This window comes from Psychrobium sp. 1_MG-2023 (assembly GCF_030689115.1).
Lineage (GTDB): Bacteria > Pseudomonadota > Gammaproteobacteria > Enterobacterales > Psychrobiaceae > Psychrobium.
The window spans coordinates 57,672-115,342 of the sequence record NZ_JAUYVJ010000003.1 but is presented as its reverse complement, the minus strand read 5'-3'; the positions used below and the strand labels follow the sequence as shown (position 1 = coordinate 115,342).

The following is a 57,671-nucleotide window of genomic DNA, read 5'->3' as shown; positions in this document are numbered from 1 at the left end:
CGTGTCGTTTCAGGTTCTGTTTTTCAGGGTTCTCATGCTATCGGTCCTGTTGCGTTCTTAGGTCGTTATGCTAACCAAGTGAGTGTACTTGCTGAAGGTCGTGAAAAAGATTTCATGGGCTGGATGAAAGCCGGTAAAAATGTTGTGTCTGTGACTCGTTCATACATTTCACATTTATCACCTAAGCGTCTTCTAAACCTAAATACAACAACTAATGGTAGTGACCGTGCTATGGTGCCAATCGGTAGCTATGAGCGCGTTGTTCCTCTAGATATTTTGCCAACAATGTTATTACGTGACCTGTGTGCAGGTGATAATGATGGTGCGCAAACATTAGGTTGTTTAGAGCTAGACGAAGAAGATTTAGGGCTTTGTACCTTCGTTTGTCCGGGTAAATATGATTTCGGTCAGATTTTACGTGACAGACTGACTACTATTGAGAAGGAAGGTTAAGCAGATGGGCTTAAAGAATTATCTCGAGACTATCGAGCCGAACTTTGAAAAAGGCGGTAAGTACGAAAAGTGGTATGCACTTTATGAAGCTGCTGCCACTATTTTCTACACGCCAGGTTTTGTCAACAAAGGCAAAACTCACGTTCGTGACGCGGTAGAGTTAAAACGTATTATGATCATGGTATGGATGGCGACATTCCCTGCGATGTTCTGGGGTATGTACAACATTGGTTTACAGGCAAATGACGCAGTTGTTGCTGGTATGGCAATGGGTGATGCATGGCAGCAACAACTATTCACCTCATTAGGTGGTGAGTTAGGTGCTGATGCTGGTGCTGGAACGTTGATGCTGTATGGCGCATTCTTCTTCCTTCCAATTTATCTAACAGCATTTGTTGTTGGTGCATTCTGGGAAGTATTATTTGCGGTTGTGCGTGGTCATGAAGTTAACGAAGGTTTCTTCGTAACATCGATCCTGTTTGCATTGATTTTGCCTGCTACTATTCCACTATGGCAAGTTGCTATCGGTATCTCATTTGGTGTTGTAATCGCTAAAGAAGTATTCGGTGGTACTGGTAAGAACTTCCTAAACCCTGCATTAGCAGGTCGTGCGTTCTTATTCTTTGCTTATGCACCTGACATCTCTGGTGATACAGTTTGGACAGCAATTGACGGTTTCTCTGGCGCGACAGCATTAAGTGTTGTAGCGACTGAAGGCATGGTTGCACTTCAAAACTCAATGACTTGGATGGACGCATTTATGGGTCGCATGCAAGGTTCTATGGGTGAGGTATCAACTTTAGCTATCTTAATTGGTGGTGCGTTCATTGTTTACCAGCGAATAGCCTCTTGGCGGATTATTTTAGGTGTGTTCTTTGGTATGGTTGCAACAAGCTTCTTGTTCAACGCTATCGGTAGCGACACGAACTTAATGTTCGCGATGGATTGGAAATGGCATTTAGTAACTGGTGGTTTTGCCTTCGGTATGATCTTCATGGCAACAGACCCTGTATCTGCGTCATTCACTAACACAGGCCGTTGGGCGTTTGGTGCATTGATCGGTATTATGGTTGTTCTGATTCGTGTGGTTAACCCTGCATTCCCTGAAGGTATGATGCTAGCAATTTTATTTGCTAACTTATTTGCACCGTTATTTGACTACTTTGTAGTTCAGTCAAACATCAAGCGGAGGGCTGCTCGTCATGTCTAATAAAGACTCATTTGGCAGAACGTTAATCTTTGTATTAATCGTTAGCCTTGTTTGTTCAATCGTTGTAGCTGGTGCTGCTGTTGGCCTTAAACCGCTGCAGCTAGACAACAAGCAACTTTATAAGCAAACAAAAATTTTAGAAGCTTCAGGCTTATTAGAACAAGCTGGTAAAGGTAAAAAAGCAATCCAAGATACATATGGTAAATATGTGACAGCGAAGCTTATCGACCTTGATACTGGTGAGTTTGTTGAAGGTGATGCCGCTACTTACGATCAACGTTTAGCTGCTCTATCTTCTGATACTAGTATTAAGCCTAAAGCTGATATTGCTAAAATTAACCGTCGTGCTAACCAAACTGTTGTGTATCTAGTAAAAGATGAATCAGGTAAAACTGATACTGTCGTACTAGAAATGCGTGGTAGCGGTTTATGGTCAATGATGTATGCGTTTGTTGGTCTTTCAACTGACCTTAATACTGTGAAGAATGTTATCTACTACGATCAAGGTGAAACTCCGGGTCTAGGTGGTGAGATTGAAAACCCGCAGTGGAAAGCATTATGGCAAGGTAAGAAGCTGTTTAATGACAATGGCGATATCGCTATTAAAGTTATTAAGGGCGGCGCTAAAGCTGGTGACATCCATGGTGTTGACGGTCTTTCTGGTGCAACTTTGACAGCTAATGGCGTTGAAGATACCTTTACTTTCTGGCTAGGTGAAGAAGGCTTTGGCCCATTCATCGCTAAGTACCGTAATGGAGGCCTATAATCATGGCTGACTCTCAAGCAATGAAAAAAGCCCTGTGGGGCCCAGTTCTGGACAACAACCCAATTGGCCTTCAGGTTCTTGGTATTTGTTCAGCGTTGGCTGTCACAGGCTCAATGCAAAAAGCATTAATCATGACTATCGCGGTAGTTTTAGTTTGTGCTTTCTCTAACTTGTTTATCTCAATGATCCGTAACCAAATTCCTAACGCGGTTCGTATCATTGTTCAAATGGCAGTTATTGCATCTTTAGTAATCGTGGTAGACCAAGTTCTTAAGGCATTCGCATATGAAATGTCTAAAGAATTATCGGTATATATCGCCTTGATCATTACAAACTGTATCGTAATGGGTCGTGCTGAAGCTTACGCTATGAAAGAGCCACCATTAATGAGCTTTATTGACGGTATCGGTAACGGTATTGGTTATGGCGCTATGTTAATGGCAGTTGCTTTCTTCCGTGAACTATTTAGTAAAGGTTCGTTATTTGATATCGAAATTTTACCGTTGGTTCAAAATGGCGGTTGGTATCAAGGTAACGGTCTACTGATTCTACCATTTAGTTCATTCTTTGTGATTGGCTTGATTATTTGGGCTGTTCGCGAGTACAAGCCTGAGCAAGTAGAGAAGGACTAGGGGAGCACTATGGAACATTATTTAAGTTTATTTATTAAAGTAGTTTTCGTTGAAAACATGGCTTTAAGCTTTTTCCTAGGTATGTGTACTTTCCTAGCGGTTTCTAAGAAAGTTAGTACTGCGATAGGTCTAGGTGTTGCGGTTATCTTCGTACTGGCTATTGCGGTACCTGTTAACCAAATTATCTATCACGCAATCTTAGCGCCAAACGCTTTAGGCGAAGGTATTGACCTTAGCTTCTTAAGCTATATCACGTACATTGGTGTTATTGCAGCATTAGTACAAATCGTTGAGATGGTTTTAGATAAATACATGCCTGCACTTTACAACGCGCTAGGTGTTTTCTTACCACTTATCACGGTTAACTGTGCGATTTTCGGTGCTGTTGCCTTCATGGTACAACGTAACTACACCTTAGGTGAGTCAGTTGTCTTTGGTATTGGTAGTGGTGTTGGTTGGACTCTTGCTATCGTATTGTTAGCAGCTGTTCGCGAAAAACTGAAATATTCAGATATCCCTAATGGTCTTAAAGGTTTAGGTATTACCTTTATCACTTCTGGCCTGATGGCACTGGGTTTCCAGTCGTTCGGCGGTATCTCGTTATAGTTAGTTAAATGAGCTATACAGTGTATAGCTCATCAACCAAGTTCAAAGGAAAAGTCGATGGAAATAATTCTCGGCGTAACAATGTTCACTGCGATTGTATTAGTTTTAGTTTTAATTATTTTATTTGCTAAATCTAAACTAGTTTCATCGGGTGACGTTACCATAGCAATCAATGGCGACCCTGAAAAAGCGGTTGTTACTAAGCCAGGCGATAAGCTATTAGGCGCACTAGCATCAAAAGGTATCTTTATTCCTTCTGCATGTGGCGGCGGCGGTACTTGTGGTCAGTGTAAAGTGCATGTGCATTCTGGTGGTGGTGAATTACTACCAACGGAAGAGAGTCATATCACTAAGAAACAAGCTCGTGAAGGTGAGCGTCTAGCATGTCAAGTTGCTGTTAAACAAGACATGGATATTGAAGTTGAAGACGAAATCTTTGGTGTTCAAAAGTGGGAATGTACTGTTAAATCTAACGATAACAAAGCAACCTTCATCAAAGAACTTGTGCTTAACATCCCTGATGGTGAATCAGTTCCGTTCCGTGCGGGTGGTTACATTCAGATTGAAGCACCAGCGCATCACGTTAAATATAAAGACTTTGATATTCCTGAAGAATATCGTGGTGACTGGGAGCGTTTTGGCTTCTTCGACATCGAGTCAAAAGTTGATGATGAAACATTACGTGCATACTCAATGGCGAACTATCCTGAAGAGGAAGGTATCATCATGCTTAACGTACGTATTGCGACTCCGCCACCTAACAACTTATCACTTCCTGCTGGTAAAATGTCTTCATTCATTTGGAGTCTAAAAGAAGGTGATAAAGTTACTATTTCTGGTCCATTTGGTGAGTTCTTCGCTAAAGAAACTGAAAATGAAATGGTATTTGTTGGTGGTGGTGCTGGTATGGCGCCAATGCGTTCACATATCTTCGATCAACTTAAGCGTCTTAACTCTCAGCGTAAGATCTCTTTCTGGTACGGTGCACGTTCTTGTCGTGAAATGTTCTATGAAGATGACTTCAATGGCCTAGCAGCTGACAATGAGAATTTCGATTGGCATGTTGCGTTGTCTGACCCTCAGCCTGAAGATAACTGGGATGGCATGACTGGTTTCATCCATAATGTCTTGTATGATCATTACTTACGTGATCATGAAGCCCCTGAAGATTGTGAGTACTACATGTGTGGTCCTCCGATGATGAATGCGGCTGTAATCGGTATGCTTAAAGATTTAGGTGTTGAAGATGAAAACATCCTACTTGATGACTTCGGCGGTTAATCCCTGATGTTTATTAAGTATGTTAAATGGCTAGCGCTTCTTGCGCTGGCCATTTTTTTATCTGGTTGTTCTGAATCAAACCAACAAATCCAAGTTAAGTTTCAAGGTCGCACTATGGGTGTGGATTATCACATCACCTATATCGATGACGCTCAAAACAGCGAAAACGTGGCTAAAGCACGCAAAGTGGTTATTGATCAACTGCTTGAAACTGTTAATGCGCAAATGTCGACTTACCGTCAAGACTCTGAGCTTAGCAAGTTTAATCAATCACGAAGTGGTGAGCCTTTCGTTGTTTCACCTGACACTGCATTAGTGGTTAGTGAGTCAATTCGATTAGCTAATATTACTGATGGTAAATTAGATGTCACCGTTGGCCCGCTTGTTAATTTATGGGGCTTTGGCCCTGATATGCGCCCTGAAAAATTACCGTCGCCTCAAGAGCTAGCCGATGCACAAGCTAAGGTAGGTATTGAGTATTTATCGGTTAATGGCAATGCGCTTATTAAGACAAACCCAGAGCTCTATGTTGATTTATCGACGACGGCAAAAGGGTTTGGTGTCGATAAAATAGCTGATTATCTTGACGGTGAAAATGTGGCCAATTATTTGGTTGAAATCGGCGGTGAAGTGCGTGCCAAAGGGCAGCCTAATCCGGTACGTGACTGGGTGATTGCTATTGAGAAGCCGGTTAGTAATGAGCGTGCTATCCAGCAGCTTATTTCGCCACGTAATAATGGCTTGGCGACTTCTGGGGATTACCGTCAATATTTCGAAGAAGACGGTCAACGTTTTTCACATATTATTGATCCTGATACAGGGATGCCGATCAATCATAAATTGGTTTCTGTGACAGTGATACACCCATCCTGTATGACCGCTGATGGTTTGTCGACGTCGGTAATGTTAATGGGGCCTGAAGCCGGTTTAGCCTTTGCTAAAGCGCACAACATTGCTGTTTTTATGATCATCAAAACAGACAATGGCTTTGAGGAAGTGTATACTGACGCCTTTAAGCCATTCCTAGTAACTCAATCGTAGGTTTTATAATTATGATGACTTTTATTTATGCCTTTGCCGCTTTTGTTATAGTTATTGTCGCAATGGCTGTTGGTTACATCTTTCAAAAGAAAGCCATTGCTGGTAGCTGTGGTGGTTTAGGCGCTATTGGTGTTGAAAAGGCATGTGATTGTGATAACCCTTGTGACAAGCGTAAAAAACGCATGGCACAAGAGCAAATCAAAATCAGCTTAATCGAGTAGCCGTTAGCCTGAAAGCGTAAAACTCAGGATCTCAACCCAAGCCTGTCAGTCCAGCTTTCAAGATACAAAAAAGCCGTTCAGTGTGAACGGCTTTTTTATTGCTTATTTATGAGTGAAGCTATAGTGGTTAACTATGGTACTCTTTCGCAGCAATTAATGTGTTCTCGATTAAATTCGCCACAGTCATTGGGCCAACACCGCCAGGCACAGGCGTAATGAAGCCAGCATTCTCTTTAGCTGTATCAAATACCACATCACCGACAAGCCGACCATCTTCTAGACGATTTATGCCCACATCAATCACGATGGCACCTGGCTTAATCCACTCACCTGGGATAAAGCCTGGCTTACCCACAGCAACAACTAACAAATCAGCATTACGTACTTTACCTTCAAGATCTTTAGTAAAGCGATGACAAGTGGTTGTAGTACAACCTGCAAGTAATAGCTCTAATGTCATTGGGCGGCCAACAATGTTTGAAGCGCCAACAACTACAGCATCAAGGCCGTGAGTTTTAACACCAGTTGACTCAATTAATGTCATAATTCCTTTCGGCGTACATGGGCGCAAGGCTGGGTTGCGTTGAGCTAAGCGGCCAATATTGTATGGGTGAAAACCATCAACATCTTTATGAGGGATAATGCGTTCTAAGATAAGCTCGGCGTTAATATGTTCAGGAAGCGGTAGTTGAACTAAAATACCATCAATTGACTCGTCATTATTTAGCTCATCGATTAAGCTTAATAGCTCAGCTTCTTCAGTTGTTGCTGGTAAGTCAAATGAACGGGATAGGAAGCCAACTTGATCACATGCTTTACGTTTGTTTGAAACATAAACCTGAGACGCAGGGTCTAAACCTACTAAAACTACTGCTAAACCTGGGATACGTTGCCCAGCTTCTTTCATTTTTGTTACTTCGGTTGCAACGTCAGTTCTCACTTTTTGTGATACTGCCTTACCATCAATTATACGCGCGCTCATAGTGGGATTTTTTCCTAAATCTTGGGGACGCTGTATTATGCCATAGTAGAAAAAGTGTGACCACGATCAATAGTGATAAAAAGCCGCTGAAAACTCGGCCTAATGGTATTTTCTTCCCGAGATTATCTATAATGGCTAGCTTTTGTATGCTATTTGAGCGAACAAATTTTTTTTAATAAAAACGTTTGACGGCTCAGCATAACCTCTGTAATATCTCGCCCCGTTGTCAAGGAGCAATTCTTTACAACGATTAGTTAATGTCTAGCTTGATATTAACTATGATTAGTCGGTGATTAGCGCAGCCTGGTAGCGCATCTGGTTTGGGACCAGAGGGTCAGAGGTTCGAATCCTCTATCACCGACCACTAATCAACTATGTGCAAGAGCGCCCGTAGCTCATCTGGATAGAGCAACGGCCTTCTAAGCCGTGGGTAGCAGGTTCGAGTCCTGCCGGGCGCGCCATTTTTGATTAAATCCCTTAGTGGTGACTATAGCTCAGTTGGTAGAGCCCCGGATTGTGATTCCGGTTGTCGTGGGTTCGAGCCCCATTAGTCACCCCATTTTTTCCTACTTGGTTAAAATGAAGAAACAAAATGTCGGTGATTAGCGCAGCCTGGTAGCGCATCTGGTTTGGGACCAGAGGGTCAGAGGTTCGAATCCTCTATCACCGACCACTTCTTTTATTTATCATTAATCCTCATAGAGCTTTAAGACATCTGTCCTATTTTTTCCTTTTAATTATTCTCATGTTAATAAAATTAACCTTGTGTCGTTGCCACTTTTTTGCACAATCGAGCGCCTTGTTTAAGCTATTTTTCAAGGTAAAACAAAAATATATACTTAATTAATCAAATTGTTATAAAATGATCTGGCCCGCTGATTTTTGTACGCCTGAGTGGTTTAAGTTAGCGTCGATAGAATATCTGATTACCTTGGAGCATATACATGGAATGTATTAAGAAGTTTAAATTTGAATTAATTGTTTGCTTAATTTTTTCGAGCCTTTCCATTATTTATTATCTTGATACGGGCGAAGTTCGTATATTAGGTGTTTTGCTTGTTGCCTTTTATGCTCTATTTGCACTTGTATCGGTATTTATAAAACTCTTTAAAAAGATGAGTGAAAAACACCGCGCTCACTCTATGCCTAAAAAAATACACGACTGATCCCTGCGTTTGGTACTCACTCTGCGATTAAGTCACGATGCTTGTAATCTTTGCTTACATAACAGCAGTTCATTAGGCTTTATTAGAGTGGACAATATGTTCTTTTATTCGAACTCATTTATTATAAAATTGCTCTAAATCAGTGCATCAGTGGCAATAGAATTGGGTTGTCAGCTAGCTGTCGTAAAGAAGTCATGAGCTTGCCCCTGATTTGTCGGTATCCCTGCATGGGATTGAAACTACTATGGCCTTTCTTTTTAAATACTAATAAAGGTCAAAATATGGGTCGTGATGTGTTATTAAACAAAAATACAATCAAAAAGTTACGCGTTAGTAAATGTTGGAGTCAAGATGAGCTAGCATCCGCGAGTGGGTTAAGCGTAAGGACAATTCAACGTGTCGAAAAGAGTGGCACAGCATCGTTAGAAACAACAAAAGCATTAGCGGCTGTTTTTATGATTACGCCGGATGAATTACAGTCTGCTCAAAATATTGAGTATATGACCTTTCATTTTATTTGTAAGTACGCATGGCTAATCGCCTTTGCTCTCTCAAGTGTTTTCTTCGGTTTATGGATCGTCGACATACTCATTCCAACATTGAAGGGTGCGGACTTCAATCAGCAGTATGAACAGCATGGTAATTTTAGATACCTTGACTTTGGCGGTGCAAGTTTCGTCATAGGTTTTGTATTTTTAAGCTTTAATGTGTTTGTAGAATATTTTGGCCGAAAAAGATTGCTAGAACGCTCCACAAAGTAGTATCAGTAGTCACTTTCCGAGTTAAGTCCATGGCGTGTTCTCGTATCAGGGTTGTATAGCAATTGTCACATCTTGAGAAATTGATAGGGCTGTTGTGTTATCCAAGTGAGCATAGCTCATTTGTTTGAGCGCTAACTTTATTATTGCGTTGCCATTACTAAGTCTTAAAAAATGGTTGTTCTACAGGTTGATAGCGTAATAATGGCGTAGCTCTGTCATACTTATGTCATCACACAACGTAGGATTTTTGATGATAATAAATACCAGTGTTTGCTATCAGAGAAAATGCAATGGAAATGAAATTAGATAACGTAAAGTTAAAGCAACTAAGAAAAAATAAAGCTTGGAGTCAGTCTCACCTTGCGGAAGTTAGTGGGGTGAGTTTAAGAACAATTCAACGAATTGAGAAGTCTGGTACGGCTTCACTCGAGTCCGTAAAATCGATTTGCGCGACTTTTGATATTCCAATTGATGAGCTGATTATTAAAGGTACCAACACGGTGTTACCGCGCTTTGCTACTGTTCGTTGGCTGAAGTGCAAAATAACGGGTGCTGATAAAAAAGCAGCAGCAATTTCATTCGTTATCGCATTTTTAATCAGCTTTTATTTCAGCACCTAATTAATATAGTATTGCTGATTAGGGTTTATTACTAATAGTGATTATTCCTTCATCAGGGGCAGTTGTTCTTAAAGCAATTACACGTAGTTGTCTTTACTGTTAATTAAAATACAGAGGTATATAGTGGAAAAGTTATTCTCATACGGCACGTTACAAATGGAACATGTACAGCTAGAAACATTCGGCCGAAAGTTAAATGGGACAAAAGATACACTGATAGGTTTTATTCTTTCTGAAGTGAGAATTAAAGATGCGGATGTTATCAAAACTAGCGGCAAGCAGATTCACCCCATTCTCAAATTCACAGGGAACGAAGATGATGTTATTACAGGAACCGTTTTTGAACTAACTGAAGCTGAATTACAGCAAGCCGATAATTACGAAGTCGAAGAGTATAAGCGTATCGCCGGATCATTTAAGTCTGGAAAAGAGGCATGGGCGTATGTCTGTGCTACGACCAAACTGCCAAAAAAAAATGAGACCTGTAATGCTAATTGAACGTAGCCACAGTTATTTTATATTTTAATCAGTCTAATCAAGCTTGCTCCACGATTCAACCAGAGTACTCCTACCCCAGTGTCGATATCATATATAGCTGGGGATGCGTGTAAGAGTCCGCAGCTAATTTTAAATATCATATTTACTCATCATTTAATGGAATAAAAATGTACGTTATATCGCTGACCTATACAAAAGACTTATCAGAAGTTGACCAACATATTGATAGCCATATTGCATTTTTGGAAAAACATTATGCCGCTAAGAAGTTTATTGTTTCCGGTCGTAAGGTACCAAGGAGCGGTGGAGTAATATTAGCCGATGCATTAGATTTAGATGAAATTCATGCAATCATCGAAGAGGACCCATTTTATATTGCTAATGTGGCAAAATATGAGGTGGTGGAGTTTGTTCCTACGATGGCCATTAAGGAACTAGCAGGCCTTACTACCGATATTTAGACCAATGAAAAATGATAGTTAAGTTAGCGCTTTATAGACAACTGTTCCTTGGTAATTACCTAGAGTTATCTAGTCACAAACGTTATGGATATGGAGTGTATGATGAAGTATTTTAAAATGCCTGAGTTTCTCTTTGAAGTGTTTGGGGAGTCACAGTCTTTGTTGGAAATTAGTTGTACTGCTATTTTTGCCCTAGTAGGCTGCTATTTTATTTACAGTATCTCTGATATCCCTCTTAATAGTTGGCAGGCAATTATAGCCTTTATGCTAATTGCTGATGTTTTAGCTGGTTGCATAGCCAATTTTACTAGAGGAACAAATAGTTTTTACTCGAAACGGCCAACTAACCGCCTTATTTTCATCGCTATTCACGTTCATCTTCTGGTGATTGCTTGGCTCCTGTCTGAACCAATGAACAGTGCGTTGATCGTATGGAGCTACACGATAGTTTGTGCGTTTGTTGTTAATGCGTTAAAAGGTGACTTCGTCCAAGTTTTTATAGCAGCTAATTTAATGTGCTATGGCATCTTTTTATTGGTTTATTTGGCATTACCAACGTGGTTTTTTATTGTCGCTACGTTCTTTATGATTAAAGTTTTATTTAGTTTCGCTGTTGATCATTATGAACGTTTCTCAACAGCTTCTTCTCAGGGACTAGCAAACAATAAAAAAGGTGTTCGCTGAGGTTGATATTCTTTGATTATTGTCACTGCGAATTAGTAGAGACTTAATCATTAAGCCTAACCAAATCTATTTTTCGTTGGCCTGCCTACCGAGCAAGAAGCATACTAAGATCATGTCTTAGCCAAGCTAACGGTATCCAAAAGTGGAGTTCTCACGCTGGAGTACAATCAAAACAGTGGTGTATCGTATGGAAAGTTACTTTGATGCCAGTAGTTGATAGAGCGCGGCGTATTCAATGGGCATGTAGTACAATGAGCTATCAATCGATTACGCAGCTGATAACAAGCTGTCATTATGAAGTGAGTTGATAAAGGTAGTTTATATTTTTAATAGCTAGTGTCATTTTATTTATCTCCCCTCAATCTATTAACAACAAAAGTATTTACTCTTTTATGTGTTTATGTAACCCTTTGATTTATATGTGGTGTCGTGTGTGTGTCACCTCCGTGTCGTCGTCAAACAGGCTTCAATGAGAGATTATTTATCTCGAACTACAGCTAAGGATATAAAATGATCGTTCGAAAATTAAGAATACAGCGAGCTTGGTCTCAAGAGCAACTTGCAGAGTTTAGTGGGTTGAGCGTTAGGACAATTCAACGCATCGAAAGAGGAAAAACTGCTGGATTAGAATCATTGAAATCTTTAGCTGCTGTGTTTGAAGTTAATATCCAAGACTTACAACAGGAGACAGTTATGGACCAAGATACAGTGCTTTCAAATGAAGAGATACAAGCCATCGAACATGTGAAAGACATCAAAGATTTTTATTCTCATCTGATTAACTATGGGCTCGTTTTAGGTGTTTTGTTCATCATCAACCTATTGACCTCCCCTGATTATATTTGGGCTTGGTGGGTCGCTATGGGTTGGGGGATAGGTGTTATTTCTCACGGCCTGAGTGTTTTTGAGGTGACTAACTTTTTTGGCGCGGAATGGGAAAAGAAACAAATTGAAAAACGACTCAATAAAAAGCTTTAATAGCTAGGCTATTTTATAATAGCGTAAAGATATGTTTAGCCATTTGTGGTGATTGTCGATTATCACACTTGGCTTTTTTGTCGTCAGTTAACATTTTAGCAATGTGATGGAGTCGGATTGGTGAGTAGAACTATTCGTTGGGGAATTATTGGTTGTGGTGTAGTCACTGAAGTGAAAAGTGGCCCCGCTTATCAACAAACTGATGGCTTTGAATTGGCTGCTGTTATGAGACGGAACCAACATTTAGCAGAAGACTATGCCAAACGCCATAATGTTGAAAAGTTTTATTCTTGTGCTGATGAGTTGATAAATGACCCAGCCATTGATGCTGTCTATATTGCTACGCCTCCTGACAGTCATAAGCTTTATGCGCTACGTGTTGCGGCTGCTGGGAAGATATGTTGTATAGAGAAACCATTGGCACCGACTTATCAAGATTGTCAGGAGATTGTTGCTGCTTTTGAGAAGGCTAAATTAGCACTTTTTGTGTCTTATTATCGTCGTTCATTACCTCGTTTCAATAAAATAAAGTCATTATTAGATTCTGGGGAAATAGGGTGTGTTAGGCATATCAATTGGTACTTGAACAAACCCGCTAATGAGGTTGACTTATCTCAGCAGTATAATTGGCGCACTGATAAAAAAATTGCTGTTGGTGGCTATTTTGATGACTTAGCGAGTCATGGGTTAGATCTTTTCTCTTACTTACTTGGTGAGTACGAAACGGTTAAAGGCGTTGGCATAAATCAACAGCGCCTGTACTCATCATATGACTCTGTATCGGCTTGTTGGGTGCATAAGAGTGGCATCACAGGAGCAGGAAGTTGGAACTTTGGTGGTTTTGCTAGACAAGATCGTGTGACAATCTATGGCAGTGAAGGAGATATCTCATTTTCAGTATTTGACGAGCATCCAATTTCAGTGTCTAGTGCGACTCAACAGAAAGAATTTTTTATCGAAAATCCTAAAAATATCCAGCTCCATCATGTTAATAATATTAAAGAACAGCTAGTTTCTGGGGCTGTTCACCCATCAAATGGTCGCACAGCGACACATACTAGCTGGGTAATGGAGCAAATATTAGCCAACGGCAGTTAATTTGCCCAACGATAACGTTTTTTGATGAGAACTCACAGTGTAAGCGTAATCGTTGGCATACTTAACGAACATTCATTCCCTCTTTGACAGGGGTAGGTATAGCGAGAATGTAATGAGAATACTTTTTTTATGTTTAATTGTCGTCATGACGAGTCCAGTATTAAGCCAAAAAGCAAAACCTCTAGAGGTAAAACAAGTGGCCCAAGGAGTCTATTTGCATACCTCTTATAAGCACATTGAAGGTTATGGGCTAATGGACTCAAATGGTTTGGTTGTATTAGATGGCACTCAAGCTTACATTATTGATACGCCTTGGTCGGATGCAGACACAACGGCGCTATTACAGTGGATAACCCAAAATGGTTATCATGCAAAAGCGAGTATATCGACACACTTCCATGAAGATCGCAGTGCCGGCATCGGATTATTAAATACTAAATCAATACCAACATACACATCTGAGAGAACCAAATTACTACTATACAATGCTGGGAAACCGACTCCGACTCACACTTTTACTGGAAGTTTTTTCAGTTTAGCTGGCGGCCTCATTGAGCTTTACTATCCAGGGGCAGGGCATACTAAAGATAATATCGTTGCTTGGCTACCAAACAGTAATATTTTAGTTGGGGGCTGTCTTGTCAGAACTCGTCGTTGGCAAAGCTTAGGTTACACTGCAGACGCTGATATCGGTGCTTGGGCACACTCTATAAGAAATATTAAAAAGCAAAACTATGATATAAGGTTAGTTGTACCTGGACATGGTAGTTTGAGTCAGCCTGATATTTTAGATCACACGATAAGGCTTGCCGAAGTGGCAGCGAAAAAGTTAGCGTTATAATTTCAAAAGGAATTTTACTTTAAATTTCGCCGCTACTCTTCGGTTTCAACCATGGAGTCATTGGCTGAAGACCTGCTTACGTTTATTAATAAACATCAATCACAAAACTTAATTATCGACTTGAGAGATAATTACGGCGGTGATTTCTTTGTGGGGTTAAAATTGGCGCAATTGCTTATTTTGGAGGATTCTATTGATTGGAAGTCTGGTGTCTATGTGTTGATTGATAACGTTACTTTTTCTGCTGCAATGAGTAACGCTGCTCAATTCTCACAGCTACTTAATGCAACGTTAGTTGGCGAACCAACCGGTGCTAAGCCGTCTGGGTACCAAGATATGGGACAGTTTATTTTACCTAATTCCAAACTTGAAGTGACTTACTCAAAACGACACTACCATTTTGATGACAATGAACGGAATGCCTTATACCCTCAGGTGCATATTGAACATTCGATAGAAAATTATAAAGCAAGTAAAGATAATCAGTTGCAATGGATTTTGAGTGATATCGAACAGCGATAATATAAAGTAGGGGAGGTTTGTTTCCACGTTATCACTGGTGAATTCGTTTATTACAACTGCTAATATATGTTGGTTAATCTCTGATGAACTGTGATTACATCCTTAATTTTTATTACGCCAATACTCACGGTTTTGTTCTAACCAATGGTTAAATTGAGCTTCATGTTCTGCCGTGTTATCTCCAATAACATCATATATTTCGCCTGCAGTTAAAGGTTCACAGGGTTGCTTTTGTTGCTTTATGATATAGTTTATTAGGCTGTTTTGGTGTTGTTCGGCGGTGTGCATAAAAGTGATCCACGCCCAGCTACTGTAGTAAAGCTTCCTAGTGAGGAGTGAAGCCCAAAGTTCGCTTTCAAAAAACTCCATCATTAAATAAACTTCTCCAGTCATCCGCCTATCGGGAGCACCATTTATTAGCTTATTGGTGATGATGTCTGCAAATCTAACAGCCATGCCTTCGTTAAACATCCTTGCTGTTCGGCCTATAAAATGGGCACTAAGGCCGTGAAAACTTTCATGAATGGTTGTTCTCAATGCTTTTAAGTCATTATGTTGATAATCAACATAGGCAAGGTTTAGGCCGCCAAAGTACACGCCTGTTGTTTTTTCTAGCTCAGTTGAGTACGTTGAGGTCAACTCTAGGTATTCTTCACGTGATGGGGTGATGATCATATGTAATGTGATTGAGGCTTTAGTTAGGCTCTTTAGTCGAGTTTTAAAGTAGTCATACATATAGTTAAGGCTATAGAGCAGGTCTGTTTTGAATTCACGGGTTAAATTGGTGGAATAAATATTAATCCCTATTTGATGGTTGGCTTGATAGAAGTAATGCTCATAGCGTGAGTCTAGGCGTTTTATCGCATCTCGTCTTTGCGAAGCAAGATCTTGACGCTGCCCTGACAGGTTACATATATCGGCATCAAAGAGGTGAGAGTGATTATTGCTTAAGGTTGGTTCATATTGAGCTATTGTGGTGATCGGGGTAGGCACAACTTGTTTTTTATTAAACTCAGACGTTGCTAATTGAGGCTGAACTGTCACTTTCTTTGGCACCCAAGTGCGAAAGCTGCTTTCTAACTCAATCAGTGCTGGGGGATAAAGCAGTAGCAAGATAAAAGAATAACATATCGATTTACGCATATTTTAGTTCCAATCTTGAAAAAGCGGAGTGACGAACCTTATAAATGTACATCAGCCTGAGTATTTAGCTAATGATGCATTTATAGTAAAGGAATATTCGCGTGTGATGCAACGGCTGTTTTGTCGATGAGATGTTAAACAACGATGGTTTAATGAAATACAGGCTAACCACGGATTAACCTGCATCAGATCAATTGTCAGCTAGCCTATGGTGTTGACTTGTCTTTATTGTGGCTCTTTTTGTCCACCTTATTTTTCTTATCAGGTGCTTTCATTGAGGCATTAAAAGCTTTAGAGAAAAATAGACTGTTGGCTAAAACCTTAGCGCTACCTAGCCAGTACCCGCGAAAAGCTAATACATCGGTACTCGCTATGACTCTTCCTTTACCAATGTTATGGGCAATGATAGCGGCACTTTTAGCAACACGCTGTTGTAGCTTACTGTCGGTATAACCACTGAGTAATGGCTCTTTCGCGTATTTAGCTAAAGTGACGAACGGTTGCTTAGGTTGTTCCATCATTAAGGTACTATTTCTAAATAATGGCAGATAGCTATCGTCGTAACCGTAACCTAGTGGGTGTGAGTTATCGATAGTTGACTCAAAAATAGTCCCCGAAATACGTTTACGGGCTGATAAAGCTTCTTTATCTTCGTAGTTTAAGCCCTCGGTATCAAATAGTTTATTGAGTTGTTTTTTACTGACAAATTCAGCATTTAATAATTGCTGTTTCGCTAACCACTGCGCGCCACGTTTCTGGCCAATAATGACGCCACCGGTATTTACCCAATGTTTAATTTTCTTAATCGAAGTCTTTGAAAGTTTACTGTAATCACCATTCACTAAGATAATGTGAGTGTAATAGGATAAGTCAATGCGAGATAAACGCACATGGTCAATTACAGACACTGGGATGTTTAACATTTGGTCAAGATAAAAGCGCACTTCACCAGCCTCATATTGCGATATACCATGACCGCCGACTAACATCACTTTAGGCTCAATTAATGGTTTTAATGAGCGACTTCCTAAATCAACACCTTGAACCGTTAGCCCAGTATTGAGGCTAAATAATTCGATGTTTGCTGCATGGCTAGCATCAATCATGAGTTGCTGCCAGTCAACGTTTTGAGTGTCATTTTTTTGCAACGCCGCTGGGATGACAATCGTGCCCGTTGCGAAATTACGTAACTCTCCTGCGATTTCTGTCGAGAATGGCTTAGTTGCTACACGTGCCTTAATGTCGTGAGCAAGAAGTTCATTTAGGAGCTTAGGTGCTAAGAAGTGATGCCACTCAAATGCATAACCATAAGCATTTTTAGCAATGACTTGTTGCTTGGGTATTTGTTTGGACCAAGTTGTAGATGCTAGCTTTAAACCCCGAGTACTTTTGACTTGATCGAAGTCGATATTCATTGCCAATGGCATAGTCCAACCAGATACATCATAAAAAGTGTTGTCTTGCCAACTCGTTCCTTGATCGAATAATGCTTGAACTAAACGGTATTGTGTTTGAGCTAGTGGAATGTAGTAACTGGTTTCTTTGTTATATTTTTTATCGTTAACTTGATAGTCTTGCGTTAACGGGTATACCGAAATGCGATGTTGAGCTAATTTATCTAAGAAGTGTTCGAGGCGGTATTTATCTTTTTTCTCTTGGAAAATGTAGCCTTTAAATTTTTGTTTTTTAGCTAATTTGAGGGCATCTTGATAAAACTTTTTACGATAACTTTTCAGTTCGTTACGATTATCCCACGCCCCTTGGACAGTTGAAATAGACGTTAAAACCTGATTCTTAATTCCAAATTCAAAGGTGAGTAGGCCATTGATAGTGTCTTGTTCAATACCGCGTGAGCTCGCTTGCTCGAATAAGATGCCGATGCCGCCATTGACGTCCGGATAAGTTGAACCTTTACCGTAATAAAAGTCATCAAAACTTTCTTGTGTGAAATAGAGCCGGTTATGCTCATCGAGCGCCTTAGCATGGTATTTAGCAATATCACTAGTGAGTTTTGTGTTCGACTTTGGCGTCAAAGGGTGAGTACGAGTGGCGATACCGGGCTGGAAAAAATAAGTCGAATTAGCGCCCATCTCATGGAAATCACCTAACACATTTGGCTGATAATGGTGAAAGTATTTAATGCGGTTTTTGCTCTCATCTTGTGCTAATAAAAGCCAGTCACGGTTTAAATCAAACCAATAATGATTGGTACGGCCGCTGACCCAGCTTTGGTGGTGTTCAATGTGGTTGGGATCGGCGTTTGGTGTGTTGTTATAGAAGGTACTCACCCAGTTAACAAAACGGTCCATACCATCAGGGTTAATACTTGGTTCCAGTACGATAATCGTGTTTTCTAAAATTGTTTCGAATTCAGGTGATTGGTTCGCCGCAAAGTGATAAGCCGCAGCCATGGATGCATTCGCGCCACTGATTTCATCACCGTGAACACTATAGCCTAACCACACAACTAAGGGGCCGTCAGTGGTTGCTTTTTGGTCGGCTCTTACCTGACGTTTTTCTAAAATGGTATCAAGGTTAGCTAAGTTTTTCGGGCTAGAGATGGTCACTAAAAACTGTTCTCTTAGTTGTGGCGTGTGACCAATAGTCGTTAGTTTGACACGATCACTCTGCGCCGATAATTTATAGAAAAATTGTTTTAACTGATCATGCCTAACGTGCCGTTCACCTAGTTCAAACCCTAATGTCTCACTGGGCTTAGCGATGTTACTCTGGTAATGCTCAATAGGCAGTGGAAGGTAATAATCTAACGTGGCCGCTTGCGACAACATGGGCAGCGAGAATAATAAAAGAAAAAAGCTACGAACAAACATTAAAGGCTCCATCAGCTGAGGTTGTATTCATTATGATAAATTTGGTTATGTTTTATAGCATTTTTATATAAGGTTAGAAATGCTTGGTTGGTCTTATTCAATAATTAGCTGAGATTATACCCCTAGCGGCTTGTTATTGGATGCGGCTTGTTATTGGATGCGGCTTGTTATTGGATGCGGCTTGTTATTGGATGCGGCTTGTTATTGGATGCGGCTTGGCTACTAATGAGAGTAGGGCACTATAGCGATAACCGCTGAAAGGCCCCATCGGTTATCGTTTAGTGTCACTTACTTTGTTAGCACTCGGCGCTCAATGATAAATCCCATAATTCCGATAGAGAAAAACAGCACCCCAAAGACTTGGAGCCAAGCATTCACTTGACGCGGTACTATGATTGTTTTTTCTAAGACATAGACCCTACGCCCTTGTGGGGTTTTTACTTCAAATGATTGGCCATTTCGTTTAACGCTGGTGAGGTATGCTTTATCCCTGCGCTGGTACATCTCAATCCCTTTTTGTGCCACTAAATCATGGTAGTCTTTCATTCTATGGTTGATGAGTGAGCGCCAACCCTCGAAAATATTATCGGGTTCATCGGCTTTTACTACGCCGGGAGATAGGTATTGATATTGCGTTTCGCTATACACTTGCTTACTTATGCCGATAAAAAAGAGAACTGTAGCAATGACAATCATGGCACTAAAGAAGTAAAGGTAATGACGTTGGCGGTTACTGTCGGTGGTCGCTTGTTGTTTTAGCCATAATTCAATATCTGGAATTTGACTTAATTGCGCTTGGCTTTGCTTAAGATCAAAAGGGGATAGAAACTCGGTGAGAGTAGTATCTAGCGCTGTTAATAGTTGTCGGAAAATATCATTCGATGGTAATGACTTGTCGTTTTCTAATTTAGATAAGTAAGACTGTTCAATTCCTGCCAACTCTGAAAGTTGTGGTTGACTCATCCCTCGTTTACTTCTCAATGCTTTTAATTGTTCACCCAAGGTCATAATCTGTTCCTTTGTACGTCTAGGTTTTGGCTTTCGCTGTTGAATTATACACAGACCTTATTGCTGTGTTGCGTGGTATTGTGGCCAACAATGCACACTATTCTTGAGTATTCATGGAGATATTTAAAGATGAATATTAGTGAATAAGCTGGAATAGCAGTAGATTAGGGCTTTGGCAAGGGGAGGGTATGAATAGGGGAGATGTTTAAATGCAGTGGAAGTAATAATGGGGGAGTATAAAATACCCCCCCATCATTTATCGATTAGACCGTCTTAAATTCCTAGCTCATCTAATAAGTCACTATTGTCTGCGCTCTCTTCAATTTCTAATTGTGGCACTGGCTTTGTTTCTTGTTTAACTTTATGTTGTTCGATTAACTCATCGGGATCAAAGTCTGCATCAGTTTGTTCAAATTCTTTGATTTGGACAAACTGCGTATTATCAATTGAAAGCTCAAGGTAGAAGACATTACCGTTTGCGGTAGTAAATGAAACACGGCGAGAAACAGGCTCATCAAGGTTTGCCTCAATTGAAATAACCAGCTGCTTGTTCACCGTCAGCATTTTAGGTTGGCTTTGGGTGATAGAGGTTTGTAAATCTTTACTGACCGTTGAGATGAATTTACCCAAAATTTGGTTCATCAACTCACCCATGACATTACTAACTTCATCCGAAGTGTGGTTTGTGGCTAACTCGTTTTTTGGCATGCCCATGCTAACTAAGTAGCTAGTATAAATTTCGAGTGCTGCTTCGGCTGTGAAATTAATGATAACAAGTCCGGAGAAGCCACCATCAAAGATAACAAAACAACCGATATCGGGTTTGAGACTAGTCTTATTGATTTTTTGCACCATGGCCGCATGATTAATTTGACTATGAGTTGCTTTAGTTAGCACCCCTGATACAGAATTACATAGCTTTAAAAGGATATCATCGGTACTAACAGTTGATGGGTGTGAGCTCATTTCTTTTCATCCAAGGTGAGATTTTCATCTGATTCTTTAAGATTATGCACCATGCCACAGCATAAGCCAATGTTATTCATTATAAGGTACAACTTAAAAAAGTTACTTTTCTTTCTTGTTGATGGTTGTTTTTATAAATATTGCCCTTACATAGATAAGCACAGATTAATTAAGTTGCCCTTTTTAGAGTGAATACTTGGTTATCCATAATAGGGGCTCGACTATCGATTGAACGATCGTTATAATATCGCGTCCGAAAACCATAGTTATGTTGCCAGTCGGTTTTTTTTAACGCTGATTATTGGGATAACATAATAAATTACATAGTTATTTTATAACTATAAGATAAGCCCGAAGGGCCCATTGAATATTTTTTGAGGTATGCTAATGCAAGTTTCTGTTGAAACGACTCAAGGCCTAGAGCGCCGCCTAACTATTTCTGTTGAAGCCGCAACTGTTGACACTGAAGTTAAAAACCGTCTTCGTCAACTTTCTAAAACTCAGCGTATTGACGGTTTCCGTCCTGGTAAAGTTCCAGTAACTGTTATCCAAAAGCGTTACGGTGCTGCTGTTCGTCAAGAAGTTGCTGGTGAATTAATGCAACGTCAATACTTCGATGCTGTTATGGCTGAAAAATTAAACCCTGCTGGCATGCCACAACTTGCAGTAATTAAAAATGACGAAGGTAGCGATTTAGAGTTCACAGCAACTTTCGAAGTTTACCCAGAAGTTGAAGTTAAAGACTTAGACAAAGTTAATGTTGAAAAGCCAGTTGTTGAAGTAACTGACAAAGATTTAGAAGAAATGCTTGTTACTCTACAAAAGCAACATGCAACTTATAAATCAGTTAAACGTAAATCTAAAAAAGCTGACCGCGTAACAATCGACTTTACTGGTTCTATTGACGGTGAAGAGTTTGAAGGTGGTAAAGCTGAAGACTTTACGTTAAACCTAAGCGAAGAGCGCATGATTCCTGGTTTCGAGAAAGCTATCGTTGGCCATAAAGCTGGTGAAGAGTTTGATATCGAAGTTACTTTCCCAGAAGATTACCACGCTGAAAACCTTAAAGGTAAAGCGGCTGTATTCGCAATCAACCTAAAGGTTGTTGAAGACCAAGTTCTTCCTGAATTAAACGATGAGTTTGCTGAGAAATTTGGTGTTGCTGAAGGTGGTGTTGAGTCACTAAAAGCTGACGTTCGTAAAAACATGACTCGTGAGCTTGAGCAAAATGTTAAGAACAACATTAAGCAACAAGTGATTGATGGTTTAGTTGAAGTTAATGACGTAGAAATCCCTGCTGCACTAGCTAAAGGTGAAATCGATGTATTACGCCAACAAGCTATGCAACGTTTTGGTGGTCAAGTTGATCCAGCAAACATGCCACAACTACCAGATGAGTTGTTTGAAGAGCAAGCGAAGCGTCGTGTAAAAGTTGGTCTATTACTAGGTGAAGTAATCAAGGTTAACAAACTAGAAGCAGATGAAGCTCGCGTTAAAGATATGATCGAAACGATGGCTTCAGCTTACGAAGACCCAAGTGAAGTTGTTGCTCATTACGCAAATGACGAGAAACTGTCTAACCAAATGAAAGACTTAGCACTAGAAGATCAAGCAATTGATTTCATCCTAGAGCAAGCTAAAGTAACTGAAAAGAAAAAGAAATTCAGTGACATGATTCAGCAACAAGCTTAATCACTTTTTGTTAGAATAAATAAAGCCCGTACAAGATTACCTTGTACGGGCTTTTTCTTTGATAAAAAAAGAGTATTTTTAGCAGATAATTACTATTTTTTAAGGATATTCTAGTTTATCTTTAATATAATCATTACAAATACATATACTTTGAATATTCAGACTCTGTCATCGATTTCAATTCAAATTTACTGTTCTATTATTTAAACGATAATTAACCTTTGTGATGTAAGGGAGACCTTGGACTACACTGATGATTATAAACGATTAAATTTTGGCATCTGATATGTCTAATATTCAATTGAAAAAACGATGACACTGACTTAAAGGGACAAACATTAATGCAAAATCACTCTACTTTCTCTCCAGTTGATGCCTTAGTACCAATGGTTATTGAGCAAACACCTAAAGGTGAGCGCTCTTTTGATATTTATTCACGCCTCCTTAAAGAGCGAGTTATTTTTTTAGTGGGTCAAGTTGAAGACAACATGGCTAACCTGATTGTTGCTCAGTTATTGTTTCTTGAAGCTGAAAACCCAGATAAAGAAATTTACTTATACATTAATTCTCCGGGCGGCTCTGTGACAGCAGGTATGGCGATCTATGACACAATGCAGTTTATTAAGCCTAAAGTGAGCACCGTTTGTATCGGTCAAGCGGCAAGTATGGGTGCATTTTTATTAGCTGGTGGCGAGAAAGGAATGCGCCATTGTTTACCGAACTCGCGTGTTATGATTCACCAACCATTAGGCGGCTTCCAAGGTCAGGCTTCTGATTTTGCGATTCACGCGCAAGAGATCTTAGGGATTAAGAATAAGTTAAACACGTTATTGGCAGAGCATACTGGCCAACCGTTAGAGGTTGTTGAACAGGATACTGACCGTGATAATTTCATGAGTTCTGATCAAGCCCTTGAATATGGATTAATTGACTCCATATTATCTAAGAGATAAGCATCGCTTTTAATGATGTAGGTAATGGTGATAGCCATACCAATGATTTTGATAAGCCCAGTATGTGATACTGATCTATTGGGTTTAGCAGCACTTTGTAATAAACTCGTACTATAGTATTGAGTAGATTTTATCCAGTGAGGGTGATAAATGACTGACAGCACCAAAGGCGATGAAGATAGTAAAACACTATTGTATTGTTCTTTTTGTGGCAAGAGCCAGCATGAAGTTCGTAAACTAATTGCCGGGCCTTCTGTATATATTTGTGATGAGTGTGTTGATTTGTGCACAGACATCATTACTGAAGAAATTAAAGAGAAGTTAGTAGCGGAAGAGCCTGAGAAATTACCAACACCTCATGAGATCCGTGACAATCTAGATGATTATGTTATCGGTCAGCATCATGCGAAAAAGGTGTTGTCTGTTGCCGTGTATAATCACTACAAGCGCTTACAACACGCAGGTAATACCAATGGCGTTGAGCTAGGTAAGAGTAATATCTTACTTATCGGTCCAACGGGTAGTGGTAAAACATTATTAGCCGAAACCATGGCACGTATGTTAGATGTACCGTTCACAATGGCTGATGCGACAACATTAACCGAAGCAGGTTACGTTGGTGAAGATGTTGAAAATATCATCCAAAAGCTATTGCAAAAGTGTGATTACGATGTTGAAAAAGCCGAACGTGGTATCGTTTACGTTGATGAGATCGATAAGATTTCACGTAAATCAGATAACCCATCAATCACGCGTGATGTTTCTGGTGAAGGTGTGCAGCAAGCACTGCTTAAACTGATTGAAGGCACGGTAGCTGCTGTTCCACCTCAAGGTGGCCGTAAGCACCCGCAACAAGAGTTTTTGCAAGTTGATACCTCTAAGATCTTATTTATCTGTGGCGGTGCATTTGCCGGTCTAGATAAAGTGATTGAACAACGTTCTCATGTGGGAAGCGGCATTGGTTTTGGCGCTGAAGTTAAAGACAGCAGTTCAGAAACATTATCAGCGACTTTCCAGAAAGTGGAACCTGAAGATTTAGTGAAGTATGGTTTAATTCCTGAGTTTATCGGTCGTTTACCTGTTGTCGCCACGTTAACTGAATTGGATGAAGAAGCGTTAATTCAAATTCTTTGCGAACCTAAAAATGCGTTAACTAAGCAATATGCCGCGTTATTAGCGTTAGAAAACGTTGAGTTAGAGTTTAGAGAAGATGCCCTTAAAGCGATTGCAGCTAAAGCAATGGCACGTAAAACTGGTGCTCGTGGTCTTCGTTCAATTGTTGAAGCTGTATTGCTTGATACAATGTATGACTTACCATCGGTTGAGGGTGTGGTTAAAGTTGTGATTGATGACACAGTGATCAATGGCGAGTCAGACCCAATCTTAATTTATGAAAACCAATCTAAAGCAGCCGCTGAATAAAGATTACGCGATGTAAATGATGGTTAATAAAAAAAGGAGCTTAAGCTCCTTTTTTTATGACTAGATTATCGGTTAAAAGTTTATTTCGGTGAGAGCTGCTGTTGCAATGGCGTCGTGACCCCATTGTGTGTTCTTGAGAAGAACGAATCGCATTTGTTGTTCTGAAGTGTTTATTCAGGCCAACAAATGTTGATTATGCTAGTAAGGGTATAATGAGTGAGAAACCATGTTGGCAGTGCTCCAGATGAAACTCGAACCAATCAACAATACAGCGCCGCCAATCAATTGCTTGATTTTAGGTTTAGTACCGAAAAGTAAAATTGCGTTGCCAACAACACAAGCGAGTAGGTAGATAAACCCTTCACCCCAGCCATGCATTGATACCCATAATAAACCTGAAAAAGTTAGACTAAAAATACCAATAACTCTTAACAGAGAGGTTAGTTGTGGAGTTGAAATATAATAGGAATTAAACGACGCGAGTCTTTTATTGTTTGCAATAAATAATAGAACACAGCCATAGAGTGCAGCGATAGATGCCCAGAACATTGTAAATAGCCTTCGTTGTTTGTAAGTGATAATTATTATCATTTAGATCGGTGTGAACTGCAACAATTTTTTTAACTTTTTGTTTAACCGCTGTTGCTATTTGGCGGCGAGTTTAGCAAGCTATGGCAAAAAATTTGGGTTTCACATGGTTTTAGAAAACGGGTTCACACTAATTCCACCTCTGGTGGCCATTGCTATTGCAGTATGGAAAAAGAATGCCATCTTGGCATTAATTGTTGGGGTTAGCCTCACTTGGTTAATGAATGCTAATTTAAGCCCTGTTCAAGGGGTCTTGGATACATTTTCTGGCTTGGCAACAGTGGTTGAAAGTGACGGTAATCGTAGAATAATAATCTTTAGTCTATTGATTGGTGCTCTGCTAGTGTTAATGAAAAAGAGCGGCGGGGTAGATGCTTTTATTGAACGCCTCAGACGAAAAAATTTGGTCACCAACAGACGTCAAGCAAGTTTATTACCATCAATTATCGGGACCAGTATTTTTACTGATACCAATCTAAGTATGTTTACTGCAGGCATAGCCAGTCAAAATTTATTTGATAAGTTTGGCTTAAGCCGTGCGCGTTTAGCTTTTCTTATTGATTCGACTTGTTCACCGGTGAGTATTTTATTATTAATTAATGGCTGGGGCGCTTACATTTTAGGGTTACTTGATGGCTATCAGCTCACAGATACCGTTGGGGTTTTGATCGATACAATCTTTTATAATTTTTATCCTATCATCATTTTAATATTCGTTTACTATACTGCATTCACTACCAAAGTGTATGGCCCTATGCGTCATAGTGTTGCAATCAATACAACAGCAGAGGGTGATAGTGAGGTTGCTGAGCCACAAGGCATTACAGAGCTATCTAAGGCTCGCTATCTTGTCTTACCTATGGTGCAGATCTGTGTGATGACTATCGCTCTATTATTCTATAGTGGTAATGGGGATATCCGCCAAGGCTCAGGTTCTTGGTCTGTGATGTGGTCAATTATTTCCGCGTATTTGGTACTCTGCGTGTTGTTATTAAAGGATGGAGTATTTTCATTAGGGACCGTTATCCAATACAGCCTTAATGGAATGAAGAACTTATTACCAGTCGTTATTATCTTAGTGCTGTCATTTGCCTTTGGTGATGCGGTTAAAGCGTATGGCACTGGGACTTATGTTAGCCAGTTAGTTGATGATAATGTCTCTTTACTGATTATTGCGCCGTTATTATTCATTACCGCAGGGATTATGGCTTTTGCAACGGGCACGTCTTGGGGCACCTTTGCTGTGTTGATCCCAATTGCTATTCCGTTATCGATGAGTACAGGTTTGCCACCATCTTTCTTAGTAGCTGCGGTATTGGGCGGAGGAATTTTTGGTGATCATTCATCACCGATTTCAGACTCAACCATCATTGCATCAATGGCCAGTGGTTGTGATCATATTGAGCATGTTAAAACGCAATTACCCTACAATTTAGTCGCAGCGTTTCTGACGATAGTGGGTTATGTTTTAGTGGCAATGTACTTAATATAAAGCGTTAGAAGGACGAATGTACAAGAAGGAAGTTTGAAGATAAAAGGGGCTAAATTACTTTAGCTCCTTGATAGCTTGCTCTACGAGTGTTTCAATTTCAGAGAATGGTGTTTCGATACCACAGCCACAGCCAATACTTTTATTTTGGCTTAACCAATCAACGGTTTTCAAATGTTTCTGTCCACAACTTGGGCAGATGATTTTTATCGTTTGTAATTTATTTAAATGAGTCATGTTCCTTTACTCTGTTTTTAACTAATCCTGATTAGTTTATCAGAGTAATAAGACATTTCTGTGACTTAGCTAACAAAAAGCGCCACATAGACTATGTAGCGCTTTTATAATGGTTTTATTGTGATCCAGTTGACTATTCTACGCCGCGTAATAGCGCGTTGATGCCTACTTTCTCACGTGTTTTAGCATCTACTTTTTTTACGATAATTGCTGCATATAGGTTGTATGTACCACATGGTGATGGCAATGTCCCTGAAACAACAACCGATCCAGCTGGAACACGACCATAATGAATCGTACCTGTCTCACGGTCAAAAATACGGGTACTCTGACTAATATAAACTCCCATTGAGATCACACTGCCTTCTTCAACGATCACGCCTTCTACAATTTCTGAGCGTGCACCGATAAAACAATTATCTTCAATAATGGTTGGGTTGGCTTGTAGTGGCTCTAATACACCGCCAATGCCTACACCGCCAGATAAGTGAACGTTTTTACCAATCTGGGCACATGAGCCAACTGTCGCCCAAGTGTCAACCATAGTGCCGTCATCAACATAGGCACCAATGTTAGTGTATGAAGGCATTAACACCACGTTCTTACCAATGTAACAGCCTTGACGAACTGTTGCAGGGGGCACAACACGCATTCCCTCATCAATAAATTGTTGCTCAGTATAGTTGCTGAATTTTAGTGGCACTTTATCGTAATATTTAGTTTCTTGGCCGTCGATGATAATGTTGTCATGCAGTTTGAAAAATAATAAAACCGCTTTTTTAAGCCATTGGTGCACAACCCATTCACCACTAATCTTTTCTGCTACACGCGCTTCGCCGCTATCAAGCTGGGCCATTGCAGTGGTCACAGCATCACGGATTTCTTGCGTGGCTGTCTCGGCTGTAAATTGATCTCTGGTCTCGAATGCATGTTCGATAATTTGCTGTAGTTGGCTCATTCCTATCCCTTATTGGTTAATTTTTTCGATCGCTTTTAATAGCGATTGTTGTAATGTTTGTTTTTTAGCGTCACCTAAACTGTGACCAAATTCATCAGCGATAATGAAGAAATCTTCTACACGTTCACCGATTGTGGTAATTTTTGCGTTGATTAGGGTGATGCGTTGTTTGGTAAATACATCACCTATTGTGGCCAATAAGCCTGGTACATCCAATGCGACTAACTCAAAAATCGTATAATCATTGTTTTCTGAGTCATTGTCGTTATCGATAAATGAGACTCTTGTTGGCACATTAAAGTGTTTTACTTGCCTTGCAATACGACGCTTACTATGCGGCTTAAAGCTTTTAACGGTCAAGGATTTATTGAGCGTTTGCACAATAGATTTAATTCGGCGTGGCTCGGTGACTGCGCTACCGTCAAGTTCACTGATAGTAAATGTGTCCAAGGCATAGCCATGGTTCGTTGCCATAACATGGGCATCATTTATCTGGACATTTTTACTGCCTAAAACTCGCATCACTTTAGCAAAGAGGTTTATTTTATCTTGGGTGTAAACAAAAAGCTCACTACTATTTTTCTTATCGTAATTAAATAGAGCAATAAGTGGCTTACTAGTCGTCTCAGACTCAATAATCGTTTGCGTATGTTTAGCAATAGCAACTGGCGTGTGGCGTAGAAAATAATCCGGCTGAAACGTCTGCCATAAGTCTGACACTTGTTCTTGGCTTACTGTTGTTTGTTCTCTGTTATTGATAATTTGTAGTGCTTTGCTCTTGTATTCGTCAATTCGCTCGTCGGCATCCACTTCACTCATTTTTCCGCGGCGTAATGCTCTTAGTGTATAAAAATAGAGCTCGCGTAATAATGAACCTTTCCAGTTATTCCATAGATTATTGTTCGTCGCACAAATATCGGCAACAGTAAGGCAATATAAATAGGCTAAGCGAGTTTCATCTTTGACGGCCTTGGCAAACTCATTGATAACATCAGGGTCATGAATATCACGGCGTTGGGCAGTAATTGACATCATCAAATGGTTTTCTACTAACCATGAGACTAGACGTGTGTCATGGTTATTTAAACCGTGTAGTGGACCAAATTCAAGGGCATCTTGTGCGCCCAGTTCACTGTGATCACCGCCACGACCTTTACCGATATCATGAAAAATAGCGGCTAACACTAATAAGCCTTTTTTTGAAAGGGTGTTGATTAAAACGCTACAAAGTGGAAATTCTTCTTTATGTTCAGGCTGGGAGAAACGCTGAATGTTAAGTAACAAGCGGTGGGTATGTTCGTCAACAGTGTAGGCGTGAAATAAATCAAATTGCATTTGCCCACTGATTTTTTCCCAGGCTGGTAAGTAACTGGCTAAAATCCCGTGTTTATGCATCAACGATAGCGCATTGATACCGTTAGGATGCTTAAGGATATTCATAAACGCTTTACGACAGTCAATATTTTCGCACAGCGGTTGCTCAAGCTCATGGCGCGCTTGGCGGAGTAAACGTAGTGTCGGAGCGTAAACACCGTTAATTTCTGGGTCGATGGCAGCATTAAGAAAAATGTTGATCATCTCTTGTGGTTGTTCGAAAATAGTTTCTTTTTTCGCTTCTACGAATTGACCACGGCGCTGGTACAGTTCATTAAGGTTAATAATGTCTAATGGCTTTATTCGGCCTAAAAACTCCCGCTTAAATAACTGTAATAGCATTTCGCTTAATTCACGTACCTGACGCACTGTTTGATAATATTGTTTCATCATCTTTTCAACAGCAAGTTGTTGACTATCACTAAAACCAAGGGCGAGTGCAACATCATGCTGATAATTAAACAGTAACTTATCTTCGCCGCGGTTAGCGACATTATGCAGGGCAAAACGCATGCGCCATAAAAAGTCTTGGCAGGCGAGCAATTGAACTAACTCATCTTTTGAGAGGAAGCCGTGGGCAACCAATTGTTCAACAAATGTAGCCTTGAAATGTCGCTTCGCAATCCAGCCGATAGTTTGAATGTCACGTAAACCGCCTGCACAGCCTTTAATATTGGGTTCTAAGTCAAATGAGGTTGTTGAGCTATGGCGTTCAATCTGTTCGTCACGCTTGGCAATATAAAATTCACTACTGGGCCAAAAACGTGGGTGTTCGATAGCGACTTGTAATTCATCATAGAGTTCGAGCTCTCCACAAAGTAATCGACTTTCCATTAAGTTAGTCGCGACTGTGATGTCGTCTTGACCAATGGAAAGGGTTTCTTTAAGTGTCCTGACACTGTGGCCAATATCGAGCTTTATATCCCATAAAAGGGTAATAAATTGACTGATTTTTTCGCATTGCGCTGGAGTTACTGTTTTCTTAGCCAATAACAACAAGTCAATGTCAGAGTTGGGATGTAGCTCACTACGACCATAGCCGCCAACAGCAATGAGGGCGATATTATCCTGATCCAACGTAAAGTGTTGCCATAGCTGTTTCAATACATCGTCAATGCAATGACTTCGCTGATGCAATAACGTTCGTATATCAACGTGTTGATTAAATTGTTGGGTAGCTTGTTGGGAAAACTGTTGGATATGTTGCTTAAAGTGACTAATGAGTTCAGGTGGAGATAATTGTGACAATGGTTTTGCTGCAGCTAACATACCTTTCCTTATATTTATGCGCAAAGACTCTTAATCTGAAATGTTTATAATCAGATTAAGAATCACGTTATTTATGCGTGTTCAATCACTCGTGGCAACTCTTCATCGTTACGCAGAGTTAATATCTCAACACCGTGCTCAGTTACAAGCAGCGTATGTTCCCACTGTGCCGATAGTGAGCGATCTTTTGTTACTACTGTCCAGCCATCATTATTTGCCATTTTACTGTGGCGTTTACCAGCATTAACCATAGGTTCAATGGTCAAACACATGCCTGCTTGTAATGTATCACCAGTGCCTGGTTTTCCGTAATGAACGACTTGTGGGTCTTCATGGAATTCTTTACCGATACCATGGCCACAATATTCGCGAACGATTGAATAGTTAAACCCTTCACAATACGTTTGAATAGCGTGACCAATATCACCCAAGCGCACGCCAGGTTTTACCATTTTTATCGCACGATAAAGGCTTTCTTGTGTCGTTTTAATTAGACGTTCCGCTAAAATGCTGCCTTTGCCAACCACAAACATTTTACTGGTATCACCATGGTAACCATCTTTAATCACCGTGATATCTACATTGACAATATCACCTTCCTTTAGTTTCTTATCACTTGGAATGCCGTGACAAATAACATGGTTAACTGATGTACAAATCGACTTCGGGAAACCGTGATAATTAAGCGGTGCTGGAATGGCATCTTGTTCTTCGATAATGTAACGGTGACAAATATCGTTAATTTCGTTAGTTGTAATGCCTTTTTTAATATAAGGACCGATCATCTCAAGTACTTCTGCAGCTAGCCGACCAGCCACGCGCATTTTTTCGATTTCGTCTTGAGTTTTAATTGTAATAGCCATTGAATTTCTCTTTTTTATTGCCCTAAAAATTAGGTCAAAACTTGTTTTTAATGCGTGTTTTTGGTATAAAGCGCGCCGGGGAATTTATTCAACCATCTTTTGAAATTGGTTTAAAGTACAATTTTAATGATCTTGTCTAAAAGAACCAATAAAAATTTACATTTATCTTAAATCACACACATATCATCAACTGTGTTCGGGGTGCCAAAGTACATTTATTTGTATCGCGGTTCGAATGACAGGGTATGTGGAGGCCTAACCCCAAGAGGAAATTTATTATGGCTACTGTTTCAATGCGCGATATGCTACAAGCTGGTGTTCACTTCGGTCACCAAACACGTTACTGGAATCCAAAGATGAAGCCGTTCATCTTCGGTGCTCGTAACAAGGTTCATATCATTAACCTTGAAAAAACTGCACCAATGTTCAACGAAGCATTAAGTGTATTAAGCAACACTGCTGCTAAGAAAGGTAAAATCCTTTTCGTTGGTACTAAGCGCGCTGCTGGCGATGCAGTTAAAGAAGCTGCACTTTCTTGTGACCAATTCTACGTTAACCACCGCTGGTTAGGTGGTATGTTGACTAACTGGAAAACAGTTCGTCAATCTATCAAACGTCTAAAAGATTTAGAAACTCAATCACAAGACGGTACATTCGACAAGCTAGTTAAGAAAGAAGCTTTAATGCGTACTCGTGAAATGGAAAAACTAGAGAAGTCTCTAGGTGGTATCAAAAACATGAACGGTCTACCAGACGCGATTTTTGTTATCGATGCTGATCACGAGCACATTGCAGTTAAAGAAGCAAACAACTTAGGTATTCCTGTTATTGCTGTTGTTGATACTAACTCTAACCCAGACGGTATCGATTACTTAATCCCAGGTAACGATGATGCTATCCGTGCGATCCAACTTTACACTACTGCTGCGGCAACTGCTGTAACTGAAGGTCGTAACAACACTGTAGCTGCTCAAGCAGAACAAGACGGTTTTGTTGAAGCTGAGTAATTTAGGCTTTTCAATTTAACGATTGAACCTAAAAACGACTATTAGGTATCAGAGACTCATTTCTGATACCTTTTTTGAAATACAGAGGATTTAAAAATGGCAATCACTGCTAAATTAGTAAAAGAACTTCGTGACCGCACTGGCGCTGGCATGATGGACTGTAAAAAAGCATTAACTGAAACGAACGGCGACATCGAAGCTGCAATCGATCAAATGCGTAAAAACGGTCAAGCAAAAGCAGCTAAAAAAGCGGGTAACATCGCTGCTGAAGGTACAATCATCATTAAACAAGTTGATGGTGTAGCTGCTCTTCTAGAAGTTAACTGTCAAACTGACTTCGTAGCTAAAGATGCTAGCTTCTTAGCGTTCGCTAACGAAGTTGCTGACGCTGCTATCGCTGAAAAACTTTCTATCGAAGCTCTACAAGAGAAATTCGAAGAAACTCGTATTCAGTTAGTTGCTAAAATTGGCGAAAACATGAACATCCGTCGTGTTGAATACGTTGAAGGTGCTGCATTAGCTTCTTACCGTCACGGTGAGCGCATCGGTGTTGTTGTTGCTGGTGAAGCTGACGAAGAAACTCTAAAGCACGTTGCAATGCACGTTGCTGCTTCTAGCCCAGAATTCGTAAACCCAGAAGATGTTCCTGCTGAAGTTGTTGAGCGTGAGCGTAAACTTCAAATCGAAATCGCGATGAATGAAGGCAAGCCTGCTGAAATCGCTGAGAAGATGGTTGCTGGTCGTATGAAGAAGTTCACTGGTGAAGTTTCTCTTACTGGTCAAGCGTTCATCATGGAACCAAAGCAAACTGTTGGTCAAATTCTTAAAGCTAAGAACGCATCAGTTTCTACGTTCGTTCGCCTAGAAGTTGGTGAAGGTATCGAGAAGAAAGAAGAAGATTTCGCTGCTGAAGTAGAAGCGCAAATCGCTGCATCTAAGCAGTAATTCTTTTGATGCATTAATTCGTTAATGCCTAAAAAAAGACCGTGGCTTTGGCTGCGGTCTTTTTTAACTGTCAGGGCTACGATTAATTTAATTTTTTATATTTAATTTGACCTATATTGAGTATTAAAACTTAAATTAAGCGTACACTACGTAGAATCAAAACTTAGTGAACGTATCTAAACACGCAAGGGTAAATAAAATGACTGCAAATCCAAAACCGGCTTATCGTCGTATTCTTTTAAAACTTAGTGGTGAAGCGCTTGTTGGCGAACAAGGTTTTGGCATTGACCCAAAAGTTCTTGATCGCATGGCGCAAGAAATCAAAGAGTTACAAGAGTTAGGCGTACAAGTGGGTATCGTTCTAGGAGGAGGTAATATCTTCCGTGGCGAGGGCTTAGCAGAAGCAGGGATGAATCGTGTTGTTGGTGACCAAATGGGTATGTTAGCAACAGTAATGAATGGTTTAGCAATGCGTGATGCGCTGCACCGTGCTTATGTTAATGCTCGTTTAATGTCAGCTGTTGACTTAAAAGGTGTATGTGACTCATACAACTGGGCTGGTGCAATCAGCCAATTGAAAGAAGGGCGTGTAGTGATTTTCTCTGCAGGCACAGGTAACCCATTCTTTACTACCGACTCTGCGGCGTGTTTACGTGGTATCGAGATTGAAGCAGATGTTGTGTTAAAAGGCACTAAAGTCGATGGTGTTTACTCTGATGATCCAGTGAAAAATCCGGAAGCAGAAATGTACCGCGAACTAGATTACTCAACAGTTTTAGAAAAAGAATTAAAAGTAATGGATTTAAGTGCATTCACGTTAGCGCGTGACCACAATATGCCAATTAAAGTATTCAACATGAATAAGCCTGGTGCACTTCGCAGTGTAATTATGGGTGATGATGTTGGTACACTTATTACTAAATGCGACAAGTAATCAATAAATTATAATAGGAAAATTTACTGTGATTAATGAAATTAAAGATGATGCAGCGACACGAATGGGCAAAAGCGTTGAGTCGTTAAAGCTGCAAATGCAAAAAGTGCGTACTGGTCGTGCTCACCCAAGCCTATTAGACTCAATTACTGTTCCTTATTACGGTGCAGAAACGCCATTAAACCAAGTTGGTAATGTTGGTGTTGGTGATGCTCGTACATTAACAATTACTGTTTTTGATAGCACGATGATCGCTGCTGTTGAAAAAGCGATTATGAGCTCAGATCTTGGCTTAAACCCTAACTCTGCAGGTGCATTAATTCGTATTCCACTACCTCCATTAACGGAAGAACGTCGTAAAGATTTAATTAAAGTTGTTCGTGGTGAAGCTGAAAAAGGCCGTGTTGCTGTTCGTAACATTCGTCGTGATGCTAACGGTGATATTAAATCGTTAGAAAAAGAAAAAGAAGTGGGTGAAGACGAAGCGCGTAAAGGCGAAGAGCAAATTCAAGAGCTAACTAACAAGTACATCAAAGAGATGGATGCGTTATTAGCAGAAAAAGAAGCTGAATTATTAGAGGTTTAATAACATAGCAATAACCGCTTGGTTTATTGCTATATTAGTTATTTAACATCTCTAGTTTCAAACGCTGTGTCAGGTTATACTACACGGCGTTTGTGTTACTAAGGCTGGAATGCCTTAGGTTGTTGTTTATGGAGTTTTAATGAGCACAGAGTTAAAATCTCAATTGCTGAACAGTGGTAACCTGCCTTCTCATGTTGCAATTATTATGGACGGTAATGGCCGTTGGGCGGTTCGCCAAGGTAAACGACGAGTCATGGGACATAAGGCTGGTGTTGAGATGGTGCGCGAATCAGTTAAGCTGGCCAGTGAATTAAAACTTGGTGCGTTAACCTTATTTGCTTTTAGTAGTGAGAATTGGCGGCGTCCTGCAGAAGAAGTGTCAGTACTCATGGAGCTATTTTTCACAGTCTTATCTCGTGAAGTGAAACGCCTAAACAGAAATAATGTCAAACTACAGGTGATTGGTGATACCTGTCGTTTTAGTGATCGCTTGCGCAATAAAATTGCAAAAGCAGAAGAATTGACTGCCAATAATACTGGACTTGTTCTAAGTATTGCGGCGAATTATGGTGGCCGCTGGGATATCACTCAAGCATGCCAACAGCTTGCAACGAAGGTTGCAGATGGACAAATGGCAGCTTCTGATATTACTGAAGAGCTAATCAATCAACATACCTGTACCGCACAATTACCTGAATTGGACTTAATGATTCGTTCAGGGGGTGATTGTCGAATTAGTAATTTCTTGCTGTGGCAATCCGCTTATACTGAATTGTATTTCACTGATACTTTATGGCCCGACTTTAATGAAGCTGAATTTTTAACCGCATTGGCTAAATTTGCTGATGTAGAGCGTCGTTTTGGCTGCACCAGTGAACAGGTTTCATCTTAAATAATAATAATTAGAAAAGGGTAGTAGTTTGTTAAAACAACGTATAATAACGGCATTAATCCTAGCTCCTCTAGCCTTGGCTGCTGTCTTCTATTTACCTCTAGGTTTATTCCCTATATTTGCGGCAATAGTTGCCGTCATTGGTGCTTGGGAGTGGGGAGCGTTTATTCCAGCTCATGATCAGCAGCCTGCTGAGCCATCCATGACCAAAATCCATCGAATAATTTTTTCTATTACTATGCTAATGTTAATCGGCAGCTTCTCTGTACTAGTACCGATTGATAAAATATGGCTTCATGGCCAAATGCACCCTATCTATGAAGCGGCATTGATCATCGCTGCAGCTTGGTGGTTATTCAGTACGGTGATGGTGTTTTTGTACCCTAAGGGACAAGGCTTTTGGCAGCAAAGTGCGTTTTATAAAGGTTTGTTTGGTCAGTTGACCTTGATTCCATTTTGGATAGGCTTAGTGACACTACGCAGTTACGGTTACAACAATGACCCGATGCTAGGTGGTTTCTTAATTTTGGCTATCTTTGGTATCGTGTGGGGTGCGGATATAGGTGCTTATTTTGTTGGGCGTCAATTTGGTCAACGAAAGCTTATGCCAAATGTGAGTCCAGGTAAGACGCTTGAAGGCATGATGGGCGGGCTTGTCGCTGCATTATTGACAGTCGCTGCTTCTCATAGTTTCTTCTATAACATTGAGCTTTTACCTCTAATGTTACTTGGACTGATCACCGCACTAGCTTCTGTCTTTGGTGACCTTAGCGAGAGCATGTACAAGCGAAGTAGTGGTATTAAAGATAGCGGAACGATTTTACCTGGTCATGGTGGTGTTCTTGATCGCATTGATAGCTTAACCGCCGCGGTACCTTTATTCGCGTTAGGTTATTTCTTCTTGGTGGCCTGATGAAACAACAAATGCTGACAATACTGGGGGCTACTGGCTCAATTGGCACCAGTACGCTAGATGTTATTCGTCTTAACCCTAAACGTTATGGCGTCTTTGCGTTAGCAGCTCAGCAAAGCGCTGCTAAGATGCAGGTATTATGCGAAGAGTTTAACCCACAGTATGCTGTGTTAGTTGATGAAACTGCGGCGGAACAATTGCGCAAGCAGTTACCGTCAAGTTGCAGCACTAAGGTTCTGAGCGGTGTCGATGCTTTATGTGAAGTGAGCGCTGATGAGCATGTTGATACCGTTATGGCAGCTATTGTTGGTGCAGCGGGGTTATTACCAACATTAAGTGCTATTCGTGCGAATAAACGGGTTTTGCTTGCGAATAAAGAAGCGCTAGTAATGACCGGACAATTGTTTATTGAAGAGCTTCGAAATTCAACAGCAACCTTACTGCCTGTTGATAGTGAACACAATGCTATCTTTCAAGCATTACCTACTTTAGCTCAACAACAGTTAGGTTATTGTCCGCTTAATGAGTTAGGGGTGAGTAAGTTATTGCTAACTGGCTCAGGTGGCCCATTTTTGCAAACAGACTTAGCACAACTAAAACACATGACACCACAACAAGCATGCGCTCACCCGAATTGGTCGATGGGACAGAAAATTTCTGTTGATTCGGCAACGATGATGAATAAAGGCTTAGAGTACATTGAAGCTCGCTGGTTGTTTGATACCCAAAAAGATCAAATCGAAGTAGTTGTTCATCCGCAAAGTGTTATTCATTCTATGGTTCAGTACATTGATGGCTCTGTTATTGCTCAAATGGGCTTGCCAGATATGCGAACCCCGATAGCCTATAGCATGGCGTACCCTGAACGTATTGACTCTGGTGTCAAAGCACTAGACTTCTTTGCAACCAAAGATTTTACTTTTGTTGAACCTGACTTTGAGCGCTTTCCGTGTTTAAAGTTAGCTATTGATGCGTGTTATCAAGGACAAAGTGCAACAACGGCATTAAATGCGGCTAATGAAATTAGTGTAGCGGCTTTTTTAGCAAAACGAATTGGCTTTACTGACATTGCTTCAGTCAATCAGCTAGTACTTGACCGTTTAGCGAGTGAGAGTGCGAAGTGTATTGATAGCGTGCTAGATATTGATCGTCGCGCACGAGCAGTTGCACAACAGTTATTAACTCAAGGGACTCGTTAATGCTTTCTATCTTGTGGACCCTCCTTTCTTTTGTTGTTGCGTTAGGTATTTTAGTTGCGATTCATGAGTTTGGACATTTTTGGGTAGCGAGGCGTTGCGGCGTAACCGTTCAACGCTTTTCAATTGGCTTTGGTAAAGTGCTTTGGCGTAAGGTGGGGCAAGATGGTACGGAGTATGTCATTGCCGCGATCCCGCTTGGTGGTTATGTCAAAATGCTCGACGAGCGTGTTGATGAGGTCAGTGCCGATCAACTTGAAGGGGCGTTCAACCGTAAGCCAGTTTTATCACGAATTGCTATTGTAGCTGCTGGCCCCATCGCGAACTTTATATTTGCCATTTTTGCTTTCTGGTTAATGTATTTAATTGGTGTGAGTGCAGTAAAGCCGATTGTTGGTGAGATTAAACCACAATCGATTGCTGCTGTAGCAGGAATTGAACAGGGGCAAGAGATTGTCGCTATTAACGGTGATGCAACTGAGCACTGGCAGGAAGTCAATTTAGCATTAGTCGGTTTGATCGGAAACACTGAAGCTACAATTACAGTTACTGAGCCCGGTCGAAGTGCAACAATCGTTAAGCGATTAGATTTATCCAAATGGGACTTTGATCCTGAGACTCAAGGTCCCGTGCGCTCCCTTGGCTTAGTTCCATTCTATCCGGAGCCAACTAAGGTGTTAGCTGGCGTGGAGGCTGGTTCACCTGCAGATTTGGCCGGCTTAATGGTTGGAGATACCTTAGTAACCCTAAACGGGGTGAAAATTGAGCGATGGCAAGAGTTCGTAACATTAATTCAACAAAGCCATGGAACTTCTAGTACACTGACCTATCAAAGAAACGGTAACACATTCAGTACAACGCTTGTGCCACAAAAGAAGCAAACCGCAGATGGTCGTATTTATGGCTATGCGGGGGTAACGCCTACAGCTACGCCTTGGCCTGAGCAATATCAAATCACCTATGATTTAGGGCCAATAGATGCCTTAGTCGTTGGTGCTGAAAAAACCTGGCAATTAATGGATTTAAGTATCGCCATGTTAGGTAAGTTACTGACTGGTGATATTTCAGTGAAAAACTTAAGTGGACCGATATCAATCGCGCAAGGTGCAGGTCAAAGTGCATCTTATGGTGTTGTTGCTTTTTTAGGCTTTTTAGCCTTGATTAGTGTTAATTTGGGAATAATTAACTTATTACCACTGCCTGTACTTGATGGTGGCCACTTGATGTATTACTTTATAGAACTTTTAACTGGCAAGCCCGTGCCAGAAAAAATACAGGAAGTAGGTTTTCGAATTGGTGCCGCGCTTTTGTTTATGCTAATGAGCATAGCGATTTTTAATGATTTTACTCGACTGTAAAGCTGTCGAATAATAAGGATAACAAAATACAGCATTATGAAGTTTTCTAAGCTTTTGGCACCTATTGCCTTATTGGGAGCTAGTTTTAGCTCGATAGCCGCAGAACCATTTACGGTTACTGATATTCGAATTGACGGACTACAACGTGTCGCGCTAGGTGCGGCATTACTTAATTTACCAGTTAAAGTGGGCGACACTCTCGATCAGGTTGCTGTGCAGCGAATGATTAAATCTCTGTATGCATCAACAAACTTTGATGACATTCAGGTTTTTCGTGATGGTGGCCTATTAATTTTAAAAGTTAAAGAGCGTTCAACAATTGCGTCGATTAACTTTGAGGGTAATAAAGATCTAAAAGATGAACAGTTAAATGAAAGCCTAGGCGGTCAAGGTATTCGTATTGGCGAGACGCTCGACCGAACAATTTTAACTGAAATAGAAAAAGGCCTCGAAGACTTCTATTTTGGTGTTGGTAAGTATTCCGCAGATGTTGAAGCAACGATTACTCAATTAGCGCGTAACCGTGTAGAGCTAAACTTCAATTTTAAAGAAGGCGATGCCGCAGATATCGAACAAATTAACTTGGTCGGTAACAGTATTTTTAGTGATGAAGAACTAAAAGATCAGTTTGAGTTAACTGACTACACCGCTTGGTGGAATTTGTTTGGTGAACGTCGATACCAAAAACAAAAACTGCAAGGTGATTTAGAGACGCTAGAGTCATTCTATAAAGACCGTGGTTATATTCGTTTTAAAGTAGACAGCACTCAAGTTTCTATGACACCTAATAAAAAGGGGCTATATATCACCTTGAACCTTGATGAAGGTGAGGTATATAAAGTTAGTGATGTAAACTTAATTGGTGATATTGAGAAATACCGAGAGGTATTGGAGCAATTAGTTCCGATTAAAGAAGGCAGCAATTACAGCGGTGCGGAAGTGACTTATGTTGAGGAGCGTATCTCACGTTTCCTTGGGCGTTATGGTTATGCTTATCCAAAAGTAACGACATTTCCCGATGTAAATGATGAAACTAAAGAAGTCGTTCTAAACTTTAATATTGAGCCTGGTAAACGAGTTTATGTTAATGAAATTCGTTTTAATGGTAACAGTACTACAGAAGACGAAGTTCTACGCCGAGAGATGCGTCAATTAGAAGGTTCTTGGTTAAATAACCAATCACTGGACAGCTCTAAAGCATACTTAAACCGTTTAGGCTTCTTTGAGAATGTCGAAACTGAAGTTATCCCTGTTGCAGGTTCGGACGATCTTGTTGATGTTGAAGTGAATGTAACTGAACAACCTTCAGGTTCTTTTAACGCGGGTGTAGGTTACGGTAGTTACGGAGGCTTAAACCTTCAATTAGGCGTTCAGCAAAATAATTTCCTAGGTACGGGTAACCGTGTTGGTTTGAACTTTAATACGAATAAGTTCTCAAAGAACATTAACCTTTCGTATCGTGATCCGTTTTTCACTCATGACGGTATCAGCGCTGGTGCAAATGTTTACTGGTCTGAATACGACGCGGGTCAAGCAAACCTAGAGCAATATAACAATAAATCTTATGGTATTGGCTTTGACCTTGGATTCCCTATTAATCCTGTCAGTCGTGTTTCTCTAGGTGTCGCATTTAGGCACAGTGATATTTCAGAACTTAATACCTACGAACAAATAAAACCGTTTTATGATGTTTATGGTAGTGATGGTGATGGTAATATTGCGTTTGACAATTTTGAAATGAGCGCAGGTTGGAGTCGTACTACAATTAATCGCGCGACATTCCCAACATCAGGTACATCAACAAACCTTAATGGTAAAATGACGGTGCCTGGCAGTGAGATCCAGTACTTCAAATTATCTTTTGAGAATCGCCACTATATTCCGTTAACGCGAGACCATAGCTTCTCCTTCATGAGTAAGGTACGCCTAGGTTATGGTAACGGTTATGGGGAAGTTGATGGGCATGATCATCTGTATGCCTTTAATGAAAACTTCCGTGCCGGTGGCAGTGGTACACTGCGTGGTTTTAAAGCGAATACCATTGGACCAAAAGCAATCTACTTATTTGGTTCGCCTGAACAAGGTCCTGGTAACCCAATTGATATTATTGATGGCCAAAACCCACCTATTTATGGTGATCCAAATAGTGTTAGTATCAATAAATACAGTTCTATAGGTGGTAATGCAATGGCATTAGCAACTATGGAGTTATTTGTGCCAACCCCATTTTTAGATGAAGGTGCGGCCAACTCGGTTAGAACTAGCCTATTTGTTGAAGCTGGTAATGTTTGGGATACAGAGTTTAATTATGACGATTACCGCTCACTCCCAGCAGATGAGTTTGATAAGATTTATGATTATGCCGACGCTAGTGAGTTCCGGGCATCTTACGGTATCTCAGTACAATGGCTATCGCCAATGGGACCAATGGTGTTTAGTTTAGCCCGTCCATTACGTGAGGTTAAGGGTGATAACCTAGAAGTGTTCTCATTTAATATTGGAACAACTTTCTAAAATAATTAAAACAATAAAGTTAAAATTCAGGGTAGTGGATCATTAGAAGATGCGCTACCTAAATATGTTAAGGAGCAAGTTTTGAAAAAATTATTAACAGCGGTATCAGTAAGTGCCATGATGGCAAGCGCAACATTTAGTTCAACTGCGTTAGCATTTGAACAAAAGATTGGTGTGATTGATATGCCGACTATTTTCCAAAACCTACCGCAACGCGAGCAAGTTGCTAAAAAAATTCAAGGCGAATTTAAAGAGCGTATTGAAGAAATCAGAGCTATTACCAAGAAGCAGCAAGGTCTTGTTGATAAGCAGAAGCGCGATGGTGCGTTAATGACGCAACAACAAAAAATTGATCTAGTGCGTGAAATGGAATCATTAAAGAGTGATTACCAATTAAAAAGTAAAGCGTTAGAAGAAGACGGCCGTCGTCGTGAAGCTGAAGAGCGTAACAAGCTGCTACTTACAGTTGAAAAAGCAGTGAATAGTATCGCTAAATCAGAAAAATATGACCTTATTTTACAAAGAAATGCTGTTGCTTACATTAGTAAAAAGCATGATATTTCAGCTAAGGTTATCGAAAAAGTATCTAAATCTAAGTAGCAATTAATGAAACGATATACTCTTGCTGAATTAGCAACTGTTGTACAAGCTAAAGTTATTGGAGATGATAAAATTCTCATCTCCAGTATCGCTACGCTAAAATCTGCCCAACCCGGGCAGATTTCTTTTTTATCAAACCCTAAATACCGCCATCAGTTAACTGAGTCTAACGCGAGTGCTATAATTGTTAGAGAACAGGATTTAGACGATTATACAGGTGTTGCATTAGTCGTTAGTGATCCTTATGTCGCTTATGCAATGCTGGCTCAATTTATGGATCCTACCCCTCTGCCTGCGATTGACATTCATAGTAGTGTTGTTATCGATAAATCTGCAAAAATCGGTACAAATGTTAGCATAGCGGCTAATACAGTGATTGAGTCAGGTGTCGTAATCGGGGATAATTGTAGTATTGGAGCCAATTGTTTTATTGGTAAAAATACCACCATTGGCGCAGGTTCTAAGCTTTGGTCAAATGTTGCTATCTATCATGAAGTGACAATCGGAGAAGCATGCTTATTTCATGCAGGTGCTGTGATTGGTAGCGACGGCTTTGGCTTCGCCCCCCATAACGGACAGTGGTTTAAAATACCACAAACTGGTGGCGTGACGATTGGGGCAAACTGTGAAATTGGCGCTGGCACAACAGTCGACCGTGGTGCACTAGATGATACGATGATAGGTCAAGGATGTATTATTGATAATCAAGTACATATTGGCCATAACGTTATCCTTGGTCAATATTGCGCGGTTGCTGGTAACACGGTTTTTGCTGGTAGTAGTTCCATTGGTGATAACTGTATTATTGGCGGCTCTTGTGCGATAAGTGGCCACCTAACGCTATGTGATGGGGTGACGATCACAGGCATGAGCATGGTAATAAAGAATATTGAAACTCCCGGTGTATACTCATCAGGTATGCCTTCTCAAACAAATCGTGAGTGGCGTAAAAACGGAGCTAGATATCGTCAACTAGATGATATCGCCAAACGTTTAAAGCAACTTGAAAAGAAATGTAATAACAGCTAATTGACTTGTTATACTTTTATAATTAGGAATGAAAATTTTGTCAAACGAACTATCTACGATCGAAATAAATGAAATTATGGAATTGTTACCACATAGGTATCCTTTTTTACTCATTGATAAAGTAGTTGATTTCGAAATAGGTAAAAGCCTGCACGCACGTAAGAACGTGACAATTAATGAACCATTTTTCCAAGGTCACTTTCCAATTAAGCCTATTATGCCTGGTGTACTTATTCTTGAAGCTATGGCACAGGCAACGGGCGTACTAGGTTTTAAGACTATTGAAAAAAATGACGACACATTATACTACTTTGCTGCAATCGATAATGCGCGCTTTAAACAGCCTGTAGTCCCTGGCGATGTTATTGATATTCACGTTGAGTATTTAAAAGAACGTCGTGGCATCGGTAAATTTTACTGTGAAGCAAAAGTTGATGGTAAAGTGGTTTGTAGTGCAGATATTATGTGTGCAAGAAAGGACTAAGTTGTGATAGATCCCTTAGCGTTTGTTCACCCCCAAGCGAAACTTGGCAAAAATGTAACCGTTGGCCCATGGAGTTATATTGGTGCTGATGTGACTCTGGCTGACGACTGTATAGTTGAGTCTCATGTGGTCATTAAAGGCCCGTCAACGATTGGTCAAGGTAACCATTTTTTCCAATTCTCTTCAGTTGGTGAGCAGTGCCAAGATAAAAAGTACGCAGGTGAACAAACTCAGTTGATCATGGGTGACAACAATATAGTTCGTGAAGGGGTCACAATTCATCGTGGCACCATCCAAGATCAAGGGATCACACGTATAGGTAACGATAATTTACTGATGGCTAACGCCCATGTTGCTCATGACTGTGTCATTGGGGATCATTGCATTTTAGCAAACAGTGTTAACCTCGCTGGTCATGTTGAGTTAGGTGATTACGGTATTATCGGTGGCATGACAGGTGTCCATCAATTTGTAAAAATTGGTCCTCATGCTTTTATTGGGGCAACGTCGTGGGTCAATCAAGACGTACCTCCTTTTGTTATCTGTTCAGGTCAGCCTTGTGTTCCTCGTGGGATTAACAGTGAAGGGCTTAAGCGTCGCGGCTTTGATAAGCAAACAATTTTAGCGATTCGTCGAGGCTTTAAAATATTGTACAAACAGCAGCTTCCCCTTGAAGAAGCGACTAAACAGCTTCATTCATCAGCAGAAAGTGCTGTCCAAGGGATTGCTGAGTTTATCGATAATTCTAACCGTGGAATTATTCGCTAGTAAAAGGAACTGCTGTGAACAATTCAGATTCTGATGTTATTCCAAATTTAACACCAATCCGTATTGGTATCGTCGCCGGGGAAATCTCCGGCGATATTTTAGGTGCCAGCTTCATTGAAGCGGTTAAGCGTCAATACCCGAATGCTACGTTTGAAGGTATTGGAGGGCACTTGATGCAGGCACAAGGCTGCCATAGCCTTTTCGATATGGAAGAGCTGTCAGTGATGGGGCTTGTGGAAGTTTTCAGCCGTTTGCGCCGACTCTTTTCAATTAAGAATCAACTTGCATCACATTTTATTGCCAACCCTCCAGATGTTTTTATCGGTATCGATGCGCCAGATTTTAATTTACGCTTAGAATTGATGCTTAAACAAGCAGGCATAAAAACGGTGCAATACGTTAGCCCGTCAATTTGGGCGTGGCGACAAAAACGAATTTTCAAGGTCGCTGCTGCAACCAATTTAGTACTAGCCTTGCTACCCTTTGAGAAAGATTTTTATGATCAATACGGCTTTCCGTGTGCTTATGTTGGGCATACCTTAGCGGATCAAATTGACCCAACTGTTACTAAACAACAAGCGAGAAGAATACTGGGGCTAGCTGAAGAAGGTCAATACCTTGCCTTAATGCCTGGTAGTCGCTCTAGTGAGCTAAAGTATAATACCGAGGTGTATTTGAAGGCTGCTCAAAAGCTAGCAGTAAAATACCCTGAGTTACAATTTGTCTTGCCATTAGTTAATGAGAAGCGAAAGTCCCAATTCTTATCGATAAAACAACAATATGCACCAGACCTAGCAATTCATATTATTGATGGTCAATCTCGTGAGGTGATGGCTGCATGTGATGCGATCATGATGGCTTCGGGTACCGCAACGTTGGAAGGCTTGTTAGTTAATCGCCCAATGGTGGTCGTCCATAAGCTTCATTGGTTAACTTATAAGTTGTTTAAACCTCTGATGAAGGTTGAGCATTATTCTTTGCCTAATTTGCTTGCTGGAAAAGAGCTCATTGTCGAATTGATTCAAAATGATGCAACGGTTGAAAATATAGTCGAGCAAACATGCCATTTACTCGATGATGATATGTCAGCATTAACCGCTGAACTTTCGAGCATCCAACAACGTTTAAAGTGCAACGCGAGCGAGCGTGCCGCAGATGCTGTTTTAGCTTTAATTGAGCAATAACAACCATTTCATTATATAAAAGAAGAGTCCAATGGCTACTGAACCTGAGTTTATTTTTCCTGATTTAATTGTTGCTGGTGTTGATGAGGTCGGTCGTGGTCCGCTAGTTGGTGATGTTGTTACTGCTGCTGTTATCTTAGATCCGAAACAACCTATAGCTGGCTTAGCGGACTCGAAAAAATTATCTGATAAGAAACGAGAGCTACTGTTTGACGAAATCGTGGCTAAAGCCAAGTGTTTTGCGATAGGTCGTGCTAACCCTGATGAAATAGATCAGCTTAATATTTTGCATGCGACTATGCTCGCAATGCAGCGTGCGATAGCTGGATTAAATATTACGCCACAACATGTGCTAATTGATGGTAATCGTGTTCCTGACCTTGCGATGTCAGCACAGGCTGTAGTTAAAGGGGATGCTCGCGTGGAAGAGATTAGTGCCGCGTCGATCATCGCCAAGGTGACACGTGATCGTGAAATGCTTGAACTAGATAAGCAATACCCGCAATTTGGTTTTGCTAAACACAAAGGTTACCCGACTAAGTTACACTTTGAAATGATCGCCCAGCATGGCGTTACTCCTGAACATCGTAAAAGTTTTAAACCTGTAAAAAAGGCGCTGGGGTTACTTTAACTCCTCGATAAGGTCTTGTTGTGTTAGATCCAAAGTTCGTCCACCTGCGTATTCACTCTGATTTCTCAATGGCTGACGGCGTCGCTAAAGTTGGTAAAATTGTTGGTAAGGCAGCAGCACTCGGCATGCCAGCGCTTGCCATTACCGACTTAGTCAATTTGTGTGGCCTTGTAAAGTATTATGGTAATGCTCACGGCAACGGTGTGAAGCCGCTGATTGGTGCCGACATGTGGGTACTGAGTGATGAGTTTAATGAGCAGCCTTGGCGCTTAACCATTTTGTGTATGAATAACGAGGGCTATAAAAACCTAACGTTACTCATCTCAAAAGCTTACCTGCGCGGTAAATTATTTGATAAGGCCTGTATTGATAAAGCGTGGCTTGAAGAGCATGCGGGTGGTTTAATTTTACTTTCAGGCGGTCGTGAAGGCGATGTCGGGCAAGCCTTACTCAAAGGTAACCATAAGCAAGCATTAGAGTGCCTTGAATTTTACCAACGACATTTTCCCGATTGCTTTTATTTGGAGTTATTACGTACTGGTCGTGGTCAAGAAGAACAATACCTTCATGCTGCCGTTGAGTTGGCCGCAGAACAGCAAGTTCCAGTTGTTGCAACCAATGAAGTTGTGTTTTTAACTGCTGAAGATTTTGATAGCCATGAAGTGCGTGTTGCTATTCACGATGGTTTTGGCCTCGCAGACCCTCGGCGTCCTAAACGTTATTCGGAACAGCAATACCTACGCAGTGAAGAAGAAATGCTTGAGCTGTTTAGCGACATTCCATCTGCGCTCGCCAATAGTGTTGAAATAGCCAAACGCTGTAATGTCACGGTTAAACTTGGTGAATACTTCCTTCCCGATTACCCTACGGGCGATTTACATATTAATGACTTTTTAGTCAAGGTATCTGAAGAAGGCCTTGAGGAGCGGCTGGAGTTTTTATTTCCCGATCCCGAAGAACGTGCTAAGCGTAGACCGGAATACGATGAGCGTTTGAAGGTGGAGCTTGACGTTGTTAACCAGATGGGATTCCCTGGTTATTTCTTGATCGTAATGGAGTTTATTCAGTGGAGTAAAGATAACGATGTACCTGTTGGCCCTGGGCGGGGGTCAGGTGCAGGTTCTCTGGTTGCTTACGCATTAAAAATCACTGATCTTGACCCATTAGAATATGACTTATTATTTGAGCGTTTCTTAAACCCAGAACGTGTCTCGATGCCTGACTTTGATGTCGACTTTTGTATGGACGGGCGTGATCGCGTTATTGACCACGTGGCTGAATTGTACGGCCGTGATGCGGTATCTCAAATCATTACCTTTGGTACCATGGCTGCAAAAGCTGTTGTACGAGATGTCGGCCGTGTAATGGGGCAGCCGTATGGTTTTGTTGAGCGCTTAACGAAGCTTATTCCGGCAGAGCCAGGCATGACTCTTACAAAAGCATGGGATGTTGAGCCACAGCTTGAGCAACTCTATCAAGCTGATGAGGATGTCAAAGAGCTTATTGATATGGCTCGGCGTCTTGAAGGTACTACGCGTAATGCCGGTAAACATGCCGGTGGTGTTGTAATTTCGCCAACAATTATTACCGACTTCGCACCGCTTTATTGTGATGATGAAGGTAACAACCCGGTTACCCAATTTGATAAAAATGATGTTGAGTCTGCTGGCTTAGTTAAGTTTGATTTCTTAGGTTTGAGAACCCTGACTATCATTAAATGGGCGCTTGATCCACTTAATGAAGCACGAGCCCAAAAAGGGCTAGAACCAGTGATGATTGAATCAATCCCACTGGAAGATAAAGCCTGTTATGACATGCTCAAGCGCTCTGAAACCACGGCGGTATTTCAGCTAGAGTCGCGCGGGATGAAAGAGTTGATCAGTCGCCTGCTACCCGATTGTTTTGAAGATATTATCGCACTTGTAGCCCTATTTAGACCGGGGCCACTGCAATCTGGCATGGTAGATAACTTTATCGACCGTAAGCATGGTCGTGAAGAAGTATCATACCCTGATCAACAATGGCAGCATGAAAGCTTAAAGGCCACTCTTGAGCCAACGTATGGCATCATCTTATATCAAGAGCAGGTAATGCAAATCGCTCAGGTCTTATCGGGCTATACCCTTGGCGGCGCGGATATGCTGCGTCGTGCGATGGGTAAGAAAAAACCTGAAGAGATGGCCAAGCAGCGCTCGACCTTTGAAGAGGGCGCTAAGAATAACGGCATTGATGGCGAGCTGGCGATGAAAATTTTCGACTTGGTTGAAAAGTTCGCGGGCTATGGTTTTAACAAGTCTCATTCGGCAGCTTACGCGCTAGTGTCTTACCAGACACTCTGGATGAAGTGTCATTATCCATCTTATTTCATGGCGGCGGTAATGTCAGCTGATATGGATAACACCGACAAGATCGTGACCCTGGTTGATGAGTGTGAACGTATGAAGTTAACACTGCATCCACCTGACGTTAATTCGGGCGAATATAAATTCAGCGTTAATGAACAAGAAGAAATTGTTTATGGCATCGGCGCAATTAAAGGGGTTGGTGAAGGCCCTGTAGAGGCAATTCTAGAAGCGCGCGCACAAGGCGGTCCGTTTAAAGACTTATTCGATTTTTGTGGCCGTGTTAACACCAAGCGAATTAATAAGCGCGTGTTAGAAAAATTAATAAAAGCTGGCGCGATGGATAAACTCGGGCCACACCGTGCAGCGATGATGGCGTCATTACCTGAAGCGATTAAGGCGTCAGAGCAACACGCTAAAGACCGGGCTGTAGGTCAATCAGATTTATTTGGTTTACTCGCTAGCCATGATGACGATGTCAAGCATGAGTTTGTCGATGTGATGCCATGGCCTGATAAAATTTGGCTTGACGGTGAACGAGAGACCTTAGGCTTGTTCTTAACGGGTCACCCGATAAATCAATACTTGTCAGAGCTTAAGCATTATACGCGTTGTCGTTTAAAAGACATGGTACCGACCGAACGAGGGCAAGTTGTTAAAGCAGCAGGTTTAGTGATTGCTAGTCGAGTGATGGTGACTAAACGTGGCGCAAAAATGGGTATTTTGACAATCGACGACAAGAGTGGTCGGTTAGAAGCAATGCTTTATAGCGAAGCGCTCGAAAAATACCAAGATCTATTACAAAAAGACAAAATATTAGTGCTAGAAGGAGAGGTCAGCTTTGATGATTTTTCTGGGGGTAATAGAATGTCGGTTAGAGAAGTCTTTGATGTGGCAACTGCGCGTGAGCGTTTTGCTACCGCCCTCGAAATAAAAGTCGACCAACAACAAGTTACGCCTGATTTTTTCAGCCGCTTTAGTGATACGATGGCTCCGTTCCAGTATGGTGCATTGCCTGTGAACGTGTATTACAGTCGTGAAGAAGCAACAGCGAAGCTTCAATTGGGAATTGAGTGGCGGGTCACACCAGATGATGAATTATTAGATAATTTACGAATGCTGCTTGGAAATAAGCATGTTCGATTAAAGTTTACTTGATTTTAGGCGGTCTAATCACCATATCAGTGTTTAGACCATCGGCACAATTTAAAGAGAACCCTTAATGAGTCAAAATTTTTTAGAGTTTGAGAAGCCAATTGCTGAGCTACACGCACAGATTGATGAATTACGTAATGTGAGCAGCAATACGTCATTGAACATTGATCTTGCTGAAGAGATCAAAAAACTAGAAGAAAAAAGCGTTGCTATGGCGCAAAAGATTTTTTCTACGCTAGGCCCTTGGCAAATCAGTCAGTTAGCTCGCCACCCTGAACGTCCATATACTTACGATTATATTGACCGTGTATTTGAGGATTTTGATGAAATCCATGGTGATCGCGCTTATGCTGATGATAAAGCGATTATCGGTGGCACAGCTCGTTTGAATGGTCAGCCAGTGATGATTATTGGTCATCAAAAAGGCCGTTCAACGAAAGAAAAAGTTAAACGTAACTTTGGTATGCCGCGTCCTGAAGGCTACCGTAAAGCGTTGCGCTTAATGGAAATGGCAGAACGTTTCAATATGCCTATCGTGACGCTTATCGATACTCCGGGAGCTTACCCTGGTGTTGGTGCTGAAGAGCGTGGTCAATCAGAAGCAATTGCACGTAACTTAAAAGTAATGGCTGGTCTTAAAGTGCCTGTTGTTTGTACTGTTATTGGTGAAGGTGGTTCTGGTGGCGCATTAGCTATCGGTGTTGGTGATCGCGTTAACATGCTGCAATACAGCACATACTCTGTTATTTCGCCTGAAGGTTGTGCTTCAATTTTATGGAAGAGCGCGGATAAAGCATCTCTTGCTGCTGAAGCGATGGGCATTACATCAGAGCGTTTATTAGAGCTTGATTTAATCGATAACATCATTGAAGAGCCATTAGGTGGCGCTCACCGAGATTTTGATGCAATGGCTGCTAATATGCGCGAAACTATTTCTGCACAAATCGAAGAGCTACAAGCCCAGGATGTTGAAACGCGTCTAGAAAATCGTTATCAACGTTTAATGTCTTTCGGTTACTGTTAATCAAAAGATAAATTCGCGTGATAAGCGCTGAATTCGTTATACTATCAAGCCACCTCAATTCGAGGTGGCTTTTTTTATGCTATGTCTTTATGGGTCGAGGTTGCCATGATTGCTCTGTCACAATTTGAGTCTTATTTATCTTCGGAGTCAAACAATGTCCGAGAAATCATCGTCGCTCTGAGTGGTGGCATTGATTCGGTCGTATTGCTAGATCTCATCGTTAAATACATCAATAATCGAATTGATAATCAACACCTTGAATTGCTCGCAATTCATGTTAACCATGGTTTAAGTGACCGTGCTGATGAGTGGGCTGACTTTTGTGTTACACGATGCAAAGAGTATGGTGTCGAGTGTGTGGTTGAATGTGTTGACGTTGATGCTAAAGGGTTGGGTATTGAAGCGGCTGCAAGGCAAGCGCGCTATCAAGCTATAGCTAAGCATGTCACCTCCCAATCTGTTGTTTTGACAGCACAGCATGAAGATGATCAGGCTGAGACGCTCATGCTTGCACTTAAGCGTGGTTCGGGTGTGTTAGGGTTAGGCGCTATGCCTCCTGTACTAAATTTTGCGGGAGGAAAGCTCATTCGACCGCTCTTAACTATCTCTCGGCAGCAGATCGAGGCTTATGCTACCTCTGAGCAATTACCTTGGGTTGAAGATAGCAGCAATCAGCAAAACTGTTTTGATCGTAATTTTCTGAGAAATGAAGTGCTACCCCAGCTTAATCAGCGCTGGCCAAGTTTTAATTACAATCTCGCTCGCAGTAGTGAGATGTGTCGTGATAGCCAAGAGCTCCTCGACGAAATCGCGGCGGCAGACCTAAACGACGCGAAGATTACTGAGGATTGTCTTGCCATTAATGAGCTGGTGGAACTGTCTCAAGTGAGGCGTAATAACCTTATTCGTTTTTGGCTACGTCAACATGATCTGGAGCTTCCGTCACAAGCAGTCTTACACCAAATTACAACGCAAATACTCGAGGCAAAAGCCGATAGTGACCCTGTGATTGAATTGGGGGAGTGGCAAGTTAGACGTTATCGTCAACGAATGTTTCTTATTAAGCCGCAAGTTGTTAGCGAGGGGCAAAGTCAAATTCTTGAGTGGGACTGTCAATCCGAGCTTACCTTACCAAGGAAGTTGGGCTCTCTTAAAGCAGGGCAAGGGTTATCGCAAATTAAGTCAGTTGATGAAGAAAATCAGGTTATAAAATTAAAACAGCCTCATGCTGATGTGCAGGTGACTATCCGCTTTAATATTTCAGGTAGTACTAAGGCCTGGCCACAGCAACGTCAAAAACGACGTACGATAAAAAAGTTATTACAAGAATATGGAGTGCCTACGTGGCAACGCCAACATATTCCTTATCTCTTTTATGGTGAGCAATTGGTCGCTGCATTAGGTTTATGGGTTGAACGAGATTTTTCTGTCAATTTATCAGGTGACAGTGAAGCTGAGTTTATCGTGAACTGGAAGAAGTCAGCTTAATACCTAACTCGTGTTCGATATTAAGCTGTTTTTCAATTATTCGTTATCAGCGTTATGGTAAGTGTTTTTACCCCGAGATTTTGCATGATAAAGCGCAGCATCAGCACGCTCTAACAATGTTTTATTACAGTCTTTATGACTCCAGTTCGAAAAACCAATACTTGTTGTTATTTCATGCTTAGCTAATAACGGATCGTTACGTACGGCTTTCAAGATACGGTGTGCCACCAGCGTTGGATTAAGTTCATCGCTATGTGCTAATAGCAGTGAAAACTCATCACCCCCAAATCGAAAGACATGATCATTGGAACGTAGAGCATCTTTTAATATCATCGCAAATTGCTTTAACACTTTGTCACCTTCGCTATGACCGTGTTGATCGTTAACTTGCTTAAAGTTATCTAAATCCAACATCAGTAGCGTAAAAGAACGGCGATCCCGCACCGCTGTTGCAGTCATTTGATTCAATGTTTCTTCAAAATAACTGCGATTGCCAAGGCCAGTAAGGTAATCACGTAAGCTGGCAAGGCGGTTTTGTTCAAAGATCAATACATTATTTAATGGCTGTAATAATTGCTGCTCAAAAGAGGCAATTATTTGCCGCTGTTGTTGATTCAGTGGTTTTGTCGACAGGTAAATCATTTCACCAAGCGGTTTATTAGCAAAAGTTAACTCACTGTTTAAAGCAAAGCGACTCGCACTTGAATACTTCAACTGATAATGCTGTTGGTCGACTTTAAACTCAATACCTGACACAGGTAAACGAAGTCCCACTTCACCTGCGTAGATTGCTAGCATTGGTTGTAATTCAACCGTTGTATTAAGTTTTTCTAAAAACTGTAGCTTATCAACCGCACGGCGGATAGGGCTAACAAGATTATCGCTAAGCTCTTTGACAATAGAAGTGAATTCGAAATCTTCTACTTCATTCATTTTTAAATTAAGGCGTTGCATAATCATCTCTCATAACATAACTGCTGGTAGCTTCGTGATGAAATGCTATTGGCAGTGTGGATGTTTACCTAGGTCTAAATTTTGACACTGGGCGTTATGTTAGTTTTAATGCAGATAGTGTGCCATAACTTGATATTACGTGGAGAATGGGCCATTTTATGTAGTGATGTTTCTCATCTCCTGAGGTCTATTAACGTAGGCTATGTTTTCTTTTCTTCGGTAAGTTTTTGATATCCAGAAATTTCATTAGCTGTTGTTGTTGAGCCATGCCGTCGTTGTACCCCGCGGCGATGAGCTCTTGGCAGTAAGCTTGTTCAAACAGCAAATAGCTAACGAGGCTAGATTCACTACTTTTAGTGACACCCATCGATGCTAACAGTAATCTAATTGCTAGGGGAATGTCATCAAAGTAACGGTGAGCTAAACCATTAATGTCAACACTTGGGTTGATTAAAAAGATATCAACAGGGCGTAGTTCTAATTGTTCTCTAGTATCTTCAGGTAAGCTCTCTATGGTGGTGTTGATTCGTTGAGCTCGCTCGATGTCAGACTCTAAAGTATCACTAAAGACGCTATCAAGTAGGTGACCCGCTATACTCGAGGCGCTCGGGTGCTTGAGAAGACTGTGAGCGGGTTGATCATGTGGCGAATCTAGACCAATACAAAGAATCTTGTCTGCGCCTAAGTGAATTGGTGTACTCAGTGGCGATAACTGATGAATCGAGCCATCACCATAAAATGCCTGCCTCACTTCTATCGCTGGAAATACTAAGGGTAATGCTGCTGAAGCCATCAAGTGTTCAAAGTGTAATAAGTCACGCATACTTTCACGTTTAGAACGCTTCCATGGGTCGATGGATGAGTGCCCTTGAAAAAAGGAAACGGAGTTTCCCGTTTTATAACTTGATGCTGTGACGGAAAGTGCGTGTAGATAGCCTTTACTGATATTACGTTCCAGACGTTCAAACGGAACAAATTGTTTTAGCAGGCCTCGCAAAGGTGTATTATCGAGCAGTGAAGTTGGACGATTTCGACAAAGATCACTGCGCAGCCATTTAGTGACATTATTAAACATATAACGCGTGACATGATTAAAGTCACTGCGATAGATCTGTTCGGTTTTCATGTTGCGCCAAATCCACTCGAGTTTTTTTACCCCAAGGTGGAAACAGGGAGCGTAGCAACCTAATGCAGTACTATTCATTGCACCAGCTGAAGTACCGCAGAGAATAGGAAAAGGGATACCATGATTACGGGGATAAAAGCTGGCAATGGCTTTCAATACACCGACCTGATACGCACCACGAGCACCACCGCCACTGAGTAATAAGGCCGTCTTATGTGTGTGTTGTGGTAGTAGCGCTTTTCTCAAGGCATCACTCCAATAGGCTAATGGAACAGAGCAGTCTATAATGACAGTTGATAAGATATCTTTAATAAACAGAACGATAAAATAACTCTACTTCAACTTAGCATGAAAACAAGAATAATTAAAAGTCCTAATATGACAGTTATTTTAGGTCAAATCACCGATAACCTGTTACACCAGCATTATGCGGTTCAACTAACTGTAGCACTTAATGAGCCATTTGAAGTGATTACAGCTTCATCACGCTATCGAGCCAGTGACTTCGCCGCTAAGCCAATGGTTAAACACCAACTAAATAGTGCTGGTAGTGTTCTGGTACTGTTAGTTAATCCTGCCAGTCGATTTGGGCATACTTTATCAAAGCATTTATTGAAGGAAGATCATAGTGCTATACCAGAACAGTTGCTTACTCCTCTTACTGTCCTTGCTAAGCAGTGGCATCAGCAGGAGATATCAGATCAACGCTTTCTGGAGTTATTGAAACAGCTAACTGATGGCTTAGTCCACACGTGCTCGTTCAAGCAGCCACTAGGAGACACTCGAATTTCGCAAGCTCTCGATTATATCGAGCGGTATCATGAACGAGTCATTCCTGCTACAGAGCTTGCTGATCTGACTGCGTTATCTACGAGTCGATTTTTACACTTATTTAAGCATGTCACTGGAGTATCGTATCGACGGATGCAATTATGGTTAAGACTCATGGCATCTTTTGACTTGGTTGGCTCGACACTGACGATGACACAGCTTGCTCACTCGAGCGGTTTTGCTGATAGCGCACATTACTGTCGAACGTTTAAAGAGTGCTTTGGTTATACACCTAGTGCAGTGTTCAAGCGCAGTGAATTTGAGTCAATTACCACAAATAAAAAAACCACCGGTTAAGGTGGTTTTTTAGGAGGCTGAGCTGCTATTAAGCGAGTTTTTGTTTAATAAACTCGACCATATCAGCAATGGCCACTTCTTCTTTATCGCCAGTGCGGCGTGATTTGTATTCTAACACACCGCTATCTAAGCTACGTTGACCAATGACAACCGTATGTGGAATACCTACTAGTTCCATATCAGCAAACATGACACCTGCACGTTCTTTACGGTCGTCAAATAACACTTCAACGCCTGCGTCTTGCAGTTGTTTGTATAGCTCACTTGCAGCTTGTGCTACAGACTCTGACTTATGCATGTTCATTGGCACGATAACCACTTTAAAAGGCGCAATCTCTGCTGGCCAAATAATGCCGTTTTTATCATTGTTTTGCTCAATGGCTGCTGCAACGATACGAGAAACACCAACACCATAACAACCCATATTTAGGATTTGGTTTTTCCCTTGCTCATTTAATACACCAGCATTCATTGCTTCTGCGTATTTAGTACCTAGCTGGAAGATATGACCTACTTCAATACCACGTTTAATCTCTAATTTACCTTGACCACATGGACTAGGGTCACCTGCAACAACATTACGTAGATCGGCTACTTGATAGTCTGTTACATCTCTGTCCCAGTTAGCACCCGTGAAATGAACACCATTTTCGTTAGCACCACAAACAAAGTCACTTAAGTGAGCTGCTGCACGGTCAACAATGACTGGAATCGTTAAGCCTATAGGGCCTAATGAACCAGCATTAGCGTTAGCTGTCGCAACAATTTGCTCATCAGTGGCAAACTCTACTGGTGCTAGAATCAGCTCATGTTTTTCAGCTTTAACATCGTTTAGTTCATGATCGCCACGTAGTACTAGCGCAACAACAGGTGTTTCTTCCGAAGCGCCTTTAACTAATAATGTTTTAACGGTGGCTGTCGCATCAACATTTAATTGTGCGGCAACTTCGTCAATCGTTTTAGCCGTTGGTGTATCAACTTTAGCTAGCTCTTCGCTTGCTGCTGGGCGTTCGCCTGCTGGAGCAAGCGCTTCTGCTTTCTCGATATTTGCAGCGTAATCAGAAGAGTCACTAAATACAATTGCGTCTTCACCAGACTCGGCAAGTACGTGGAATTCATGTGATACGGCACCACCGATACTACCACTGTCAGCAAGCACTGGACGGTACTCTAAACCTAAGCGATCAAAGATGCGACAATAAGCATCAAACATCACATCGTAAGTTGACTGCATACATTCATCAGACAGATGGAATGAGTAAGCATCTTTCATTAAAAACTCACGAGAACGCATCACGCCAAAACGAGGGCGAACTTCATCTCGGAATTTGGTTTGAATTTGGAATAAGTTTAAAGGAAGCTGCTTATAGCTTTTTAACTCTTTACGAACTAATTCAGTAATAACTTCTTCATGCGTTGGACCTAAAACAAATGGACGTTCGTGACGATCTTTAAGGCGTAATAATTCTGGACCAAATTGCTCTATTCGGCCTGTCTCGGCCCAAAGGTCTGCTGGTTGCACCATAGGCATTAACACTTCTACGCTGCCTGCTCGTTCCATTTCTTCACGAACGATAGTCGCTACTTTTTGCATGACACGTAAGCCAGAAGGTAACCAAGTGTACAAACCTGACGCTAGACGACGTACCATACCGGCACGGATCATTAACTGGTGGCTAGCGATTTCTGCATCGTTTGGGGTTTCTTTTTGAGTGGCTAATAAGTAGCTGGTGGTACGCATACGAGAACACCTTAAAATATGATTATTGAGAATAAAATAGAGGCGAATTGTAACAGGA

General features: G+C 41.0%; 53 protein-coding genes and 4 tRNA genes (1 of these 57 only partly in view). 44 read left to right on the top strand and 13 right to left on the bottom strand.

Going from position 1 to position 57,671, the window contains the following annotated elements; genetic code table 11:
• The 8 genes in view from Q8W26_RS02580 to nqrM are tightly spaced (at most 57 nt apart) and all read left to right on the top strand, a layout consistent with a single transcriptional unit that may run on beyond the window.
• Positions 1–453, top strand: partial view of a Na(+)-translocating NADH-quinone reductase subunit A gene (locus Q8W26_RS02580; RefSeq protein ID WP_101214530.1) — the end only. Its footprint begins 891 nt before the window's first position; 453 of the gene's 1,344 nt are visible here — the last part of the coding sequence; its start codon lies off the left edge, out of view; its stop codon occupies positions 451–453.
• Between the two features lie 4 nt (positions 454–457).
• The gene (locus tag Q8W26_RS02575) at positions 458–1,663 is read left to right on the top strand and encodes an NADH:ubiquinone reductase (Na(+)-transporting) subunit B (protein WP_101214531.1); all 1,206 of its coding nucleotides are present in this window, start codon (positions 458–460) and stop codon (positions 1,661–1,663) included.
• A complete protein-coding gene (locus Q8W26_RS02570) occupies positions 1,656–2,429 on the top strand; it encodes a Na(+)-translocating NADH-quinone reductase subunit C (protein ID WP_101214532.1) in 774 nt (257 codons plus the stop codon). Before Q8W26_RS02575 ends, Q8W26_RS02570 begins: the two co-directional genes overlap by 8 nt.
• Before the next feature lie 2 nt (positions 2,430–2,431).
• On the top strand, positions 2,432–3,061 hold the full coding sequence (locus Q8W26_RS02565; RefSeq protein WP_101214533.1) for an NADH:ubiquinone reductase (Na(+)-transporting) subunit D: 630 nt from the start codon (positions 2,432–2,434) through the stop codon (positions 3,059–3,061).
• Positions 3,062–3,070: 9 nt separating this feature from the next.
• Positions 3,071–3,667: an NADH:ubiquinone reductase (Na(+)-transporting) subunit E gene (gene nqrE / locus Q8W26_RS02560; RefSeq protein WP_101214534.1), complete on the top strand. Its 597-nt coding sequence runs from the start codon at positions 3,071–3,073 to the stop codon at positions 3,665–3,667.
• 57 nt (positions 3,668–3,724) lie between these two features.
• Positions 3,725–4,948 (top strand): NADH:ubiquinone reductase (Na(+)-transporting) subunit F, encoded by a 1,224-nt coding sequence (gene nqrF, locus Q8W26_RS02555; RefSeq protein ID WP_101214535.1) that lies wholly within the window; start codon positions 3,725–3,727, stop codon positions 4,946–4,948.
• A 6-nt stretch (positions 4,949–4,954) separates the two neighbouring features.
• Positions 4,955–5,989, top strand: coding sequence for an FAD:protein FMN transferase (locus Q8W26_RS02550; RefSeq protein WP_101214536.1), 1,035 nt, complete (start codon positions 4,955–4,957; stop codon positions 5,987–5,989).
• Positions 5,990–6,000: 11 nt separating this feature from the next.
• The gene (gene nqrM, locus Q8W26_RS02545; protein ID WP_101214537.1) at positions 6,001–6,210 is read left to right on the top strand and encodes a (Na+)-NQR maturation NqrM; all 210 of its coding nucleotides are present in this window, start codon (positions 6,001–6,003) and stop codon (positions 6,208–6,210) included.
• 127 nt (positions 6,211–6,337) lie between these two features.
• Here the strand turns inward: nqrM and folD are convergent, their stop codons facing one another.
• Positions 6,338–7,192 carry a bifunctional methylenetetrahydrofolate dehydrogenase/methenyltetrahydrofolate cyclohydrolase FolD gene (gene folD / locus Q8W26_RS02540; protein ID WP_101214538.1) on the bottom strand — a complete coding sequence of 285 codons (855 nt, stop codon included), beginning with the start codon at positions 7,190–7,192 and terminating at the stop codon, positions 6,338–6,340.
• Positions 7,193–7,479: 287 nt separating this feature from the next.
• Between folD and Q8W26_RS02535 the strand changes: the two genes are divergently transcribed.
• From Q8W26_RS02535 to Q8W26_RS02475, 13 genes are all read left to right on the top strand, one after another.
• A tRNA-Pro gene (locus Q8W26_RS02535) sits at positions 7,480–7,556 on the top strand.
• A 20-nt stretch (positions 7,557–7,576) separates the two neighbouring features.
• Positions 7,577–7,653, top strand: a tRNA-Arg gene (locus Q8W26_RS02530).
• A gap of 22 nt (positions 7,654–7,675) precedes the next feature.
• Positions 7,676–7,751, top strand: a tRNA-His gene (locus tag Q8W26_RS02525).
• Positions 7,752–7,788: 37 nt separating this feature from the next.
• Positions 7,789–7,865 (top strand) — tRNA-Pro (locus Q8W26_RS02520).
• 720 nt (positions 7,866–8,585) lie between these two features.
• Complete coding sequence (locus tag Q8W26_RS02515; RefSeq protein WP_305472167.1) at positions 8,586–9,119, top strand: helix-turn-helix domain-containing protein; 534 nt, start codon at positions 8,586–8,588, stop codon at positions 9,117–9,119.
• A 290-nt stretch (positions 9,120–9,409) separates the two neighbouring features.
• Positions 9,410–9,739 (top strand): helix-turn-helix transcriptional regulator, encoded by a 330-nt coding sequence (locus Q8W26_RS02510; protein WP_101214540.1) that lies wholly within the window; start codon positions 9,410–9,412, stop codon positions 9,737–9,739.
• A gap of 123 nt (positions 9,740–9,862) precedes the next feature.
• Complete coding sequence (locus tag Q8W26_RS02505) at positions 9,863–10,237, top strand: gamma-glutamylcyclotransferase family protein (RefSeq protein WP_101214541.1); 375 nt, start codon at positions 9,863–9,865, stop codon at positions 10,235–10,237.
• A 167-nt stretch (positions 10,238–10,404) separates the two neighbouring features.
• Entirely contained in the window at positions 10,405–10,698 is a 294-nt protein-coding gene (locus tag Q8W26_RS02500; protein WP_101214542.1) for a YciI family protein, read from the top strand.
• Between the two features lie 99 nt (positions 10,699–10,797).
• Positions 10,798–11,382 (top strand): hypothetical protein, encoded by a 585-nt coding sequence (locus tag Q8W26_RS02495; protein ID WP_305472164.1) that lies wholly within the window; start codon positions 10,798–10,800, stop codon positions 11,380–11,382.
• A gap of 510 nt (positions 11,383–11,892) precedes the next feature.
• Entirely contained in the window at positions 11,893–12,360 is a 468-nt protein-coding gene (locus tag Q8W26_RS02490; RefSeq protein ID WP_101214544.1) for a helix-turn-helix domain-containing protein, read from the top strand.
• 120 nt (positions 12,361–12,480) lie between these two features.
• The gene (locus Q8W26_RS02485) at positions 12,481–13,458 is read left to right on the top strand and encodes a Gfo/Idh/MocA family protein (RefSeq protein WP_101214545.1); all 978 of its coding nucleotides are present in this window, start codon (positions 12,481–12,483) and stop codon (positions 13,456–13,458) included.
• Positions 13,459–13,570: 112 nt separating this feature from the next.
• On the top strand, positions 13,571–14,299 hold the full coding sequence (gene bla, locus Q8W26_RS02480) for a subclass B1 metallo-beta-lactamase (RefSeq protein WP_101214546.1): 729 nt from the start codon (positions 13,571–13,573) through the stop codon (positions 14,297–14,299).
• Between the two features lie 60 nt (positions 14,300–14,359).
• Entirely contained in the window at positions 14,360–14,821 is a 462-nt protein-coding gene (locus Q8W26_RS02475) for a S41 family peptidase (RefSeq protein ID WP_305472160.1), read from the top strand.
• Between the two features lie 102 nt (positions 14,822–14,923).
• Here the strand turns inward: Q8W26_RS02475 and Q8W26_RS02470 are convergent, their stop codons facing one another.
• The 4 genes from Q8W26_RS02470 to Q8W26_RS02455 form a co-directional block, all read right to left on the bottom strand.
• On the bottom strand, positions 14,924–15,964 hold the full coding sequence (locus tag Q8W26_RS02470) for a hypothetical protein (protein ID WP_101214548.1): 1,041 nt from the start codon (positions 15,962–15,964) through the stop codon (positions 14,924–14,926).
• Between the two features lie 206 nt (positions 15,965–16,170).
• Entirely contained in the window at positions 16,171–18,795 is a 2,625-nt protein-coding gene (locus tag Q8W26_RS02465; RefSeq protein WP_101214549.1) for a M14 family zinc carboxypeptidase, read from the bottom strand.
• A gap of 288 nt (positions 18,796–19,083) precedes the next feature.
• Entirely contained in the window at positions 19,084–19,803 is a 720-nt protein-coding gene (locus Q8W26_RS02460) for a helix-turn-helix domain-containing protein (protein ID WP_101214550.1), read from the bottom strand.
• A 273-nt stretch (positions 19,804–20,076) separates the two neighbouring features.
• A complete protein-coding gene (locus Q8W26_RS02455; RefSeq protein WP_101214551.1) occupies positions 20,077–20,769 on the bottom strand; it encodes a DUF3334 family protein in 693 nt (230 codons plus the stop codon).
• Positions 20,770–21,156: 387 nt separating this feature from the next.
• Here Q8W26_RS02455 and tig point away from each other — a divergent pair, with 387 nt between their 5' ends.
• From tig to clpX, 3 genes are all read left to right on the top strand, one after another.
• The gene (gene tig, locus Q8W26_RS02450; RefSeq protein ID WP_101214552.1) at positions 21,157–22,461 is read left to right on the top strand and encodes a trigger factor; all 1,305 of its coding nucleotides are present in this window, start codon (positions 21,157–21,159) and stop codon (positions 22,459–22,461) included.
• 341 nt (positions 22,462–22,802) lie between these two features.
• Positions 22,803–23,414 carry an ATP-dependent Clp endopeptidase proteolytic subunit ClpP gene (gene clpP / locus Q8W26_RS02445; protein WP_101214553.1) on the top strand — a complete coding sequence of 204 codons (612 nt, stop codon included), beginning with the start codon at positions 22,803–22,805 and terminating at the stop codon, positions 23,412–23,414.
• Between the two features lie 150 nt (positions 23,415–23,564).
• Positions 23,565–24,836, top strand: coding sequence for an ATP-dependent protease ATP-binding subunit ClpX (clpX, locus tag Q8W26_RS02440; protein WP_101214554.1), 1,272 nt, complete (start codon positions 23,565–23,567; stop codon positions 24,834–24,836).
• A 198-nt stretch (positions 24,837–25,034) separates the two neighbouring features.
• Here the strand turns inward: clpX and Q8W26_RS02435 are convergent, their stop codons facing one another.
• The gene (locus Q8W26_RS02435) at positions 25,035–25,385 is read right to left on the bottom strand and encodes a hypothetical protein (RefSeq protein ID WP_101214555.1); all 351 of its coding nucleotides are present in this window, start codon (positions 25,383–25,385) and stop codon (positions 25,035–25,037) included.
• A gap of 145 nt (positions 25,386–25,530) precedes the next feature.
• Between Q8W26_RS02435 and Q8W26_RS02430 the strand changes: the two genes are divergently transcribed.
• Positions 25,531–26,916 (top strand): Na+/H+ antiporter NhaC family protein, encoded by a 1,386-nt coding sequence (locus Q8W26_RS02430; protein WP_101214556.1) that lies wholly within the window; start codon positions 25,531–25,533, stop codon positions 26,914–26,916.
• Positions 26,917–26,970: 54 nt separating this feature from the next.
• On the opposite strand, the gene Q8W26_RS02425 is transcribed toward Q8W26_RS02430, so the two are convergent.
• The 4 genes from Q8W26_RS02425 to map all read right to left on the bottom strand — a co-directional run bounded on the left by Q8W26_RS02425 (position 26,971) and on the right by map (position 31,614).
• Positions 26,971–27,150: a hypothetical protein gene (locus tag Q8W26_RS02425; RefSeq protein WP_101214557.1), complete on the bottom strand. Its 180-nt coding sequence runs from the start codon at positions 27,148–27,150 to the stop codon at positions 26,971–26,973.
• A 133-nt stretch (positions 27,151–27,283) separates the two neighbouring features.
• Entirely contained in the window at positions 27,284–28,108 is an 825-nt protein-coding gene (gene dapD / locus Q8W26_RS02420; protein WP_101214558.1) for a 2,3,4,5-tetrahydropyridine-2,6-dicarboxylate N-succinyltransferase, read from the bottom strand.
• 9 nt (positions 28,109–28,117) lie between these two features.
• The gene (glnD, locus tag Q8W26_RS02415) at positions 28,118–30,751 is read right to left on the bottom strand and encodes a [protein-PII] uridylyltransferase (protein ID WP_101214559.1); all 2,634 of its coding nucleotides are present in this window, start codon (positions 30,749–30,751) and stop codon (positions 28,118–28,120) included.
• Positions 30,752–30,822: 71 nt separating this feature from the next.
• Positions 30,823–31,614, bottom strand: coding sequence for a type I methionyl aminopeptidase (gene map, locus Q8W26_RS02410; RefSeq protein ID WP_101214560.1), 792 nt, complete (start codon positions 31,612–31,614; stop codon positions 30,823–30,825).
• Between the two features lie 278 nt (positions 31,615–31,892).
• Between map and rpsB the strand changes: the two genes are divergently transcribed.
• The 18 genes from rpsB to tilS all read left to right on the top strand — a co-directional run bounded on the left by rpsB (position 31,893) and on the right by tilS (position 52,664).
• Entirely contained in the window at positions 31,893–32,621 is a 729-nt protein-coding gene (gene rpsB / locus Q8W26_RS02405) for a 30S ribosomal protein S2 (protein ID WP_101214561.1), read from the top strand.
• A gap of 96 nt (positions 32,622–32,717) precedes the next feature.
• Positions 32,718–33,566 carry a translation elongation factor Ts gene (gene tsf / locus Q8W26_RS02400; RefSeq protein ID WP_101214562.1) on the top strand — a complete coding sequence of 283 codons (849 nt, stop codon included), beginning with the start codon at positions 32,718–32,720 and terminating at the stop codon, positions 33,564–33,566.
• Between the two features lie 199 nt (positions 33,567–33,765).
• Complete coding sequence (gene pyrH / locus Q8W26_RS02395) at positions 33,766–34,500, top strand: UMP kinase (RefSeq protein WP_101214563.1); 735 nt, start codon at positions 33,766–33,768, stop codon at positions 34,498–34,500.
• A gap of 28 nt (positions 34,501–34,528) precedes the next feature.
• Complete coding sequence (gene frr / locus Q8W26_RS02390; protein ID WP_101214564.1) at positions 34,529–35,086, top strand: ribosome recycling factor; 558 nt, start codon at positions 34,529–34,531, stop codon at positions 35,084–35,086.
• Between the two features lie 139 nt (positions 35,087–35,225).
• Positions 35,226–35,978, top strand: coding sequence for an isoprenyl transferase (locus Q8W26_RS02385; protein ID WP_101214565.1), 753 nt, complete (start codon positions 35,226–35,228; stop codon positions 35,976–35,978).
• 28 nt (positions 35,979–36,006) lie between these two features.
• Positions 36,007–36,891, top strand: a complete 885-nt coding sequence (locus tag Q8W26_RS02380) for a phosphatidate cytidylyltransferase (protein WP_101214566.1) — start codon at positions 36,007–36,009, stop codon at positions 36,889–36,891.
• Positions 36,891–38,090: a 1-deoxy-D-xylulose-5-phosphate reductoisomerase gene (gene ispC, locus Q8W26_RS02375; protein WP_101214567.1), complete on the top strand. Its 1,200-nt coding sequence runs from the start codon at positions 36,891–36,893 to the stop codon at positions 38,088–38,090. The genes Q8W26_RS02380 and ispC overlap by 1 nt, the downstream gene beginning before the upstream one ends.
• Entirely contained in the window at positions 38,090–39,445 is a 1,356-nt protein-coding gene (gene rseP / locus Q8W26_RS02370; protein ID WP_101214568.1) for a sigma E protease regulator RseP, read from the top strand. Before ispC ends, rseP begins: the two co-directional genes overlap by 1 nt.
• A gap of 36 nt (positions 39,446–39,481) precedes the next feature.
• Positions 39,482–41,959: an outer membrane protein assembly factor BamA gene (gene bamA, locus Q8W26_RS02365; protein WP_101214569.1), complete on the top strand. Its 2,478-nt coding sequence runs from the start codon at positions 39,482–39,484 to the stop codon at positions 41,957–41,959.
• An 81-nt stretch (positions 41,960–42,040) separates the two neighbouring features.
• Positions 42,041–42,559, top strand: coding sequence for an OmpH family outer membrane protein (locus Q8W26_RS02360; RefSeq protein ID WP_305472144.1), 519 nt, complete (start codon positions 42,041–42,043; stop codon positions 42,557–42,559).
• 6 nt (positions 42,560–42,565) lie between these two features.
• On the top strand, positions 42,566–43,588 hold the full coding sequence (gene lpxD, locus Q8W26_RS02355; protein ID WP_101214570.1) for a UDP-3-O-(3-hydroxymyristoyl)glucosamine N-acyltransferase: 1,023 nt from the start codon (positions 42,566–42,568) through the stop codon (positions 43,586–43,588).
• A 37-nt stretch (positions 43,589–43,625) separates the two neighbouring features.
• Entirely contained in the window at positions 43,626–44,072 is a 447-nt protein-coding gene (gene fabZ / locus Q8W26_RS02350; protein ID WP_101214571.1) for a 3-hydroxyacyl-ACP dehydratase FabZ, read from the top strand.
• Between the two features lie 3 nt (positions 44,073–44,075).
• The gene (gene lpxA / locus Q8W26_RS02345) at positions 44,076–44,840 is read left to right on the top strand and encodes an acyl-ACP--UDP-N-acetylglucosamine O-acyltransferase (RefSeq protein ID WP_101214572.1); all 765 of its coding nucleotides are present in this window, start codon (positions 44,076–44,078) and stop codon (positions 44,838–44,840) included.
• Positions 44,841–44,854: 14 nt separating this feature from the next.
• Positions 44,855–46,024, top strand: coding sequence for a lipid-A-disaccharide synthase (lpxB, locus tag Q8W26_RS02340; protein ID WP_305472141.1), 1,170 nt, complete (start codon positions 44,855–44,857; stop codon positions 46,022–46,024).
• Positions 46,025–46,055: 31 nt separating this feature from the next.
• A complete protein-coding gene (gene rnhB, locus Q8W26_RS02335) occupies positions 46,056–46,655 on the top strand; it encodes a ribonuclease HII (RefSeq protein WP_101214573.1) in 600 nt (199 codons plus the stop codon).
• Between the two features lie 20 nt (positions 46,656–46,675).
• Entirely contained in the window at positions 46,676–50,155 is a 3,480-nt protein-coding gene (gene dnaE / locus Q8W26_RS02330) for a DNA polymerase III subunit alpha (protein ID WP_305472139.1), read from the top strand.
• Positions 50,156–50,219: 64 nt separating this feature from the next.
• Positions 50,220–51,176: an acetyl-CoA carboxylase carboxyl transferase subunit alpha gene (accA, locus tag Q8W26_RS02325; RefSeq protein ID WP_305472137.1), complete on the top strand. Its 957-nt coding sequence runs from the start codon at positions 50,220–50,222 to the stop codon at positions 51,174–51,176.
• A gap of 81 nt (positions 51,177–51,257) precedes the next feature.
• Positions 51,258–52,664 (top strand): tRNA lysidine(34) synthetase TilS, encoded by a 1,407-nt coding sequence (tilS, locus tag Q8W26_RS02320; RefSeq protein WP_305472136.1) that lies wholly within the window; start codon positions 51,258–51,260, stop codon positions 52,662–52,664.
• A 36-nt stretch (positions 52,665–52,700) separates the two neighbouring features.
• Here the strand turns inward: tilS and Q8W26_RS02315 are convergent, their stop codons facing one another.
• Together Q8W26_RS02315 and Q8W26_RS02310 are read right to left on the bottom strand one after the other, a co-directional pair.
• The gene (locus Q8W26_RS02315; RefSeq protein ID WP_305472135.1) at positions 52,701–53,618 is read right to left on the bottom strand and encodes a GGDEF domain-containing protein; all 918 of its coding nucleotides are present in this window, start codon (positions 53,616–53,618) and stop codon (positions 52,701–52,703) included.
• A gap of 190 nt (positions 53,619–53,808) precedes the next feature.
• Entirely contained in the window at positions 53,809–54,990 is a 1,182-nt protein-coding gene (locus tag Q8W26_RS02310) for a patatin-like phospholipase family protein (protein WP_305472133.1), read from the bottom strand.
• 132 nt (positions 54,991–55,122) lie between these two features.
• On the opposite strand from Q8W26_RS02310, the gene Q8W26_RS02305 reads away from it, so the two are divergent.
• Positions 55,123–55,872, top strand: a complete 750-nt coding sequence (locus tag Q8W26_RS02305) for a helix-turn-helix transcriptional regulator (RefSeq protein WP_305472131.1) — start codon at positions 55,123–55,125, stop codon at positions 55,870–55,872.
• 28 nt (positions 55,873–55,900) lie between these two features.
• Here Q8W26_RS02305 and Q8W26_RS02300 read toward each other — a convergent pair whose 3' ends face one another.
• Positions 55,901–57,613 carry a proline--tRNA ligase gene (locus Q8W26_RS02300; RefSeq protein WP_305472129.1) on the bottom strand — a complete coding sequence of 571 codons (1,713 nt, stop codon included), beginning with the start codon at positions 57,611–57,613 and terminating at the stop codon, positions 55,901–55,903.
• Between the last annotated feature and the right edge of the window lie 58 nt (positions 57,614–57,671).

Coding starts and splice junctions, on each gene's coding strand:
- folD (WP_101214538.1), bottom strand. CDS start 7,192: ATGAGCGCGCGTATAATTGATGGTAAGGCAGTATCACAAAAAGTGAGA.
- tilS (WP_305472136.1), top strand. CDS start 51,258: ATGTCTTTATGGGTCGAGGTTGCCATGATTGCTCTGTCACAATTTGAG.
- Q8W26_RS02430 (WP_101214556.1), top strand. CDS start 25,531: ATGGTTTTAGAAAACGGGTTCACACTAATTCCACCTCTGGTGGCCATT.
- nqrM (WP_101214537.1), top strand. CDS start 6,001: ATGATGACTTTTATTTATGCCTTTGCCGCTTTTGTTATAGTTATTGTC.
- Q8W26_RS02470 (WP_101214548.1), bottom strand. CDS start 15,964: ATGCGTAAATCGATATGTTATTCTTTTATCTTGCTACTGCTTTATCCC.
- Q8W26_RS02565 (WP_101214533.1), top strand. CDS start 2,432: ATGGCTGACTCTCAAGCAATGAAAAAAGCCCTGTGGGGCCCAGTTCTG.
- glnD (WP_101214559.1), bottom strand. CDS start 30,751: ATGTTAGCTGCAGCAAAACCATTGTCACAATTATCTCCACCTGAACTC.
- nqrE (WP_101214534.1), top strand. CDS start 3,071: ATGGAACATTATTTAAGTTTATTTATTAAAGTAGTTTTCGTTGAAAAC.
- Q8W26_RS02510 (WP_101214540.1), top strand. CDS start 9,410: ATGGAAATGAAATTAGATAACGTAAAGTTAAAGCAACTAAGAAAAAAT.
- Q8W26_RS02300 (WP_305472129.1), bottom strand. CDS start 57,613: ATGCGTACCACCAGCTACTTATTAGCCACTCAAAAAGAAACCCCAAAC.
- Q8W26_RS02500 (WP_101214542.1), top strand. CDS start 10,405: ATGTACGTTATATCGCTGACCTATACAAAAGACTTATCAGAAGTTGAC.
- tsf (WP_101214562.1), top strand. CDS start 32,718: ATGGCAATCACTGCTAAATTAGTAAAAGAACTTCGTGACCGCACTGGC.
- ispC (WP_101214567.1), top strand. CDS start 36,891: ATGAAACAACAAATGCTGACAATACTGGGGGCTACTGGCTCAATTGGC.
- dapD (WP_101214558.1), bottom strand. CDS start 28,108: ATGAGCCAACTACAGCAAATTATCGAACATGCATTCGAGACCAGAGAT.
- rnhB (WP_101214573.1), top strand. CDS start 46,056: ATGGCTACTGAACCTGAGTTTATTTTTCCTGATTTAATTGTTGCTGGT.
- bla (WP_101214546.1), top strand. CDS start 13,571: ATGAGAATACTTTTTTTATGTTTAATTGTCGTCATGACGAGTCCAGTA.
- Q8W26_RS02490 (WP_101214544.1), top strand. CDS start 11,893: ATGATCGTTCGAAAATTAAGAATACAGCGAGCTTGGTCTCAAGAGCAA.
- Q8W26_RS02570 (WP_101214532.1), top strand. CDS start 1,656: ATGTCTAATAAAGACTCATTTGGCAGAACGTTAATCTTTGTATTAATC.
- clpX (WP_101214554.1), top strand. CDS start 23,565: ATGACTGACAGCACCAAAGGCGATGAAGATAGTAAAACACTATTGTAT.
- clpP (WP_101214553.1), top strand. CDS start 22,803: ATGCAAAATCACTCTACTTTCTCTCCAGTTGATGCCTTAGTACCAATG.
- Q8W26_RS02315 (WP_305472135.1), bottom strand. CDS start 53,618: ATGCAACGCCTTAATTTAAAAATGAATGAAGTAGAAGATTTCGAATTC.
- bamA (WP_101214569.1), top strand. CDS start 39,482: ATGAAGTTTTCTAAGCTTTTGGCACCTATTGCCTTATTGGGAGCTAGT.
- tig (WP_101214552.1), top strand. CDS start 21,157: ATGCAAGTTTCTGTTGAAACGACTCAAGGCCTAGAGCGCCGCCTAACT.
- Q8W26_RS02435 (WP_101214555.1), bottom strand. CDS start 25,385: ATGTTCTGGGCATCTATCGCTGCACTCTATGGCTGTGTTCTATTATTT.
- Q8W26_RS02515 (WP_305472167.1), top strand. CDS start 8,586: ATGGGATTGAAACTACTATGGCCTTTCTTTTTAAATACTAATAAAGGT.
- pyrH (WP_101214563.1), top strand. CDS start 33,766: ATGACTGCAAATCCAAAACCGGCTTATCGTCGTATTCTTTTAAAACTT.
- Q8W26_RS02460 (WP_101214550.1), bottom strand. CDS start 19,803: ATGACCTTGGGTGAACAATTAAAAGCATTGAGAAGTAAACGAGGGATG.
- rseP (WP_101214568.1), top strand. CDS start 38,090: ATGCTTTCTATCTTGTGGACCCTCCTTTCTTTTGTTGTTGCGTTAGGT.
- Q8W26_RS02385 (WP_101214565.1), top strand. CDS start 35,226: ATGAGCACAGAGTTAAAATCTCAATTGCTGAACAGTGGTAACCTGCCT.
- Q8W26_RS02305 (WP_305472131.1), top strand. CDS start 55,123: ATGACAGTTATTTTAGGTCAAATCACCGATAACCTGTTACACCAGCAT.
- Q8W26_RS02550 (WP_101214536.1), top strand. CDS start 4,955: ATGTTTATTAAGTATGTTAAATGGCTAGCGCTTCTTGCGCTGGCCATT.
- map (WP_101214560.1), bottom strand. CDS start 31,614: ATGGCTATTACAATTAAAACTCAAGACGAAATCGAAAAAATGCGCGTG.
- Q8W26_RS02425 (WP_101214557.1), bottom strand. CDS start 27,150: ATGACTCATTTAAATAAATTACAAACGATAAAAATCATCTGCCCAAGT.
- Q8W26_RS02495 (WP_305472164.1), top strand. CDS start 10,798: ATGATGAAGTATTTTAAAATGCCTGAGTTTCTCTTTGAAGTGTTTGGG.
- nqrF (WP_101214535.1), top strand. CDS start 3,725: ATGGAAATAATTCTCGGCGTAACAATGTTCACTGCGATTGTATTAGTT.
- Q8W26_RS02465 (WP_101214549.1), bottom strand. CDS start 18,795: ATGTTTGTTCGTAGCTTTTTTCTTTTATTATTCTCGCTGCCCATGTTG.
- Q8W26_RS02455 (WP_101214551.1), bottom strand. CDS start 20,769: ATGAGCTCACACCCATCAACTGTTAGTACCGATGATATCCTTTTAAAG.
- Q8W26_RS02575 (WP_101214531.1), top strand. CDS start 458: ATGGGCTTAAAGAATTATCTCGAGACTATCGAGCCGAACTTTGAAAAA.
- lpxD (WP_101214570.1), top strand. CDS start 42,566: ATGAAACGATATACTCTTGCTGAATTAGCAACTGTTGTACAAGCTAAA.
- rpsB (WP_101214561.1), top strand. CDS start 31,893: ATGGCTACTGTTTCAATGCGCGATATGCTACAAGCTGGTGTTCACTTC.
- accA (WP_305472137.1), top strand. CDS start 50,220: ATGAGTCAAAATTTTTTAGAGTTTGAGAAGCCAATTGCTGAGCTACAC.